The sequence below is a fragment of the Pseudocitrobacter sp. RIT415 genome, assembly GCF_003057695.2.
Lineage (GTDB): Bacteria > Pseudomonadota > Gammaproteobacteria > Enterobacterales > Enterobacteriaceae > Pseudocitrobacter > Pseudocitrobacter faecalis.
On the sequence record NZ_QBJC02000005.1, the window covers coordinates 1 to 57,671 of the forward strand.

The following is a 57,671-nucleotide window of genomic DNA, read 5'->3' on the forward strand; positions in this document are numbered from 1 at the left end:
ACTGATTTCACATGCCTTTACCCGCATAACCACTCACTAGCAACTACAATAACCGTATTTTTCAGTTTTAAGTTACGGTTATAGTTATGTTTAAGCAACTGTTCGTAGATATGCGATTAGAGCTTTCGCCGAGGCTTTACTGTCCAATAGTTCCTGTACTGCGTTATGCTGTTCATCAGTCAATGGCTTACCAGGTGATGCTTTCTTTAATCCACATAGTATTCCCCCCTCTTCTACAAACTTATCCAGTGCTGTAGCAACTGCGGTACAGGCTAATTTGTATTTCTCGATAGAAGATTCACTTGCTGCTAATGTCTTCATCTGTTCTGAACGGGTTAAGATAAGATAATACTTAACCTGTACTTTTGAAAGCTCTGTAGCGTGTTTGACGATGTAGAAGACATCTTTAACAGGTAACTTGTACTTTCCCAATGATTTACACTCTTGAATCGTCTGGTTAATTATTAGAGTTGCTTCTGATGTTAGGCCACTGTAAGTAACACGTTTTAATGCTTCTTCTAACTTTTTATTGTCATAAATCCTTTCTTTTTTTGCCATGATAAATACCCCTATGGAAGATGTTAATTAATATTGGCCTGATGTATTCCTAATACTCAGGCTTTCTATTTCAGAAGAAAATGGGCGGGGTTTATACTCCACGTACCTTCTTGAACCATTCACTATACTCTGGCACTTTATTTTTGCGTAGATTGCTAATGAAATCTTTATCGCAATTCACTTTAAGTAAATTACAAATCCTGGCACTTGTCATATCACCTAGTAGGATATTCTCGTACTGAGAGAATGTTAGTTGAATGAAATTAACCTTTTCTTTTTTTCGTACTGATTTGTTCAATGACTTCCTATTAGTCCTGATCTTATTTTTGGTTTGTATTTTACCGTTTTTCTTTGACATTTTGTCACTCCTCTAAATTAAAACTCATCTCATGTTTAACCTCCTACGGCTGCTGTTTATGTTCGATTGGCTATATGTTAACGGGCAAAATTGCCCCAATCAAGGAATAGTTGCAACTTTTTCTTGACAATATCATTACTATTCAAGTCAAAAAATCATATATCATTTAGGCACTATCTTTGTACTTTTTAACTGGTACATTATTAGATGATTTAGCGAGTATCTTTGTACTTTCTTACTGATACATTCGTAAATTGTTTTAGAAGTATTCATGTATTTTCTAAGTGGTGCATAAATTTATGCGACCTTGCGGTCAGGCAGGATATAAAAAAGAAAAATCAATAAACATAATAACAAATCTATTGAAACACGTTACCTTGCAAGATTTTGTGCTGGACGGTACTATCGAGAGTGGTACAGTACTGTTTTAGTACTACCACTATAATCAATTGATTAACCAGCACAATTTAGTACTAACGGCACCTGGCAGGGCCCCCACCCAATTCTGGGTAAGTACTTGATAGCTATACGCTATAGTACTGAAATCTCTCCTCCATAGCCTTAGTGGTACAAAAACTGTGTATCACCAGTAGGCTACACGATGTCCCTTATGCTCTCCCGTCACTAAGCAGGCTCTCAGCGAAGAGTCTGCTTAGTACGAATCAAATATGTTCTAATAAATCATATAGTTGAGACACTGCAACTGACTTACCATATCTTCGGTATGTGATTGAATTATCTGCATGTCCTAAGAATGCAGCAGCATAATGCTCCACTACACCAGCATTTTTTAACTTAGTGGCAATGTAATGTCGCAGTGAATGAAACTCTGGAACCCCTAATTTTTTGCGATAACCACTAAACCAGCGGGTGAAGTAGTGGCTGTATGACCCTTTATAGAAAGTTAACTGCGGGAACAGTCTACCCTTTTGGTTCTGTACATAGTCCAAAAATCCCATATCTATCAATTTGTTATGAATTGGTATTGTACGTTTACTGTTCTCCGTTTTGACCACCTGTCCATCATGACGATCATCAATCCTGATGCACCATCTTCCCTCATTTTTAAATATATCACCATGATATAGCTGACAAATTTCATTAGCTCTCATCCCCGTAAATCGACCAAGCAAAATAATCCATCTCTTCCAGTCAGGTAAAGCACTGATCCCATTCTCCAGACATCTGATCTGAGCAGAGGTATATGCCTCTCGCTTTTGGGAAACTGGCTCGCGATCCTTTTGGAGCAACCCCTCAAAGGGATTTTGAAAATCATAGTCAGTGCGATGTTTCAGCCATCGGAAAAAACCACTGATTTTCTTAACATATTTGTTCTTTGTAGGAATCGCGACATCGAGCCCGCTAATGAATTCAGCAGCCCTGCTACGCTTAAGCACCTGATCAGTGAAGCTAAAGTACTTTTCAATACAGCGTTTGATAGAAGAAAATTCCCTTTCACAAACTTCACGGCTTTTAAACTCAACGTACTGCTCAGCATGTAGTTTTAGCTCGCTGAGCGACAAGTCTGAATGAGGGGATTGAATCAAATCGATTGTAGTCGTGGCGGTTTCAGTACCCAGCCAAGGACGATCTGCAAAGCGTAAAGATCGCTTTGTCGCTTCAGTCTTTGAACGCGTACCTAACGAACGACGAAACTCGCGGCGTTTACCACAAGGTAAGACGTTAACTTTCCGGTAGTACCAGATCCCATGACGGGAGAGCATAAGGGACATCGTGTAGCCTACTGGTGATACACACTTTTTGTACCACTAAGGCTATGGAGGAGAGATTTCAGTACTATAGCGTATAGCTATCAAGTACTTACCCAGAATTGGGTGGGGGCCCTGCCAGCTACATCCCGGCACACGCGTCATCTGCCCTGGCTGCTTCCTTCCGGACCTGACCTGGTGAACAGAGTAGCGTTGCGGGAGAACCAACAGAGCCCCCATTGAGAGCGTTAGTTACCTAACGCGCTGGCGCATTATCCCTGCAGTGCCATGCAATTGCAAGCCATCTGCGGTTACCTGCTGGATTCTTGCGCAATCGCCCCTTCACAGCACGCAGGTTGCTGATTATGCTGAACGCTGGTTTATCAGGAACAGACTATGGACGCACTCGATTCCTTTCCCCAGCGAGTCTGGCAAATTGTCGCCTCGATCCCGGAAGGCTTCGTCACCACCTACGGTGATGTGGCGCGTCTGGCGGGTTCGCCACGTGCAGCGCGGCAGGTTGGTGGCGTATTAAAGCGCCTGCCGGAAGGCTCTACATTGCCCTGGCATCGGGTAGTGAATCGCCACGGCACCATTTCCCTTACCGGCCCGGATTTACAGCGCCAGCGACAGGCGCTGCTCGCCGAGGGCGTGCAGGTATCAGGCGGTGGGAAGATTGATTTGCAGAAGTACCGCTGGATCTACTAAAAAAAATGCCCTCGCGAGGAGGGCATTACAGGTTACTGACAACGTACGCGTTGTTCTTGCCGGATGCGGCTTCGCTTTATCCGGCCTACAAAATAGTGCAGAAACCTTGTAGGCCTGATAAGCGCCGCACATCAGGCAATGTTGATTACGGGATTTGCGTCGGCGCCGGATCCGAAGAAGACGGATTAACCTGGGTTGGCGACGTTGAGGGTACGGTCGTTGCCGCACCACCGGTTTGTTGCATTGGCATGGCCGTCTGCTGTACCGGAACCAGCGTCAGGTCAGCTTTGGTACCGCCCTGATTGATAATGGGCTGCACGGTGTCAGTAATAAAGATCAGCTTATCATTCAGCGTAATAGCTGCGCTCAACAGAATTCGGGCATTAGGCTGGATGTCCTTCGGGTTGAACGGCAGCACAAAGCTAAAGGGTGCCTGTTTCCCTTCGGTACGCGTCACTTTCTGAGCGATAACTTTGGACGGTGCATCCGCGAGCGAGGCATCAGAAACCGTAACGGTCAACACCGCATCCGGTGGCAGAGCCACTTTCTGACGGATCCAAACGGTACCCGTTACACTCGGCTGCTGAATAGCGCCTTGTGTAGCGCCCACCGCGCTCGGATTTGGCGCAGGGGTCTGGATATCTGCACTCTTATCTGCACAGGCAGACAGGGCGACGGCGATGGCTATTCCACTTAACATTGGCACGATTTTCATTGCGTTCTCCTTTTCGCTCATGCATCTGCAGGATTTTTTCCTGCCAGAGCGACCATTCATAAACAGTCATAACGCGTTAAGTGTGGCACAGATCTCCTTTTTTTTCCTGCAAAGTACCTTTTATTCAGACTTTTGCACCCATCGGACCAGCTGCAAAACTGCGTTATACTGTGCTCATCCCTCGCCGCGGCGATGAAAAATATTATTGAGGACATTTATGAGTCAGGCGCTTTCAAACTTACTGGCATTGTTGAATCTGGAAAAAATCGAAGAAGGATTATTCCGCGGGCAGAGCGAAGATTTGGGGCTGCGTCAGGTATTTGGCGGCCAGGTTGTGGGTCAGGCTCTTTATGCCGCAAAAGAAACGGTGCCCGTTGAACGCCTGATTCACTCGTTTCACAGCTATTTCCTGCGCCCGGGCGACAGCCTGAAGCCGATTGTCTATGACGTTGAAGTGCTGCGCGACGGTAACAGCTTCAGCGCTCGCCGGGTGTCGGCGATTCAGAACGGTAAACCGATATTCTATATGACCGCGTCATTCCAGGCACCAGAGCCGGGTTACGAGCATCAGAAAACCATGCCCGATGCGCCCGCGCCGGAGAGCCTGCCGTCAGAAACCGATATCGCCCGTTCGCTGGAGCATCTGTTACCGCAGGTGTTAAAAGATAAATTCCTCTGCGAGCGTCCGCTGGAAATTCGCCCAGTGGAGTTCCATAACCCACTGAAAGGCCACGTCGCCGAGCCGAAACGTCAGGTCTGGCTGCGCGCTAACGGGGCGGTGCCGGATGACTTACGCGTACACCAGAATTTGCTGGGTTATGCCTCCGATCTCAACTTCCTGCCGGTCGCGCTTCAGCCGCACGGTGTCGGTTTCCTGGAAAAAGGGATGCAGGTTGCGACGATTGACCATTCCATGTGGTTCCATCGTCCGTTTAACCTGAATGAGTGGCTGCTGTACAGCGTGGAAAGTACCTCAGCCTCCAGCGCACGTGGCTTTGTACGCGGCGAGTTCTATTCGCAGGATGGCGTGCTGGTGGCATCGACGGTACAGGAAGGCGTGATGCGTAATCGCGGATAGGTTGACGTCTGAAAGCAAAAGCCTCCGCAAGCGGAGGCTTCAGATTGCTGATAAAGTGCGCTTTGTTCTTGCCGGATGCGGCGAAAACACCTTATCCGGCCTACAAAATCTTGCTAATTCAATATATTGCAGAATCCTTGTAGGCCTGATAAGTGTAGCGCATCAGGCAATTTCGCGTTAGTCATCAGTCTCAAAGCCTCCGCTTGCGGAGGCTTTTTGTGAGCACTGATTAGGCGTTATACGCGTTCTCGCCGTGACTGTTAACATCCAGCCCTTCACGCTCCTGCTCTTCCGGCACGCGCAGCCCCACGGTCAGGTCTGCGACTTTGTAACCAACGAAGGCCACAATGCCCGACCAGACGATGGTGATGCCGATGCTCTCAAGCTGTACCAGCACCTGATGACCCATGGTGACGCCTTCCGCGTAACCGACACCGCCAAAGGAGGTAGAGGCGAAGATACCGGTCAGGATACAGCCTACGATGCCGCACACGCCGTGAACGCCGAAGACATCGCAAGGATCATCCACACGCAACCAGCGTTTCAGGATGGTAACGCCCCACAGCCCGGCCAGCCCCGCAACAATACCGAGGATCAACGCGCCGCCGACACCGATAAAGCCACACGCTGGAGTAATCCCCACCAGGCCCGCAATCGCCCCGGAACACGCGCCCAGCAGAGACGGTTTACCGCGCAGCGCCCATTCACCGAAGACCCAGCCCAGAATCGCTGCCGCCGTTGCCACAACGGTGTTCACGAAAGCCAGACCGGCAATTTCGTTCGCCGCACTCGCTGAACCCGCGTTGAAGCCAAACCAGCCGAAGTAAAGGATGGCGGTACCGATAAACACCATCGGCAGGTTATGTGGTTTGAACGCTTCTTTTCCAAAACCCACGCGTTTGCCAATCAGATACGCCCCGACGAGACCCGCAACCGCAGCGTTGATGTGTACAACCGTACCACCCGCGAAGTCCAGCGCGCCATGAGAGCCCAGCAGACCGCCGCCCCACACCATGTGCGCAATCGGAATGTAGGAGAGCGTCAGCCAGATAACCACGAAAATCAGTACCGCAGAGAAGCGAATACGCTCCGCCAGCGCGCCAACAATCAGGCCAACGGTAATACAGGCGAACGACCCCTGGAAGGCAACGTGGATATACTGATAAAAGGTACCCATCGGTGCGGTCAGGGCAATGCCTTTCAGCATCACCCAGTCAAAGTTACCGAAGAAGCTGCCGCCGGTGCCGAAGGCCAGCGTATAGCCGTAGACCACCCACAGCACGCAGACCAGCGCGAAGGTGACCGCGACCTGCGTCAGCATAGAGAGAACGTTTTTCCCACGAATCAGACCACCGTAAAACAGGGCAATTCCCGGGATGGTCATAAACAGTACCAGCGCGGTACAAATCATCATAAAGGCGTTATCGGCTTTATCGATCGTCGCCGGAGCCGCCATCGCCAGGCCCGGCAACAGCGCCAGAGCCGCCAAACCGGTTTTCAATTTTGCTATTTTCATTTTCTCGATCCCTATCACTGTGCGCCAGGAATTACAGTGCCGCTTCGTCGGCTTCGCCGGTACGAATACGAATCACACGTTGCAGCTCGGCGACGAAAATCTTACCGTCGCCAATTTTTCCGGTGTACGCCGCCTTGCTCACCACATCCACGACTTCATCAAGCTGGTCGTCGGCAATCGCGACATCAATCTTCACTTTCGGCAGGAAGTTCACGCTGTACTCCGCGCCACGATACAGCTCGGCATGCCCCTTCTGACGACCGAAGCCCTTCACTTCCGTCACGGTCAGTCCCTGAATACCAATTGAAGACAACGCTTCGCGGACGTCTTCGAGTTTGAATGGTTTGATTACCACGGTAACCAGCTTCATAGATCCCCTCCAGTCAGAATTCGGTAATGGCTGCTGCTACACGAGATAGATAAAGCAAGGGGCGTGCCAGAATTGAAAATTGAGAGAGAATTGGCGGTTAATGGCGTCAGGCACGTGGCGGTGCACAGGCATTAGCTGGAAATGAAACAAAAACGCACCATGCGAGTGCATGATGCGTGGTTGAATTGCACGCGCTGGTGCGTCTGTTAGCAAATTGCTTAAAAAAAGTGCATCAGTCCGTTAATGATGGTCAGCTAAGCGCAAAGTTCCGTTCACTTTATGTTTTGCGCAATATGTAACATCTGAGTCAGTGAACGGGCAAAGGGGGGCAACCGCGCCCCCCTTCGCCAATCCAGCGGGGACTCGTCGGTTTCAGATACATTGGTTTTTGCTGTTAAATTAAAGACTAAAGACCGCACCGCCGTTGATGGCGTCAAAATCGCCGAAGCGTTCCCTGGAGGCCGGGGCAGCCCACATGGATGTGGGCTAAGGGCGCGGCTTTACAGGGATGTTACCTCGCGCCCGACCCGAAAGCCGTAAGGGATAAGCTGAGGGAACCGCGAAGCGGCGATTTTTCCGCCGGAGCCTGGGGGTGCAGGGGGCGGCGGCGATTGGCCGCCCCCTGCGTGCTCCCTGCGCCTGCACGATTTATATGGCATGGAGCCAGACAGGAGCGCAACGGGGAGATGCTCTGAAAAGTGAATCGGCCCTTAACTGACCAGCATCACATCAGGCGGTCAGCGTTTCATCCTGCGCACTGGCGGCAAGTTCTTCTCCGGCCAGTTGAAGCTGATACATCTGCCAGTAACGGCCTTTGGCTTCCAGCAGTTGCTGGTGCGAACCCTGCTCCACCGCCTGTCCACGATGCAGCACCATAATGGTATCAGCATCGACGATGGTGGAAAGCCGGTGCGCAATCACCACAAGCGTGGTGTGTTCACGCACGGCAGCCAGCGCCTGTTGAATCGCCTGCTCGGTACCGGAGTCGATATTGGCGGTGGCTTCGTCCAGAATCAGTACCTGCGGCGTATCGACCAGCACGCGCGCCAACGCCAGCAGCTGTTTTTGCCCAACGGAGAGATTGTTCCCCTGCTCGCCCAGCGGCGTATAAATGCCATCACTCAGCCCACGCGCCAGCTCCGCCAGCTGCACCGTTTCCAGCGCCTGCCATACCTGCGCTTCGCTGATATCACGGCCAAGCGTAACGTTAGCGAAGAAAGAGTCGGCCAGCACTACCGGATCCTGCTGTACCATGGCGACGCCCTGTCGTAGCACCTGATGACTCAAACTGCCAAGCGGGCGACCACCCAGGCGGATTTCGCCGGCGTTCGGCGAGTAGTATCCCATCAGCAAACTGGCAAGAGTGCTTTTGCCGCTGCCCGTATGCCCCACCAGCGCCACAAAACTGCGCGAGGGAATCGACAGCGAGATATCCTGCAACACCATTCGGTCATCGCGGTAAGCAAAGGAGACGTTATCAATTTCAATGTCGCCGTTGTCCAGTGGACGCGTATCGTCACCGTAGGTCTGGCGCGGCCTGTCCATCAGCTCGAATACGCGCTCACCGGCCACCACCGCCTGTTGCAGCATTGACTGCTGGGTGGTGAGTTCAATCAGCGGTTCATTGAGACGTCCCAGATAGCTGATAAACGCATACAGCACCCCCACTTCAATGGTGCCCACCGAGGTGAAGCCAAACAGCATCAACAGCCCGCACAATATTAACGAGGAAAAAAGGCTTAGCAGTGGTCTCAGCAGGAAGCCATCAAGACGCAGGGTTTGCATACGCGCCAGATAGTGCTGACGGCTATGCTCACCTATGCGTTCGCCAAAGCGTGCCTGCTGACGGAACTGCTGGATAACGCTCATACCGTTGATCACTTCGTTAAAGCCATCGTTGATATCCGCCAGATACGTGCGCACGCGACGTACGATAGGCGTGCTGTAGCGTTGGTAAATCACCATCACCGTCAGTACCGCCGGGAAGATACAAACCGCCACCAGCGCCATGCGCCAGTCGAGGCTAAACATCGCCACCAGCATCGCGCCAATCAGCGCGGCGCTGCGCAGCACCGTTGCCACAACCGTGACGTAGAGATCGCGGATTACTTCCGTATCGTTAGTCACGCGGGAAATCAGTTGCCCTACGGGTTGCGTATCAAATTCGCTGAGCGGCTGGCGCAGCGCGGCGTCCATCACGTCACTTCGTAGCTGTTGCACCACCCCAACCGCCGCACGGTTGAACAGCAGCGACTGGCTATAGTGCAGTGTCGCCGCCAGCAGTTGCAGGCCGATATACGCCGCCGCCAGCCCCGCAACGGTGCCTAACGGAAGAGTGTGTTTCGCCACCATGTTATCGATGAAGTAGCTTATCAGCACCGGCCCCGAGACTTCCGCCGCTGCCGCCACCCATAACATCACCACCGCAATAGAGAGCGGTTTTCGCCACGGTGAACCGTAGGCCAGCAATCTTTTTAATGTCGGCCACAGTTGACCAAAATTACGCATCGGTCACCTCCGACGGTTCTTCATCGGGCACATCATCCAGCGCCGCTTCCAGTTGCTGGTAGCGATACATATCCCGATACCAACCCGGCTGCGTCACCAGCTGTTCATGCTGCCCGCGCTGGCAGAGATGCCCGTGCTGCATCACAATAATTTCACTGGCTTCCGTCAGCGCCGACAAACGATGTGCGCTAATAATCACCGTGCGGCCTTCGCCCCACAGGCGAAGGTTGTGCAAAATCTGATGCTCGGTACGTCCGTCTACCGCTGAGAGCGCATCGTCGAGGATCAGGATTTCGGCATTGAGCAAGAGCGCGCGCGCAATCGAAATGCGTTGTTTCTGCCCGCCGGAGAGCATCACCCCACGCTCGCCCACTTCCGTATCGTAGCCCTGCGGCAGTCGCAGAATATCCTCATGGACGCTGGCAAGACGCGCCACGTGTTCAATCTCTTCTTGAGTCGCGCCAGGACGGCCAAGGGCAATATTATTTCCTACGGTGTCGGAAAAAAGGAACGGTGTCTGACTGACAACCGCCAGGCGGCTGCGCCAGGCATCCAGTTTGAGTTTTGGCAGGGCGATACCGTGAAAATCGATTTCGCCTTTTTCCACATCAAAGTGACGCTGAATCAGTGACAGAATGGTAGATTTCCCGGAGCCCGTCGGGCCGCAAATGCCCAGCATCTGCCCCGGTTGCAGCGTGAAGTGGACTTTCGTCAGCGTGGCTTTTTCCGTTTGCGGATAATGGAACTGCTCAATGGCAACCTTCAGCACGCCGCGCCCGTCAGGCACCGATTCGCTGCCGTCATTGACCACCGGCGCTTCCATCAGCATGGCGCGAATACGGCTGTAAGCGGCGCTGCCGCGCTCGACAATATTAAACATCCACGCCAGCGCCAGCATCGGCCAGATCATTAAACCAAGATACATTACAAAGCTGGTCAATTGGCCGAGCGTCAGCGTGCCCTGAAGTACCATCCAGCTTCCGCCGCCGATAGCCAGCAGATTTGCCATACCGATGGCGATATAAATCGTCGGGTCAAAACGGGCATCAATACGCGCCACGCGCATATTTTTCGCCCCGGTATCCGCTGCATCGGCGGCGAACAGCGCCGACTGGCGATCTTCCAGGCCAAAGGCTTTAATCATGCGAATACTGGTCAGGCTCTCTTGTGTACGGTCGTTCAGACTTGAGAATGCCGCCTGCGCCAGCTTAAAGCGATTATGCAGCATGTCGCCGTAGCGCTTAATCGCCAGCGCCATAATCGGCATCGGTAACAGCGCCAGTAAGGTAAGCTGCCAGCTGATTTGCGTGGACATCACAATTAACACCGCACAGCCCATCACCAGCGAATCGACCAGCGTCAGCACACCTTCCCCGGCGGCAAAGACAACACGGTCAACATCGTTGGTGGCGCGCGCCATTAAATCACCGGTGCGGTGACGCAGATAAAATTCCGGGTGCTGGCGACTCAACTGGCGATAAAAGTCTTCCCGCAGTTCGACCGCGAGTTGATAGGACGCACCAAACAGCAGCACGCGCCAGACATAACGCAGCAGATAAACCACGATGGCAATCGCCACCATCAGGCCAATCCACATCCAGATGGTCGTCGCGGTGTAGTGTTGTTGGGTGACGCCGTCAACAACGTAACCCACCACCTTCGGCGGGATCAGTTGAAGAATGGCGATAACCACCAGCAGCGCGACAGCGCCAAGATAGCGACGCCACTCCCGGCGGAAGTACCAGCTTAATTGAGCAAATAATCGCACGCAGTAAAATTCCAGAGATAGTGTTATTCGATGGGAAGCGCTGTGGTGTATTTAATCTGTTCCATCGCAAAACTTGAGGTGACGTCCGAGAGTCCGGGGACGCGATTCACCAGGCTTTTATAAAAATCATCGTAGCGTTTCATGTCGGCGACCTGCACCCGCATCAGGTAGTCATATTCGCCGGCCATACGCCAGAAGCCAAGCACCTCAGGCATCTGGCTGACTTCATTCACGAAACGACTATACCATTCACTGCTGTGATGTTGCGTTTTTATCAGCACAAACGCGGTGAGGCCGAGCCCCAGTTTCTCCGCATCCAGCAACGCCACGCGCCCAAGTAAAATGCCGTCATCTTCCAGCCGCTTGAGCCGCTTCCAGCAGGGTGTGGTGGTCAGATTAACGGCATCGGCCAGTGCCTGCAAAGAGAGGGTGCAGTCCGTTTGCAGCAGCGAAAGCAGCTTGCGGTCAATTTTATCTAACATCGCCCACCTCAGGAGAAAATTTTTCTCCTGTAAGTCTATTTTAAAGTGTAGATAGCAACAATTTTTTCCGCATCTTTCGCTAAGCTAGGCACAAAATGACAAATGGAAAATCGCCATGAACAGCACCTGGGTCAAGAACGCCATTAGCGAAATTAACGCCGATTATCAACGTAGCGCCGACACGCACCTGATTCGTCTGTCGCTGCCGGCGTTTCCCGGTATTCAGCTCTACTTAAAAGATGAAAGCACCCACCCCACCGGCAGCCTGAAACATCGTCTGGCGCGGTCGCTGTTCCTGTATGGCCTGTGCAATGGCTGGATCAAAGAAGGCACGCCCATTATTGAAGCGTCTTCCGGTTCCACCGCCGTGTCGGAAGCCTATTTTGCTCGCCTGCTGGGGCTGCCGTTTATCGCCGTCATGCCCTCGTGCACGGCAAAACGCAAAATCGAACAGATTGAGTTCTACGGCGGACGCTGCCATTTCGTGCAGAGCGCTTGTGAAATTTATGCCGCCTCCGAAACGCTGGCGCGTGAATTGAACGGTCACTATATGGACCAGTTTACTTTCGCCGAACGCGCAACCGACTGGCGCGGAAACAACAACATTGCCGACAGTATCTTCCGCCAGATGAGCCATGAACCTAACCCAATCCCTGACTGGATTGTAATGAGCGCGGGTACCGGCGGCACATCGGCGACCATTGGCCGCTACATTCGTTGCCAGGGGCATAACACACAGTTAATGGTGGTCGATCCGCAAAACTCGGTGTTTATGGACTACTGGCAACGCCGCGACGGCAGCCTGCGCAGCAGCGTTGGCAGTAAAATTGAAGGGATTGGCCGCCCACGCGTCGAGCCTTCCTTTATTCCTGATGTGGTCGATGACATGCTACGGGTACCGGATGCAGCAAGCGTGGCAACCGCACAATGGCTGGAGGGCCAGTTAGGCCGTAAGGTTGGCGCCTCCACCGGCACCAACATGTGGGGCGCATTGCAACTCGCCGCGCGGATGCATAAAGAGGGGCGCAGCGGATCAATCGTGACGCTGCTGTGCGACAGCGGCGAGCGATATCTGGATACCTATTACAATGCAGAATGGGTGAAAGAGAATATCGGCGATCTCGCACCGTGGCAGGCAGAAATTGAGTGCCTGCTGGCGCGATAAGCGAAAAAAAGCCGGGCTTATCATCCCGGCTTGCTGGAAAGGTCTCATTATTCGGGGGAATAAGGAAGGTTGGGTTTGTCCAGCCAATGTGTCAAATAGTGAGAGACCGCCTGATTCTGGCAGTGTCCGATAACCGGTAGATGCGGCAATGCCGCTTTCAGTTGTCCCATCGCGTTGCCCATCACCAGGCCACGCCCGACCAGGCTCAACATTTCGCGATCGTTCATCGCATCGCCAAATGCCATACATTCTTGCATCGTCAGGCCAAGATGCGCACTAAGCACCGTCAGCGCCGCGCCCTTGTTGCAGCCAACAGGCAACACTTCCAGACAATCAACCGCCGAAAAACAGAGATGCGCACGATCGCCCAATGCCTCTTGAAGCTGAATGCTCAGACGCGCAAGATCATCGTGATCGCCGCAAAAACAGATCTTGGTCACCTCATGGGCCGGGATCTGCCGCAAATCGCGCAGTTGATAGTGAAAGCCGCTGTACCTATGCGCCTGCAACATTTCCGGAATCGCTTTGCCGGTGAACCAGCCGTTATCGTTGAAAACGTGCATGCTGGCGTGGGTCTCCCAGCGGGCATGCAACACTTCATCGGCCACGTCCGGGGCAAGGTCGCTGCGATGCATGACATCGCCGTGCAGAGAGTGAACACGGGTTCCGTTGCCCGTAATCAGGAAAGCGTCGAGCGCCAGTTGATCAATTAGCGGGCGCATTTCAAGCACGTGCCGACCCGTGGCGAAGGTCAGCGTAATGTCGCGTTCGCGCAGACGCTTAAGCGTAGCGATCGTCTCATTACCCAGCCGATGATCGGGCATCAGCAGAGTGCCATCCATATCAAATGCCGCCAGTTTTGCCATTTTATCTCCGCCTGTGATCCCGCTCTCTTGCGTACCAGTATTGCCTGAGATATACGGAAGTAATACTGAATTGTTCACATTTATTGTTCCGGGTTTTTATGCGACTGCTAAACCGACTAAACCAGTTTCAGCGCCTGTGGCTGCCCTCTTCCGGTGCGCCGCAGCAGGTCACCATTGCCGATCTCGCGACGCGCTGTTTTTGCAGCGAACGACATGTGCGTACCCTGTTGCGTCAGGCGAGCGAGGCGGGCTGGCTCAGTTGGCAGGCGCAGTCCGGGCGCGGGAAGCGCGGTACGCTGACCTTCCACACGACGCCGGACGCACTGCGTAATGAGATGATGGAGCTGGCGTTAAACAGCGGTCAGCAACACAATGCGCTGGAACTGGCGCAACTGGCACCGGTGGAACTGCGCGCGCTGCTGCACCCTTTTCTGGGCGGCCAGTGGCAGAACAATACGCCGACGCTGCGCATCCCCTACTATCGTCCGCTGGAACCGTTGCATCCCGGCTTTTTGGTGGGTCGCGCCGAACAGCATTTAGCGGGGCAAATTCATTCCGGACTGACTCGCTTTGGCCGTGATACCGCCCGCCCGGAAGGCGATCTTGCGCACCACTGGGAAGTATCAGCAGACGGGCTACGCTGGCAGTTCTATATTCGCTCCAGCCTGCACTGGCACAATGGCGACCCCATCGAAACGGCCCAGCTTAAGCAACGACTGGAAATGCTGCTGACGCTGCCCGGTTTGCGCAAACTGTTCGCCAGCGTGGAACAGGTAGCACAGCCCCACGCCCAGTGCCTGAGCTTTACGCTTTCGCACCCGGATTACTGGTTGCCGCATCGGCTGGCAAGCTATTGCAGCGTGCTGGCGCATCCCGACGATCCCACGCTCGGCTGTGGCCCATTCCAGCTGAAGATCTTTGAGCCCGATCTGGTGCGTCTGGAAAGTCACCATCGCTATCATCTGGGGCATCCGCTGTTACAGGCGATCGAGTTCTGGATCACCCCACAGCTTTTCGAACAGGATCTGGGCACCAGTTGCCGTCATCCGGTGCAAATCGCGGTCGGCGAAGCGGAAGAACTCAGTCAGCTACGGCTGGTGAGCAACAGCATCAGCCTCGGCTTTTGCTACCTGACGTTTCGTCAGAGTTCAAGGCTGTCGAAAGCCCAGGCGCAACGGGTGATTTCGCTGATTCATCACAGCGGCCTGCTGGAATCATTGCCGGTAGATGAAAATCTGATAACACCCAGCGAGGCGCTGCTTCCCGGCTGGGCGATTCCGCCAGCACCGGAAGACAACACGCCCCTGCCGCCGCGTCTAACGCTGCATTATCACCTGCCTGTTGAGTTGCACACCATGGCCGGGGAGCTTAAACAGGCGCTGGCGCAGCAGGGCTGTGAACTGACGCTCTGCTTCCACGACGCGAAAAGCTGGGACGATTATCCGGATCTGGATCAGGCCGATCTGCTAATGGGCGATCGGTTGATTGGCGAAATGCCGGAATACACCCTTGAGCAGTGGCTGCGCTGCGATCCGTTATGGCCCGCCATACTAAGCGAGTCACGTTACTCAGCGCTGGTTACCGCGCTGGATGCCGCACAGGCGCTGGAGGACGAGGCACAGCGCATCGCGGCGCTGAAAACTATTTTCACCCTGTTAATGGAAGAAGGCATGCTCACGCCGCTGTTTAACTATCAATACCAAATCAGCGCGCCGCCGGGCGTAAACGGCATTCACCTTAACGCGCGCGGCTGGTTTGATTTCACCCAGGCCTGGCTGCCGCCGTCAACACGGTGAAGAAGCTGGTCGCCACGCTGCCCGCGCGTTACCATAGCGTCTTTATCGTCATCAACAGGAAATGCTATGAAACGCGCGGTTGTCGTCTTTAGCGGCGGACAAGATTCCACTACCTGCCTGGTGCAGGCGCTCCATCAATATGATGAGGTTCACTGCGTCACTTTTGATTATGGTCAGCGTCATCGCGCAGAGATCGACGTCGCCCGTGAACTGGCATTAAAACTGGGCGCGCGTGCTCATAAAGTTCTCGATGTCACCCTGCTTAATGAACTGGCGGTCAGCAGCCTGACGCGCGACAGTATTCCGGTGCCGGACTATGAACCAGACGCTGACGGTATTCCGAATACCTTCGTGCCGGGACGCAATATTCTGTTCCTGACTCTGACGGCGATTTACGCCTATCAGGTACAGGCAGAAGCGATCATCACGGGCGTTTGTGAAACCGATTTTTCCGGCTACCCGGACTGCCGCGACGAGTTTGTTAAGGCGCTGAATCACGCGGTGAACCTCGGCATGGCAAAAGATATTCGTTTCGAAACGCCGCTGATGTGGCTCGATAAAGCCGAAACCTGGGCGCTGGCGGACTACTGGGGCAAACTCGACCTGGTGCGTAATGAAACGCTGACCTGCTATAACGGCATTAAAGGCGATGGCTGCGGGCATTGCGCGTCCTGCCATCTGCGGGCTAACGGGCTGAACCACTATCTGGCGGATAAAGTCGGCGTGGCGGCAGCGATGAAGCAGAAAACCGGGTTGTAGGCCTGAAAAGCAAAGCGCATCAGGCGATGTGCGGCGTAACCGCCGGATGCGGCTTACGCCTTATCCGGCCTACATGGCTTGCCCGGCCTGGCGGCCATTTGTAGGCCCGGTACGCGAAGCACCACCGGGCAATGTGCACTTACGCGACCATCTGCTCCAGGTGTTCGCGTAATTCCCCTTCCAGAGGCAACGCCTTCTGCGTTTTCAGGTCAATGCAGACAAACGTAATCAATGCATCCGCCACGACCTGCCCTTCCGGGTCGAGTGTGACTACCTGGCTTAATACGCCGCTTTTCCCGTTTAGCTGCTCCACTTTACTGGTTACCGTCAGCACATCGCTCAGCACCGCCGGGCGGCGGTAGTTAATATTAATATTCACCACCACGAAGGCGATATGGTGCGCGGTCATCCACTGGAAACTGGCGCTGTTTTCCAGCCCATCCCAGCGAGCCTCTTCGAGAAACTCCAGATATCGGGCGTTATTGACGTGCTGATACACGTCCAGGTGATACCCGCGAACTTTAATTTTTGTCTGCATAGCGCCATAGCCTTACATGTTATTAGAAGAGTCAGAGGTCACACCACTGGTATGACCTCTTTAGTCTGGCAAACTTTGACGCCAGCGCAAGCCGTGAGAAGCAATTAAAGCGTGAGATGGCTCAAATTACGTTCCACCAGCGCGTTGCCCATTCCCGGCACCTGCTTCAGGTCATCCACCGTTTTGAACGGGCCGTACTCTTCGCGATAGCTGACAATCGCCTGCGCTTTCTTAAGCCCCACCCCGTTCATTGCCTGCGCCAGTTCTTCCGCCGAGGCCGAGTTGATGCTGACTTTACTGCCACCCTCATCGTTGGTTTTCGCGGCAGGCTCCGCTTTCATCTGCTCGGAACTCGCCTTCGCGCTTTGCGTCGCTGTCGGTTTTGCCCCGGCAGTGGAAGCTGCCTGTGCGCTTAAACTCATCCCCATGCAAGACATGACTGCGGCAATCGCCAGCATTTTGATTCCACGTTTCATACTGATTTCTCCTTGTTGATTGATAGCGAAGCCAACATAGCGAGGTGCGAAAAACAATTCAAAAGGCAGATTTCAAATGTGGAAAAGGCCGCGAAAGCGGCCTTTGAGGTGTGCATCGCATTACAAATTAATGCGAGGAAGGTTCCGATTATTGTTGCTGGTCGACGATGTCGCCCATCTTAATCTTCGCTGCTTTACGCAGGTTGCTCATCAATGCTTCGAACGCAATTTGCGCGTTGTTCTGGGTGATACCCTGAACCATCGCTTTCTTCTGCGCTTCCGGCATTTCGCCCGCTTTTACTTCGTCCAGCGCCAGCAGAACCACGTTGCCCTGCATGTCGTTGCCCATACCAAAGCTTGGTTTACCCGGCTTAGGTAACGGCAGTGCGAAGGTTGCCTGGCTCAGCGGATCCTGACCGGTACGGCTCAGGGTTTTGGCTTCGCCAAAGTGCAGACCAGCGGCTTTCATCGCATCGTCCCCTTTACCGTCTTTCAGCGCAGCCAGCAGTTTTTCAGCATCGAGTTTCGCCTGCTGTTCCGCTTTGTTGTGCTTAACGATATCGGTCACCTGCGCTTTCACTTCATCCAGCGGTTTCACGGTTTCCGCTTTGTGCTCAGCGACACGCAGCACGAAAGCACGATCGCCATCGACGGTGATGATATCGGAGTTGTTACCCGGCGCGCCGTTTTCGCCCACCAAACCACCGTTGAAGATAGCATCAGTAACCGGTTTGAAGTTCAATTCAGCCGGGACGTTATCGTGACCAAACCAGCCGGTCACCGCCGCTTTGACGCCCGCAACCTGCTCTGCGCTCGCCAGAGAGTCGTTGTCGCTGCTGGCAGCATCACTCACTTTCTGTTGCAGCGCATAATAAGCATCCAGCGCTTTTTCCTGTTTCACTTTGTCAGCGATTTGCGCGTGAACATCTGCCAGCGGCTTCACCTGTTCCGGCTGAACATCGTCCAGACGGGCAATCAGGAAGCCCACGGAAGATTTGATTACGCCAGACAACTGACCTTTCTCTTTCAGGCCCGCGTCTTTCAGTTCCGGTACGGTGGCGGAATCGTCCATCCAGCCCATATCGCCGCCGTTACGTTTAGAGATAACGTCGGTGGATTTCTCTTTCGCAATCGCTGCAAAGTCGCCGCCGTTGTTCAGCTCATCAAGGATAGCTTTGGCATCGGCTTCGGTTTTGGTCTGGATGATGCTGTAACGTTTACGCTCAGGCTGAGTGAACTCATCCTTGTGCTGGTCATAGTAAGCCTGTACATCCTCTTCAGACGCGGAAGACGGCATACTCGCCGCATCCAGCTTGATGTAGGTTACGCGGAACTGCTCCGGCGCAACAAACTGACCTTTATTCTGTTCGTAGTAGCTGGCAACGTCCTGATCGCTAACCTGCTGCTTTGCCGCCAGCGCGTTAACGTCAATGGTGGCTTCACGCACCACACGCTGCTGGGAAACCAGCGCAGCCAGTTGGTCGGTTTCACCTGGCAGCATAAAATCAGTTCCGGCAACGGCGCTAATCAGCTGGTTAGTGGTCAGCTGGTTACGCAGCGCCTGCGCGTATTGATCGGCGGTCATACCCATTTGATTCACCAGCGCGTTGTAGCGGGCGTTATCGAATTTACCTTCGTTCTGGAAGGCCGGGGTCGCGAAGATCGCTTTACGCACCTGTTCATCGCTAATGCCGAGGCCCAGCTCTTTGGCGTATTGGTCGAGCAGCGCTTCATCCACCAGGCGGCTCAGCACCTGCTGACGCATCGTTTTGATGTAATTTTCGTTCGCCGCCAGTTCGGAGAATTGATCGCCCATCTGCTGCTGCATACGGTTACGTTCGCTGGCAACAGCGTTTTCAAACTGACCGCGGCTGATTTCCTGGCCATTCACCTTCGCGGCATAGTTGTTGCCGCCGCCGATCAGATAGCCACTTACGCCGGTCAAAATGAACGACACAATAATGATACCGAAAATTACCTTGAGCACGACGCTATTGGCTGCCGTGCGTAAATTGTCCATCATGGTGTAACAACACTCCGCTGTAGGTGACTTTTATACCCGTCCTGCCGCAGGTTGCTGACAACCCGGCAAATTCAGAGCAAATACCTCGTGCAGCATAGCACGTCTCGACCGCTGCGCGTGAGGCCGTATTTTGACAAGAAAACGGGGCCGTTGTCAGCCCGAAACGCGTAGAAACTCGCAGAAAGTGACATTTTGGACATAAAAAAAGGCACATCGTTCGATGCGCCCTTGTACTGTTTCACATTCCCAAACGGGAAAACGATCAGTTTACCGCGTCTTTCAGTGCTTTACCTGCACGGAACGCTGGTACTTTCGCTGCAGCGATGGTGATCTCTTTACCAGTTTGCGGGTTGCGGCCAGTACGGGCAGCACGCTCTTTAACGGCAAAAGTACCAAAACCTACCAGCGCAACATCATCCCCGGATTGCAGAGATTCAGTAACAGAAGCAATTAAAGCGTCTAACGCACGTCCAGCCGCAGCTTTGGAGATATCCGCACCCGCAGCAATTTTGTCAATCAGTTGAGATTTATTCACTGTTCTCTTCCTCTCTTTATTATTTATATCGCACCTGAATCCTTCACGGTGCAACGCGCAGCAGTTATATCAGGACTGTCATGCCCTTACAACAATAGTTGTCGATAACAGCCCTGTCAGGGTCTTAAAGTAGCGAGACAAAAAAAGGCTGGCAAGTGTGTTTTCACCTGCCAGCCCTGTTTTTATTGACGCTCTTTGCGCGAGGTCACTATTTTGCGGTTACAACCTGCATGCCAGTGGGCTCATTTTGCAGCGCAAGGGCCAGAACTTCCTCGATACGTTTCACCGGATGAATATCAAGATCGGCCAGAACGTTGTCCGGAATCTCTTCCAGATCGCGCTTATTCTCATCAGGAATCAGAACAGTCTTAATACCACCGCGGTGTGCTGCCAGCAGTTTTTCCTTCAGACCACCAATCGGCAGCACCAGGCCACGCAGCGTGATTTCCCCTGTCATTGCCACATCGGCACGAACCGGGTTGCCCGTCAGACAAGAAACCAGTGCAGTACACATGGCGATACCAGCGCTCGGGCCATCTTTCGGCGTTGCCCCTTCCGGCACGTGAACGTGGATATCGCGTTTTTCGTAGAAATCCGGGTTGATACCCAGTTTTTCTGCTCGCGCGCGAACCACGGTCAGCGCAGCCTGAATAGATTCCTGCATGACTTCGCCCAGGGAACCGGTATAGGTCAATTTACCTTTACCCGGCACACACGCGGTTTCGATGGTCAGCAGATCGCCACCCACTTCCGTCCATGCCAGGCCAGTCACCTGACCGACGCGGTTTTCGTCATCCGCACGACCGTAATCGAAGCGTTGAACGCCGAGGTAATCGTGCAGGTTGTCGCCGTTAATGTCGATGTGCTTCAGGGATTTATCCAGCAGCAGCTGTTTCACCGCTTTACGGCAAAGTTTCGAGATTTCACGCTCAAGGCTACGCACGCCCGCTTCACGGGTGTAGTAACGAATGATGCCGACAATCGCGCTGTCATCAACCGTCAGTTCGCCTTTTTTCAGGGCGTTACGTTCGATTTGCTTCGGCAGCAGGTGCTGTTTGGCAATGTTCAGTTTCTCGTCTTCGGTATAACCGGAGAGACGAATCACTTCCATACGGTCCAGCAGCGGCGCCGGAATGTTCATGGAGTTTGAGGTCGCAACGAACATCACGTCGCTGAGATCGTAATCCACTTCCAGATAGTGATCGCTGAACGCCACGTTCTGCTCTGGATCCAGCACTTCTAACAAAGCAGAAGCCGGATCGCCGCGCATGTCGGACGACATTTTGTCAATTTCATCGAGCAGGAACAGCGGGTTTTTAACGCCCACTTTCGCCATTTTCTGAATCAATTTACCCGGCATGGAGCCGATGTAGGTACGACGGTGACCGCGAATTTCCGCTTCGTCACGCACGCCGCCCAGCGCCATACGAATGTACTTACGTCCAGTCGCTTTGGCGATAGATTGACCCAGCGAGGTTTTACCCACCCCCGGCGGCCCAACCAGGCACAGAATCGGGCCTTTGATTTTGTTCACACGGCTTTGAACCGCAAGATACTCAAGGATACGGTCTTTCACACGTTCAAGGCCGTAGTGGTCGGTATCCAGGATTTCCTGCGCCTGACGAAGGTCTTTTTTAACCTTGCTACGCGCATTCCACGGCACCTGCACCATCCAGTCGATATACCCACGAACCACGGTCGCTTCGGCTGACATCGGTGACATCATTTTCAGCTTCTGCAGTTCGGCTTCGGTTTTCTCTTTCGCCTCTTTCGGCATTTTCGCCGCGTCGATCTTACGCTTCAGCGCTTCGTTTTCGTCTGGCGCGTCGTCCATCTCACCGAGTTCTTTCTGAATAGCTTTCATTTGCTCGTTCAGATAGTACTCACGCTGAGATTTTTCCATCTGCTTTTTGACGCGGTTGCGAATGCGTTTCTCAACCTGCAGCAGATCGATTTCCGACTCCATCATCGCCATCAGATATTCAAGGCGTTCATTGATGTCGGACATTTCGAGCACAGACTGCTTGTCCGCCAGTTTCAGCGGCATGTGCGCAGCGATGGTGTCAGCCAGACGTGCAGGGTCGTCGATGCTGTTCAGCGACGTCAGCACTTCTGGTGGGATTTTTTTGTTTAGCTTGATGTAGCCTTCAAACTGGCTAATCGCGGTACGAACCAGCACTTCCTGCTCGCGTTCGTCGATATCCGGTGATTCCAGATATTCCGCTTTTGCCGAAAAGTGTTCCCCGTTATCCGACAACGTGGTGATACGCGCACGCTGCAAGCCTTCAACCAGCACTTTGACAGTGCCATCCGGCAGCTTCAGCATTTGCAAAATAGAGGCCACGGTCCCGACGGTGAAAAGATCGTTTACACCCGGCTCATCCGTTGATGCTTCTTTCTGCGCAACCAACATGATTTTTTTATCATGATCCATGGCGGCTTCAAGGCAACGGATAGATTTTTCCCGCCCTACAAACAAGGGTATGACCATGTGCGGATAAACCACCACATCGCGCAACGGCAATACGGGGATTTCAATGCGTTCAGAACGCTCAGGATTCATAGAGCTCTCTCTTAGTTTAATGTCCGCCAGGTAATCAGATGACACAAGTGTGCGTCATGCCATCATTAACATGTATGTCAGTATATGGGGATGTATTCCACACATTCAACGCCATGATTACGGAAAAATAAAAGGGGAGATAAAATCCCCCCTTTTTGATTAACTGATTGTATGAATTGGCGAATTATTCACCAGAGGCTTGCTGCGCTTCCGGCTTACCGTAAATCAGCAGTGGCTTGCTCTGACCGCCAATGACCGCCTCATCGATAACCACTTTTTCGACGTCTTCCATGGAAGGCAGATCGTACATGGTATCGAGCAGCGCAGCTTCGACGATAGAGCGCAGACCACGCGCACCGGTTTTACGGATCATCGCTTTCTTGGCAATGGCGTCGAGCGCTTCATCGCGGAATTCGAGATCCACACCTTCCAGATTGAACAACGCCTGATACTGTTTGGTCAGGGCATTTTTCGGCTCTTTCAGGATCTGAATCAGCGCTTCTTCGCTCAGCTCATTCAGTGTTGCAACCACCGGCAGACGACCAATAAATTCCGGGATCAGACCAAATTTGATCAAATCTTCCGGCTCAACCTGCGTCAGCAGTTCGCCTTCGCTGGCTTTATCGGTTTTCGATTTCACGGTCGCGCCGAAGCCGATTCCGGAACCTGTTTCTACACGGTTAGCGATAACTTTATCGAGGCCCGCAAATGCGCCACCGCAGATAAACAGGATTTTGGAGGTATCAACCTGCAAGAACTCCTGCTGCGGATGTTTACGCCCACCCTGCGGTGGAACGGCAGCCACGGTGCCTTCAATCAGTTTCAGCAACGCCTGCTGTACGCCTTCGCCCGATACGTCACGGGTGATAGACGGGTTGTCAGATTTACGAGAAATCTTATCGATTTCATCGATGTAGACAATGCCGCGCTGGGCTTTCTGTACATCGTAATCGCATTTCTGCAGCAGCTTCTGAATGATGTTTTCGACGTCCTCACCCACATAACCGGCTTCGGTCAGGGTGGTGGCGTCTGCCATGGTGAACGGTACGTCCAGCAGGCGCGCCAGCGTTTCAGCCAGCAGCGTTTTACCGGAACCGGTCGGGCCAATCAGCAGAATGTTACTTTTGCCCAGTTCAACGCCATTGCTGGTATCACCGTTGCGCAGACGTTTGTAGTGGTTATACACCGCTACAGCCAGGACCTTTTTCGCCTGTTCCTGACCGATGACGTAGTCATCCAGGTGATGGCGAATTTCATGTGGCGTCGGCAATGCACTACGTTCACGATGCGGCGCCACTTCTTTAATCTCTTCGCGAATGATGTCGTTACACAAATCAACACATTCGTCGCAGATATACACTGACGGCCCGGCGATCAGCTTACGCACTTCGTGCTGGCTTTTGCCGCAAAAAGAGCAATACAACAGTTTGCCCGAACCATCTTTGCGTTTATCTGTCATGAGTCAAAACCTCTTTTTAAGTTCTTTGTGCCGCATATGACGACGCAAATGCCATTCTCAAGCGCAAGCCGCTTCGCAAGCGTTGTGCCGCCCATACATAGTATAGCGGCACACTCACGCTCTGGGCATCAATTACGATGGGTCAGGATGGAGTCGACCAGGCCGTACTCTACCGCCTCTGAAGCAGACAAGAAGCGATCGCGTTCGGTGTCGCGTTCGATCTGCTCAAGAGATTGACCCGTGTGGTGAGCCATAAGTTCATTCATGCGCCCTTTCACTTTCAGGATTTCGCGAGCATGGATTTCAATATCCGTCGCTTGCCCCTGATAGCCACCCAGCGGCTGGTGAATCATAACGCGTGAGTTAGGCAGACAGAAACGCTTACCCTTCGCCCCTGCGGTTAGCAGGAATGCGCCCATGGACGCCGCCTGGCCCATACAAATGGTGCTCACGTCAGGCTTGATGAACTGCATGGTGTCATAAATCGACATCCCGGCGGTGATGACGCCGCCTGGGGAGTTAATGTACAGGTAAATATCTTTTTCCGGGTTTTCCGCTTCCAGAAACAGCATCTGCGCCACGATCAGGTTCGCCATGTGGTCTTCCACCTGGCCGGTCAGAAAGATAACGCGCTCCTTAAGAAGACGGGAGTAGATATCAAAAGAACGTTCACCGCGGGAGGTCTGTTCGATGACCATCGGCACCAGGGCCATATGGGGTGCAAAGTTATCTCGTTCGCCACTGTATGACATTTCCGTCTCCTGGATAAAAAAATGAAACCTGCTGCACTGATTGTACCTTGTGGACGGTTTACCAGCCATCGCAGCTAATACTTCCCCTTTTATGGGGATGAATCCACCCTATTTCAAGCATAACAATATTTTGCCGTTACGCTAACACCGAAACTGTGTTTTATCACGCTTACGCTGTCTATCAGTGCGATAAAAAAAACCCGCTGCCGGAAGGCAACGGGTTTTTGCTCAAACTTTAAACGCAGGAAGCGAAATTACGCCTGCTGGTTCATCAGTTCGTTGAAGGAAGTTGCTTTTTCAGACACTTTCGCTTTTTCCAGAACCGCTTCAACAGCCTGTTCTTCCAGAGCGACGCTGCGCATATTTTCCATCAGTTCTTTGTTTTTGCTGTAGAACTCGATCACTTCTTTCGGATCTTCGTAGGCAGACGCCATTTCTTCGATCAGCGTTGCAACACGAGCTTCGTCAGCTTTCAGTTCGTTGGTGCGAATCACTTCGCCCAGCAGCAGACCCACGACGACGCGACGTTTAGCCTGTTCTTCGAACAGTTCACGCGGCAGTTCCATCGCTTGTTGCTGGTTGCCACCGAAACGCTGAGCAGCCTGGCGACGCAGAACGTCGATTTCGCTGTCAATCAGAGCAGCCGGAACGTCGATTTCGTTCGCTTTTACCAGACCTTCGATCGCCTGAGTTTTAACACGGTTACGTACAGCGCCTTTCAGCTCACGTTCCATGTTTTTACGCACTTCTGCGCGCAGACCTTCAACAGAACCATCTTCAACGCCGAAACGTTTGATGAATTCTTCAGTCAGTTCAGGCAGCTCACGTTCTTCAACTTTTTTCAGGTTGATAACGAATTTCGCCGCTTTACCTTTCAGGTTTTCAGCGTGGTATTCTTCCGGGAAGGTGACATCGATGGTGAACTCTTCACCCGCTTTGTGACCTTTGATACCGTCTTCGAAGCCTGGGATCATACGACCCTGACCCATTGCCAGTACGAAATCAGTCGCTTTGCCGCCTTCGAACTCTTCGCCATCTACAGAACCGGTGAAGTCAACGGTAACACGGTCTTCAGCGTCAACTGCGCCGTCTTTATCTTTCCAGTTCGCCTGCTGTTTACGCAGGGTATCCAGCATGCCGTCAACGTCGGCTTCGGTCACTTCAACAACCGGTTTTTCAACTTCGATGGCGTCCAGGCCTTTCAGCTCAACTTCCGGATACACTTCGAATTCAACCGCGTAGGTGAAGTCTTCGCCCAGTTTGTATTCGCCCGGAACGTAGTTCGGTGCGCCAGCCGGGTTGATTTTCTCTTTGATGATCGCATCAACGAAGTTGCGGCTCATCAGGTCGCCCAGCACGTCCTGGCGAACAGATGCGCCATAACGCTGAGCAACAACATTCATTGGTACTTTGCCCTTACGGAAGCCGTCAATGCGTACTTTTTTCGCTACGTTGACCAGCTCGCTTTTTACAGCAGTTTCGATGCTGTCAGCAGGGATAGTAATCGTTACGCGGCGGCCAAGGCCCTGAGTGGTTTCAACTGAAACTTGCATCTTGTTACCTCAAAAAATTCACAGTGCTCGGTCAACTCTGAGTTTTGCCTCGCAATACCGGGATGTCCTCTTTAAATCAGATTCACATTCCGTGTCGCCAGAATCATCCCGAAGACATTCCGAAAAATAAGACGCGCATTATAGCGACATCACTGATATGAGTCGAGAACGGTTGTTATGCCTGGATGCGGCTTTTTTCACAATTCCCGGCGAATTTTTGTCTTAAAAAGGTCAAAGTTGTCCATTTTTCAGACAAAACAAAACGGCCCGCAGGCCGTTTTCTCATAAATCTGTACGCAACATACTGGAAAAGTTCCGTTCGTTGCAAATGCCTTTTCTAGGCGAGACTTCCCGCGCCACGACAAGGCGGTGATGCGACGACAGTATCCTGTAACCCCTCCCACTCTTTATGCGTGTAGGTGTGCAACGCCAGGGCGTGCACCGTGGAAGCCAGCTCCTCCGCCAGGGTGCCATAAATCATGCGATGGCGATTGAGAAAACGTTCACCGGTGAAACGATCGCTGACCAGCACCACTTTGAAGTGGCTTTCCGAACCCGCCGGTACGTTGTGACGATAGCTCTCATCCGTCACTTCGAGGAACACAGGTTCAAACGCGGCCCGTAATTTTTCTTCTATATGTTCACGTATCATCATGAAGTTACTCCTCCGACAACGTTGAGATGCCGTCTATCCCTTTAAATGTTAGCCGCTTTTACCGTTTCCATTACACAAAAACAACAAAAAATTAGCGTTTGTCTGATGTAAAGGTACAAACCAATGAAGTTAACTGCCTTCTCATGCCTTATACGCCCCGCCGCCGCCAACATTGTTGCGGCATAAGGCTATAAAACGCACAACACGATGAATTTACATGCATTGCCTACTTCCCCTTGCCGTTGGCGATGATATGATGGCGGGAATTTTCAGTAAACAATGCGTTTGAGAGCCTGAACATGTTAAAAAAAATCCTCTTTCCCTTAGTAGCACTGTTTATGCTGGCAGGTTGCGCCACGCCGCCGACCACCATTGACGTGTCACCTAAGATGACTCTGCCACAGCAGGATCCTAGCCTGATGGGCGTTACCGTCAGCATCAACGGCGCCGACCAGCGTCAGGATCAGGCGCTGGCCAAAGTCACCCGCGATAACCAGCAGGTCACCCTGACGGCCTCTCGCGACCTGCGCTTCCTGTTACAGGAAGTGCTGGAAAAACAGATGACCGCGCGCGGTTATATGATTGGGCCTAACGGCGCGGTCGACCTGCAGATCATCGTCAGCAACCTGTACGCGGATGTTTCACAGGGCAACGTGCGTTACAACATCTCCACCAAAGCGGACATTGCCATCATCGCAACCGCGAAGAACGGCAATAAGATGACTAAAAACTATCGCGCCAGCTACTCCGTAGAAGGGGCTTTCCAGGCATCGAACAAAAATATCGCTAATGCAGTAAACAGCGTATTGACCGATACCATCGCAGATATGTCTCAGGACACCAGCGTCCACGACTTTATCAAGCAAAACGCGCGTTAATCCCACTTAAGCTGACCCGACTTCACGTCGGGTCAGTGCTATAAGAACATGTCCAGCCATTATTTACGTATTTTCCAACAACCGAAATCGGCCATTCTGCTGATTCTTGGTTTCGCCTCCGGTTTACCTCTTGCACTTACCTCCGGGACGTTGCAGGCGTGGATGACCGTTGAAAACATCGATCTGAAAACGATCGGCTTCTTCTCTCTCGTTGGTCAGGCTTACGTCTTTAAGTTTCTCTGGTCGCCGGTGATGGATCGCTATACGCCGCCGTTCCTGGGCCGCCGTCGCGGCTGGCTCCTGACCACGCAATGTTTACTGTTGATCGCCATTGCCGCGATGGGCTTCCTGGAGGCCGCCTCGCAGCTGCGCTGGATGGCGGCGCTGGCGGTCGTGATCGCCTTCTGCTCCGCTTCGCAGGATATTGTCTTCGACGCCTGGAAAACCGATGTCCTGCCTGCGGAAGAGCGCGGCGCAGGTGCAGCGATCAGCGTGCTGGGTTATCGCCTGGGGATGCTGGTTTCCGGCGGCCTCGCCCTGTGGCTGGCTGACAAGTATCTTGGCTGGCAGGGTATGTACTGGCTGATGGCGGCGCTGCTGGTGCCGTGTATTATCGCTACCCTTCTCGCACCGGAGCCCAGCGATGTTATTCCTGTGCCACGCAGCCTTGAACAGGCAGTCGTCGCACCGTTAAAAGATTTCTTTGGCCGCAACAATGCGTGGCTGATTTTGTTGTTGATCGTGATGTACAAGCTGGGCGATGCCTTCGCCATGAGTCTGACCACCACCTTTTTGATTCGCGGCGTCGGTTTTGATGCCGGAGAAGTCGGGATGGTGAACAAAACGCTTGGTCTGTTCGCCACGATTCTCGGCGCGTTGTACGGCGGGGTGTTAATGCAGCGTTTAACGTTGTTCCGCGCGCTGCTGATTTTCGGCATCCTGCAGGGCGCATCCAACGCTGGTTACTGGTTACTGTCGGTGACCGATAAACATCTCATCTCGATGGGCGCGGCAGTCTTCTTCGAAAACCTCTGCGGCGGAATGGGCACCGCGGCGTTTGTTGCACTGCTGATGACTCTCTGTAACAAGTCATTCTCAGCCACCCAGTTCGCTCTGTTATCGGCACTTTCTGCGGTGGGACGCGTCTACGTTGGCCCCATCGCCGGTTGGTTCGTTGAAGCGCACGGCTGGCCGACATTCTATCTGTTCTCGGTTGTCGCCGCCGCTCCGGGGATTTTACTGCTGCTCGTCTGCCGCCGGACGCTGGAATATACCCAGCAAACCGAGCAGTTTATGCCGCGCAGCACCTACAGCGGAGGTTATCGCTTTGCCCTGCGTCTGTTGCTTATTGGCGCACTGATATTAGGCGCATGGCTGATCATGCTGATAGTTGATGCACTGGAGCTGGCATCATTTTCCTTCTTAGCCGCCGTTCTGGAAGCCGGGGCATTGATTGCCATCGCGGGAATTCTGGTCGGTTGCGTGCTCGATTATCTTGCACTACGTAAAACACATCAGATGTAGCACAGCGCAAATCCCGTGAGCCCAGAGTAGTCACCGTAGGTTATTATTTTGGGCTCGCCATGAACCAACTGGATAATTTGTTGTTTCGTGCTTTTTAGAATTCTGGAAATTACTGGAACCAATAAAAAGTAGTTTATTTCGTTAACCGATTCAGCATCTGTTCTATTATTTTTCCTTTACTGATTTGTCGCTGTTTTGATGATTAATTGTTAATTATTTGTATATTATTGACAATGGTTATACCAATTGACATTTCATATCATCCTTTTATCCCCCTTTCGTTATAACGCCCGCCAAACGGGCGATCTGCCTGAAAAATAGACACAATTGGCAACATATGTGACATCAACGGCAGAACCCAGTAACAGATAACTGACAGAGAGCCATTCGCATTTACAGTAATGTAACTTTCCCGTAAAATACCCACACGCTTTAAGCGCCACCAAACCCCGTGGAATTGAGGTCGTTACATGAGACTCAGGAAATACAATAAAAGTTTGGGATGGTTGTCATTAATCGCAGGCACGGTTTTACTCAGTGGTTGTGATTCTGCACTTCTTGACCCCAAAGGACAGATAGGACTGGAGCAACGTTCGCTCATACTGACGGCTTTCGGCCTGATGTTGATTGTCGTTATTCCCGCCATCTTGATGGCAGTTGGTTTCGCCTGGAAGTACCGTGCGAATAATAAAGATGCGAAGTATAGCCCGAACTGGTCACACTCCAATAAAGTGGAAGCTGTGGTCTGGACGGTTCCTATCCTGATCATTCTTTTCCTCGCCGTACTGACGTGGAAAACCACGCACGCACTTGAACCAAGCAAACCGTTAGCCCATGACGAGAAGCCTATCACTATTGAAGTGGTTTCTCTGGACTGGAAATGGTTCTTCATCTATCCGGAACAGGGCATTGCTACCGTTAACGAAATCGCTTTCCCGGCGAACGTTCCGGTGCAGTTCAAAGTGACCTCGAACTCCGTGATGAACTCCTTCTTCATCCCGCGTCTGGGTAGCCAGATCTACGCGATGGCCGGTATGCAGACTAACCTGCACCTGATCGCGAACGAGCCGGGTATCTATGACGGTATTTCCGCCAGCTACAGTGGCCCGGGCTTCTCTGGTATGAAGTTCAAAGCCATTGCGACGCCGGATCGTGCCGCGTTCGACCAGTGGGTCGCGAAAGCGAAACAGTCTGCGAACACCATGGATGACATGGCGGCATTCGAGAAAGTGGCTGCACCGAGTGAATACAACAAGGTGGAGTACTTCTCCAGCGTGAAACCGGATTTGTTTAAGGCTATTACGGGCAAATTTATGTCTCACGACACAAACATGAACATGTCCCAACCGGCAGGCGAGCACGCAGCGCATGAAGGGATGGAAGGCATGGACATGAGCCACGCGGAAGCCGCTCACTAAGGGGCCGAGGAAGAAAACGATGTTCGGAAAATTGACACTGGATGCAGTGCCGTTCCATGAACCAATTGTCATGGTAACGATAGCTGCAATTATCGTCGGGGGACTGGCGATACTGGCAGCGATCACTTATTTCGGTAAGTGGAGCTACCTTTGGAAAGAGTGGCTGACCTCAGTCGACCACAAACGCCTTGGCATTATGTATGTCATCGTCGCTATCGTCATGCTGCTGCGTGGCTTTGCCGACGCCATCATGATGCGTAGCCAGCAGGCGCTGGCCTCTGCGGGCGAGGCGGGCTTCCTGCCGCCGCACCACTACGATCAGATCTTCACCGCTCACGGTGTAATCATGATCTTCTTCGTGGCGATGCCATTCGTAATCGGTCTGATGAACCTCGTGGTTCCGCTGCAGATTGGTGCGCGTGACGTTGCGTATCCGTTCCTGAACAACCTGAGCTTCTGGTTCACGGTTGTCGGTGTGATTCTGGTTAACCTTTCTCTGGGCGTCGGTGAGTTCGCGCAGACCGGTTGGCTGGCCTATCCGCCATTGTCGGGAATTGAATACAGCCCGGGCGTCGGGGTCGATTACTGGATATGGGCGTTGCAGCTCTCCGGTGTCGGTACAACGCTTACAGGTATCAACTTCTTCGTCACCATTATCAAGATGCGTGCACCGGGCATGACCATGTTCAAGATGCCGGTATTTACCTGGGCATCACTGTGCGCCAACATCCTGATTATTGCGTCCTTCCCAATTCTGACGGTTACCGTCGCGTTGCTGACCCTGGATCGCTATCTGGGCACCCATTTCTTCACCAATGATATGGGCGGCAACATGATGATGTACATCAACCTGATTTGGGCCTGGGGCCACCCGGAAGTGTACATCCTGGTTCTGCCAGTGTTCGGTGTCTTCTCCGAAATCGCGGCAACCTTCTCGCGTAAACGCCTGTTTGGCTACACCTCACTGGTGTGGGCGACCGTGTGTATTACCATCCTGTCGTTCATCGTTTGGCTGCACCACTTCTTTACGATGGGTGCGGGCGCGAACGTTAACGCCTTCTTCGGTATTACCACGATGATTATCGCCATCCCGACCGGGGTGAAGATCTTCAACTGGCTGTTCACCATGTACCAGGGCCGTATCGTATTCCACTCAGCGATGATGTGGACTATCGGCTTTATCGTGACCTTCTCTGTAGGGGGTATGACCGGCGTACTGCTGGCGGTACCGGGCGCAGACTTCGTGCTGCACAACAGCCTGTTCCTGATTGCGCACTTCCATAACGTGATCATCGGTGGTGTGGTCTTCGGTTGCTTCGCTGGCCTGACCTACTGGTGGCCGAAAGCCTTTGGTTTCACCCTGAACGAAACCTGGGGTAAACGTGCATTCTGGTTGTGGATCATCGGCTTCTTCGTGGCGTTCATGCCGCTGTATGTGCTGGGCTTTATGGGGATGACCCGTCGCCTCAGCCAGCAGATTGACCCGCAGTTCCACACCATGCTGGTTGTTGCAGCCTGTGGTGCGGCGCTGATTGCTTTGGGTATCCTGTGCCAGCTGATTCAGTTCTACGTGTCTATTCGCGACCGCGATCAGAACCGTGACCTGACCGGTGACCCATGGGGTGGCCGTACGCTGGAGTGGGCAACCTCTTCCCCGCCTCCGTTCTATAACTTTGCCATTGTGCCGCAGATCCATGAACGCGATGCATTCTGGGAAATGAAAGAGAAAGGCGAAGCGTACAAACAGCCAGCGAAATATGAAGAAATTCATATGCCGAAAAACAGCGGTGCAGGCATCGTGATTGCCGCCTTCGCCACTCTCTTCGGTTTCGCCATGATCTGGCATATCTGGTGGATGGCAATCGTCGGCTTCGCGGGCATTGTTATCAGCTGGATTGTGAAAAGCTTCGACGAGGACGTGGACTACTACGTGCCGGTCGCTGAAGTCGAAAAACTGGAAAACCAGCATTTCGATGAGATTTCTAAGGCAGGGCTGAAAAATGGCAACTGATACTCTGGCGCATAACGCCCACGCGCACGAACATGGGCACCACGATGCAGGCCCGAATAAGGTATTCGGTTTCTGGATCTACCTGATGAGCGACTGTATTTTGTTCGCCTGTCTGTTCGCTACTTACGCGGTGCTGGTAAACGGCACTGCGGGCGGCCCGACCGGTAAGGACATCTTCGAACTGCCGTTCGTTCTGGTGGAAACCTTCCTGCTGCTGTTCAGCTCCATCACCTATGGCATGGCGGCTATCGCCATGTACAAAAACAACAAGAGCCAGGTCGTTTCCTGGCTCGCCCTGACCTTCCTCTTTGGTGCAGGGTTCATCGGGATGGAAATCTATGAATTCCATCATCTGATTGCTGAAGGTATGGGCCCGGATCGCAGTGGCTTCCTTTCCGCGTTCTTCGCGCTGGTCGGTACCCACGGTCTGCACGTCACCTCTGGTCTTATCTGGATGGCGGTGCTGATGATTCAGGTTTCCCGTCGCGGGCTGACCAGTACTAACCGCACCCGTATCATGTGCCTGAGTCTGTTCTGGCACTTCCTGGACGTGGTTTGGATCTGTGTGTTCTCTGTAGTTTATCTGATGGGGGCGATGTAATGAGTCATTCTACCGATCACAACGGCGCATCCCACGGCAGCGTGAAGTCCTATATGACGGGCTTCATCCTGTCCATCATCCTGACGGTTATTCCGTTCTGGATGGTGATGACGGGTTCCGCGTCGCCGGCGGTGATTCTGGGAACCATTCTGGTAACGGCGGTGGTGCAGATTCTGGTACACCTGGTGTACTTCCTGCACATGAACTCGAAGTCTGACGAAGGCTGGAACCTGACTGCGTTTATCTTCACCGTGATCATCATTGCCATCGTGGTTGTGGGCTCCATCTGGATTATGTGGAACCTGAACTACAACATGATGGTTCACTAAGAGCGGCAAGTATGATGTTTAAGCAATACCTGCAAGTAACGAAACCAGGCATCATTTTTGGCAACCTGATCTCCGTGATCGGCGGTTTCCTGCTGGCCTCCAAGGGCAGCATTGATTATCCGCTGTTTGTCGCGACGCTGATTGGCGTGTCTCTGGTGGTCGCCTCGGGTTGTGTATTCAACAACTACATCGATCGTGACATCGACCGTAAGATGGAACGTACGAAAAACCGAGTGCTGGTCAAAGGACTGATGGCGCCTAAAACGTCGCTGGTCTATGCCACCTTGCTGGGTATTGCTGGCTTCATGCTGCTGTGGTTCGGCGCTAACCCGCTGGCCTGCTGGCTGGGCGTGATGGGGTTTGTGGTTTATGTCGGCGTTTACAGCCTGTACATGAAACGCCACTCCGTCTACGGCACGCTGATTGGCTCTCTCTCCGGCGCTGCGCCGCCGGTGATTGGCTACTGCGCGGTGTCCGGTACGTTTGACAGCGGCGCGGCTATCCTGCTGGCAATTTTCAGCCTCTGGCAGATGCCTCACTCCTACGCCATCGCGATTTTCCGCTTCAAGGATTATCAGGCGGCGAACATTCCGGTTCTGCCGGTGGTGAAAGGCATTTCGGTGGCGAAAAACCACATCACGCTGTACATCGTGGCGTTTGCAATCGCCACGTTGATGCTGACGCTTGGCGGCTACGCAGGGTATAAATACCTGATTGTTGCCGCGGCGGTCAGCGTGTGGTGGCTCGGCATGGCGCTGCGCGGTTATAACGTGGAAGATGATAAGGTCTGGGCGCGTAAGCTCTTCGGCTTCTCCATCATCGCCATTACTGCACTCTCAGTCATGATGTCCATCGACTTTATGGTTCCGAACTCCCAAAGCCTGCTGACGTACGTCTGGTAAGGTTTTAAGGATGTGAAAAAACCCGCTGCGGCGGGTTTTTTATTGTCTGTGAGTATGAAGTTGAGGGTCTAACTCACCAGCATCTCCCGCGCGCTATACAGCAAATCCAAATGATCGCGGCACAGCGCCTCCAGCGAGGTACGCGACTGATGGCTGGTTAAACTCAACGCGCCCCAGTACAGCCCTTCCCTGTCGGCCAGCGGCACGGCGACCACCAGCATGCCAATTTCAAATTCCTGCTCGATGGTGGCGTAGCCCTGCTGACGCACCAGCGCAATACGCGCCATCAGCTCATCAATCTCGACGGCGGTGTAAGGCGTGCGACGTTCGCGTTTGACTTGCTTCAGCACCGCTTCACACTCCGCTTCCGGCAGTGACGCCAGCCACAAACGCCCACCCGCGGTGCAGTACACCGGCACACGCTCGCCAAGGCGCACAGAGGTTGAGTTAAACGGCGTATGTTTACTGCGCGCGATATACACCAGCTCGTTTTCATCAATCACCCCTACCGACGCATGCTCCTCCGTTCGGCTGGCGATGTACTCAACGATGGGGCGCACCATGCGTGGAAACTGGGCGGAATCGACGTACGCCTGCCCCAGCCGCAGCGCTTTGGGCGTCAGCCAGTAGTAGCGACCATCGGTGCAAAGATAACGATCGTGAACCAGCGTCAGAAAGAATCGACGCGCCGCACTCTGCGTCAGGCCGCTCAGTTTTGCCGCCTGCGGTACCGTCAGACGGGGATGTTCTTTGGAGAAAAGCTGAATAATCGCCAGCCCTTTTTGCAGGCCGACAATCAAATCGCGGGAATGAATCTGATTTTGCATAGTTGTTCACACTTTCGCAACAAACAAGCCCATTTACTGCGATTATCGCACTGTTAGTGCGATTAACAACCCACCTGTCCGAATTCTGCGTTGTTGGTCACCGGATCCACTGAAATACTCATTAAACATTTAATTAACAAGTGAGGTGAGAAATGGTCAGTGGATTTACGCAAATTGTTGCTGTGCTCGGGCATCCCATCACCCAGGTGAAATCACCGGAAAACTTCAACCGTTACTTTACTGAGGCGCAGATGGACAAGGTGATGATCCCGGTCGATATTGCCCCGGAAGCGGTTGCCGATTATCTGAATGCTCTGCGCGGCTGGCAGAACATGAGCGGCGTGCTGGTGACCGTACCCCATAAACAGCGCGTCGCAGGACTATTGGACAGCCTGACGCCGCGCGCGCGTCACCTTAATGCAGTAAATGTGGTGCGTAAGCTGGCTGATGGTCGCCTGGAAGGTGACATGCTCGACGGTGTGGGATTCCGGCTTGCCGCCGAAGCGCACGATTTTACCGCCGCCGGTAAACGCGCGTTGTTGTCTGGCTGCGGCGGCGTGGGTAGCGCGATTGCCTGGGGATTGTGTGAAGCGGGTATCAGCCATCTGGCGCTGCATGACAGGGATAATGCCATGCGTCAGCGCCTGGAAAACCGTCTGGCGACGCATTTTCCGCAAGTCCATCTCGGTGAACTGCCCGCTACCCTTGAAGGCCTCGACCTGCTGGTGAACGGCTCTCCGGCAGGAATGCAGGGTTTTGATCCGCTACCGTTGCCGCAACCGCTGCTCGATACGTTGCAAAACAGCACCCACGTAGCCGATGTAGTAACAGCGCCGGTGATCACCCCGCTGCTGGCCTTTGCGCAAACGCGCGGCTGCAGCGTGCAAACGGGCCCGGAAATGGCGCTAGCGCAGATGAAACTGATGGGCCAGTTTATTGGCGCAATGCCTGGCGAGCACGAGGTAGCCGCATGAAAAGCTGGGATGTGATCGTGATCGGCAGCGGCGCGGCGGGCTTTGCTACCGCGGTCACGGCCTGCTGCAAAGGCTTGTCGGTGCTGATGCTGGAGAAAGCCCCCCACTTTGGCGGCACATCGGCGATTTCCGGCGGCGCGGTGTGGATCAACGATACCGATCAGGCTCGCGAAGCGGGCAAAAGCGGTTCACCAGACGCCATCAAAACCTACCTGCGCACCATTATTGGTGACACAAACTATCGCCCGGCACTGGTTGATGCATTTGTCGAATCGGGACGTGAGGCGCTGGCCTTTCTTGAACAAGAAGGTGCGGTGAAATACAGCCTGCGCCCGCTTTCGCCCGATTATTATCCTGATGAAGCCGGGGCGGTAGATGTCGGGCGCGCGCTGGAAGTCGTTGAGTTTGATGGCCGCGAATTGGGCGAGCACTTCAACACGCTGCGCTCTCCACCGCCAGGCATGCTGTTGTTTGGCGGCATGATGGTCAATCGCGTCGACATTCAACACTTCCTGGATATGCGCCGTTCATGGACGTCCTTTCGCCACTGTTCGCGCCTGCTGCTGCGCTACGGCCGAGATCGCCTGCGTCACCCTCGCGGGACACGTCTGGCGATGGGCAACGCGCTAATTGCACGAATGGCGACGCTGGCCCTGCGCAAAGGGCTGGATCTGGCGCTGAATGTCAACGTCACCGCGTTAATTGAAGAACAGGGGCGCGTCACTGGCGTCACCCTCAAACGCGAAGGCAAAGAAGAACAACTGCACGCACGCTGCGGCGTCGTGCTGGCGGCAGGCGGTTTTGCCGCCGGGCAGATTGCCGCGCGGTTCCGTCCGGCGACACAGCAACATTTCACCATGTCGCCCACCACCAACGATGGCGCAGCATTTCAACTGGCGAGCCGCGTCGGCGCGCAAGAAGGCCCCGATCTTCCTTCTAACTTTTTCTGGGCCCCGGTTTCGGTTTTACGTCACCCGGACGGCACGGAAGAGCGCTTCCCACATCTGGTTACCGATCGCGCAAAACCGGGCGTTATTGCCGTCAATCAACGCGGCGTTCGCTTTGTGAACGAGTCGAACTCCTACCATCACTTCGCCAGCGCGATGCAGCAGCAGCCGGAAAACGCGCCCTGCTATCTGATTGGCGATGCACTGGCGATGAAAAATTACGGCCTCGGCCTCGCGCGTCCGGCACCGGTCAATAACGATGCGCTGGTAAAAGCGGGATATTTACACAAAGCCGATACCCTCGCCGCACTCGCGCTGCAGCTCAATCTCGATCCTCGCACGCTGGAAGAGACCGTAGCACGTTATAACCGCGATGCGGCTAACGGTACCGACAGCGAGTTTCGAAAAGGCGGGAACAGTTACAACCGGGCGATGGGCGACCCGGCGCATCAGCCAAACGCCTGTAACGCGCCGCTCAGTCAGGGCCCGTTCTACGCAATCACCCTCTACACCGGCGATTTAGGCACCTCGCGCGGGTTGATGACCTCCGCCGACGCACAGGTGCTGAATCAACAAAACGAAGCCATTCCGGGCCTGTATGCGGTCGGTAATGACATGGATTCGATAATGGCCGGTACCTATCCCGGCCCCGGCATAACGCTCGGCCCGGCGCTCACTTTCGGCTATCTCGCCGCAAAACATATGGTTCAACAACAATCCCTTTAACCTGGAGCACGACATGATCTACGAAAAACGCACTTACACCATCAATCCCCTGAAAATGGCTGACTGGCTGGCGCTGTATAAAAGTGATGCCTATGCGGTGCAAACCGAGCATCTCGGCAAACTGATTGGCTTCTTCTTTACGGAAATTGGCGTGGTGAATCAGGTGGTGCATATCTGGGCGTATGAAAGCCTGGATGACCGCCTGGTTCGCCGTGGCCGCATGGCCCAGGACGAACGCTGGCTGACCTTCTCGCGTAAAAACCGTGAGCTGGCGGCGGTTGAGCGTCTGGAATCGGTGCTGATGCGCCCCACCGATTTCTCGCCTCTGCAATAAGGAGCACATCATGAGCAGGCAGGTAAAGGTAGATGTTCTGGTGGTCGGGTCAGGCGCTGCGGGGTTATCCGCCGCCGTGACCGCCGCGCTGCACGGCGCGAGCGTGCTGGTCGCGGAAAAAGAGCCGGTGATTGGCGGAACCAGCGCCTGGTCCGGCGGTTGGTTATGGATCCCGCGTAATCCACTGGCGCGAGAAGAAGGCATCAATGAGGATGAAGACGCTCCCCTCACCTACCTGAACGCGGAAATGGATGGCCGCCCTGCTGATGCGCGCTTGCAGACATTTCTGCGCTACGGCCCGGAGATGGTCGAGTTCTTCCGCAGCAATACCGCAGTGCAGTTTCTTTCCGGCAGCAAAATGCCGGATTTCCACAACTCCCCCGGTTTTGCCACCGGCGGGCGTTCGGTCACCGCACAGCCTTACGATGGTCGAGGGCTGGGTAACTGGCTGCACCGTTTACGCGCCCCACTGGAGACCATCAGTCTGGCAGGAATGGGGATTGCGGGCGGCGCGGATATGGCGCATTTTTTCAACGCGACCCGTTCGCCGCGTTCTGCGTTCTACGCCACCCGACGCCTGCTGCGCCACAACTGGCAGCGTCTGCGTTACGGACGCGGGCAACATCTGGTGAACGGCAATGCGCTGGTCGCGCGCTTGCTGCGCTCGGCGCTGGATGCAGACGTTCAGTTCCTGTTGAACGCCCCGGTTGCGCGCTTGCTGAAGCACAACGATCAGGTTATTGGCGCGGTGCTCGATAGCGACGAAGGCGAGATAACCATCAGCGCTGGCGCGGTGGTACTGGCCTGCGGCGGCTTCCCACATGATAAAGCCCGGCTGGCGCAGGAGGTGGCGCACGCGCGTCATGGCTACGGTCACTTCTCTGCCGCGCCGCCGGGAAACCAGGGCGATGGCATTCGACTGGGCGAGGCGGCTGGAGGTCATTTTGAGCGCAATCTCAAACATCCCATGGCCTGGGCACCGGTTTCCCGCGTCACGCTGGCCAGCGGCTTACAGCTTGCGTTCCCGCATCTGGTTGAGCGTGCCAAACCGGGGTTTATCGCCGTATTACCGAATGGTAAACGCTTCACCAACGAAGCCGATTCCTATCACGATTTTATCGCCGCGTTAATTACCGCCACCCCGGAAGGGGAAAAACCACAGGCGTGGCTGCTGGCAGATCAGCGCACGCTGAGCCGTTACGGGTTAGGTCATGCTCGCCCCACGCCGTTTAACGTTAAGGCCTGGCTGCGTAACGGCTATCTGCAGTCCGGCGAAACGCTGGAAGCGCTGGCAAAAAAATGCGGGATTAATGAAGCCGCACTGATTGAAACCGTCGCACGCTTCAACGGTTATGCCGAACGCGGCGTGGATGATGAGTTTCAACGCGGCGCATCCGCCTATAACTGTGCGCAGGGCGATGCCACCCATCACCCCAGCCCAACGCTGGGTGCGATAAAACAGGGGCCGTTTTACGCCGTGCGTATTCTGCCAGGCTCGCTGGGATCGTTCAGCGGCCTGCTGACCGATGAACGAGCGCAGGTGCTCAACGACCAACACCAGCCCATCCCCGGCCTGTACGCCGTGGGGAACGATATGTCGAGCGTGATGCAGGGGTTCTACCCCAGCGGCGGCATTACGCTTGGCCCGGCCATGACCTTCGGGTACCTGGTGGGAAAAAACCTTGCCGCAAACATAACAAAAACAGCGTAACTCATCGCTTTGCCAGGGACGGTAAAAATAGAAAAACATCTTACCTGCAACTGTACTGGAGTCCCTATGAACACGCGTTCTTTGTCTCTCGCTGCCCTGACGATGCTCGATGTTCCGCCACCGGAACAGGTGCGTATCGCCGCCAAAACGGGTTTTACGCATGTTGGCCTGCGCCTGCTTCCTGCTACCCCGACAGACCCTGACTACGATATGTTGGGCGACACTGCTACCGTACGCGAAACCCTCGCCGCTCTGCGTGAGACGGGCGTTCGCGTGTCGGACGTGGAGATTGTTCGCCTGACGCCAGACTTCAATCTGGAAGCGCTTCACACGTTTCTGGAAACATCCGCACGTCTTGAAGCGCAACAGGTACTGGTCGCCGGCAATGACGAAAACGTCACACGCTGCGCGGAGAATCTGGCGCGTCTGGCACAGGCCGGGAAACAGTACGGCCTGACCATGAACCTCGAACCGATGCCGTGGACGGCGGTGAAAACCGTACACGACGCGCAGACGGTGATCACCGCCAGCGGCCAGAACAACGTCGGCATTCTGGTCGATGCTATCCATTTTTGGCGCGCGGGAGAATCACTGACAACGTTAGCGGATATTCCCGCCGCGCAATTGAACTATATGCAGTTGTGTGATGCTCCCGCGCAAATGCCTGACACCACCGATGAGCTGATTTACCAGGCGCGCAGCGCACGAAAAGTGCCGGGCGAAGGCGGCCTCGATTTACGCGGTTTGCTGGCAGCGTTGCCTGCCACAATCCCCGTGTCTCTCGAAGTCCCGCTGGCAGGCGCACAAGGTGCCCTTCCCGCTCACCAACGCGCACAGCTGCTGTTTAACGCCGCGCAGTCCTTCCTGTGAATCACTCACCCGAGGAATCGTTATGGCACAGACTCAACGCCTGGACGTCAGAGAGTTAATCAATACCCAGCCACTTAGCCGCTATCAGAAGCTGGTGATTTTTTTAGGGTTTGCCGTGATTGCGCTGGACGGTTTTGATATCGCCATCATGGGATTTATTGCCCCAGTGCTGAAACAGGAATGGGGCGTCAGCAACCATGAACTGGGCTTTGTGATCAGCACCGCGCTGATTGGCCTGGCGCTGGGGGCCATGTTCTCCGGCCCACTTGCCGACTGGCTGGGGCGCAAGAAGATCATCATCAACAGCGTGTTCTTCTTCGGGTTCTGGACGGTTGCCACCGCTTTTTCGCAAAACATCGAACAGATGATTTTCTTCCGCTTTATGACCGGGTTGGGTCTCGGTGCCGCGATGCCTAATATCAGTACGCTGGTCTCGGAATATGCGCCTGAACGGAAGCGCTCGTTCATCATCACCGTGATTTTCTGCGGTTTCACCTTCGGGGCGGCGATTGGCGGTTTTACCGCGTCATGGCTGATCCCCCTGTATGGCTGGCATTCACTGATGGCGCTGGGCGGTATTTTGCCACTGTTGTTTGTGCCGATTTTGTTGTGGAAGCTGCCGGAATCCGTGCGTTTTCTGGTGATTAAGCAAGCTCCCGCCAGGCAGATATGCGCGATCCTCCAGCGGCTCTATCCGGGCAAAATAAGCGATAACGTCAGCTTCGTATTGCCAACACAGCCTGTCAGCGGGAATGCGATGCGTATTGTACTGTCGCCTCAGTACCGTTTCGGCACCCTGATGCTGTGGCTGGTCTACTTTATGGGACTATTTCTGGTTTACATCCTCGGCAGTTGGCTGCCGACGCTGGTAAAAGAGATTGGTCTCACCGTGAGCCAGGCAGCCATTATGACTGCGATTTATCAGGCCGGTGGCACGGTAGGCTCGTTGTTCGCCGGGTGGTTAATGGATCGCATTAATCCACATCGGGCTCTGGGAGCCATTTTTGCGGTTGGCGGGCTGGTGACGATGGCGATTGGTTTTGCGGCCGCCAGCTTCACCCTACTGTGCCTGCTGGCGCTGATTAGCGGTGCCTGCCTGAACGGTGCGAATACCGGCATGAACGCGCTCTCTGCACGCTTTTATCCCACCCAGGCGCGCGCCACCGGTTCAAGCTGGATGCACGGTGTCGGGCGTATCGGGGCGATCCTCAGCGCCTTTGCTGGCGCTGAAATGCTGGCGATGGATCTCAAATTTGAAACCGTCTTCCTGCTGCTTGGCATTCCGGCGTTGCTCACTGTGCTTGGCGTCGCGGCAAAAGGCTGGTTTGCCTCAGGCCAACCCGACAATGTTCCTCCCGTTACCACCTCGCTCAGGAGCCCATCATGAATTCGACACGACTCGCCGTTATCGGCGCGGGCGCTATCGGGCGCAAACATATTGACGTGATTCAGCAGGCGTCAGAGGCCACGCTGGTGGCGCTTGCCGATCCTTCCGACCAGGCGCGGGAACTGGCCGCCGATCTCGATGTGCCGTGGTTTGCCGACGTTGAAGCAATGCTGGATGAAATCAGGCCAGACGGAGTGATTAACGCTACACCGAACATGCTGCATGTGCCCTGTGCGCTGGCCTGTGTAAAACGCGGTATTCCGGTGCTGGTGGAAAAACCGGTGGCAGAATCCCCTGAACGCGCGCGTGAACTGGTGGACGCCGCGCTTGCGCACAACGTGCCGGTTTTAGTCGGCCATCATCGCCGCCACAATGCGCTAACGGCGGCGGCGAAAACACTCATCGACAGCGGTAAACTCGGCAATATCGTCGCCGTTTCCGCCCACTGGATACTGCAAAAGCCGGAGGACTATTTTGAGGTAAGCTGGCGACGCGAGCCCGGCGCAGGGCCGCTGCTGGTTAACCTGGTGCACGATATCGACCTGATGCGCTATTTACTGGGCGAAATTGAAGAGGTGCAGGCAATGGCCTCCAGCGAAACGCGCGGATTTGCTAACGAGGACAGCGCGGTGGTGAATCTGCGTTTCGCACGCGGCACGCTGGGCAGCGCGGTATTAAGCGATTGCAGCGTTAGCCCGTGGAGTTGGGAAATGAACTCGGCGGAGAACCCGATTTACGCGCATACACCGGAAAACTGCTACCTGATTTCCGGCACGCTGGGCGCGCTGGCGATACCGCAGATGCGCTGGTGGCACTACGGTGAGAAAAGCGGCTGGCACGAGCCGCTTATCAGTGAGACGTTGCATATCAACGCCATCGATCCGTTCATCCTGCAACTGAATCACTTTATTGCCGTCATTCGGGGTGAGGCGACGCCAATTATTGACGCCGCCGATGCACTGCGTTCGCTCGAGGTGATCGACGAGATCCGTCAGGCTATCTGACCTTCAAACCGGGGCCCCACACAGGTAATACCGGTCAGTTAAGCGCAAAGTTCCGTTCACTTTATGTTTTGCGCTACATGTGGCATCTGCGTCAGTGAACGGGTAAAGGGGGGTCAAGCGCGCCCCCCCTTCGCCAATCCAGCGGGGACTCGTCGGTTTCAGATACATTGGTTTTTGCTGTTAAATTAAAGACCGCACCGCCGTTGATGGCGTCAAAATCGCCGAAGCGTTCCCTGGAGGCCGGGGCAGCCCACATGGATGTGGGCTGAGGGCACGGCTTTACAGGGATGTTACCTCGCGCCCGACCCGAAAGCCGTAAGGGATAAGCTGAGGGAACCGCGAAGCGGCGATTTTTCCGCCGGAGCCCGGGGGGGCAGGGGGCGGCGGCGATTGGCCGCCCCCTGCGTGCTCCCTGCGCCAGCACAATTTATATGGCTCGGAGCAAAACAGGAGCGCAACGGGAAGATGCTCTGAAAAATGAATCGGTCCTTAACTGACCCTCAATACCGCACAGGGGCCTTTTTCTATACCGCACAAATAATTCACGAATGTAATATTTGCTCATTAACACTCTGTTTACCCTGCCTGCGCTCCGCACTACACTATGGGGCGATTAATAATGAGGTGGGAATGAACGATTACAAAATGACGCCGGGTGAATTGCGCGCCACCTGGGGTTTAGGGACCGTATTTTCATTGCGTATGCTCGGCATGTTTATGGTCCTGCCGGTTCTGACCACGTACGGTATGGCCCTGCAAGGCGCTAGCGAAGCGCTGATTGGCCTGGCGATTGGTATTTACGGGCTGGCGCAGGCCGTCTTCCAGATCCCCTTTGGTTTACTCTCTGACCGCATTGGCCGCAAACCGCTGATTATTGGCGGGCTGATGATTTTTGTCGCCGGTAGCGTGATTGCCGCGCTGTCAGACTCCATCTGGGGCATTATTCTTGGCCGCGCCTTGCAAGGCTCCGGGGCGATCGCCGCCGCCGTCATGGCGCTGCTTTCCGACCTCACTCGTGAGCAAAACCGCACGAAAGCGATGGCCTTTATTGGCGTGAGCTTCGGTGTTACCTTCGCGATTGCGATGGTATTAGGGCCGATTATTACCCATAAACTGGGCCTGCACGCGCTGTTCTGGATGATCGCCATCCTCGCGTCGCTGGCTATCCTGCTAACACTTTGGGTGGTGCCAAACAGTCATAATCATACGCTCAACCGTGAATCCGGCATGGTGAAAGGCTGCTTTAGCAAAGTGCTGATGGAGCCCAAACTGCTGCGCCTGAACTTCGGCATTATGTGTTTGCACATTCTGTTGATGTCGACCTTTGTCGCCCTGCCAGGACAACTGGAAGCGGCAGGTTTCCCGGCCCCCGAGCACTGGAAAATCTATCTGGTCACCATGCTGGTTTCGTTTATCGCCGTGGTGCCGTTTATTATTTATGCCGAAGTGAAGCGCAAAATGAAGCGCGTCTTCCTGCTGTGTATCGCACTGCTGCTGATTGCTGAGATAGTGCTGTGGGGCTCCGGTAATTATTTCTGGGAACTGGTGGCAGGCGTACAGATTTTCTTCCTCGCCTTCAACCTGATGGAAGCGCTTCTGCCGTCACTTATCAGTAAAGAGTCTCCGGCGGGCTACAAAGGCACGGCGATGGGTATTTACTCCACCAGCCAGTTCCTTGGCGTGGCGATTGGCGGCTCGCTGGGCGGCTGGATTGACGGCTTTTTCGATTCGCAAACGGTGTTTCTGGCAGGCGCATTGCTGGCGACGGTGTGGATGCTGGTGGCCATCACCATGAGTGAACCGGCTTATGTCAGCAGTTTACGCATTGAAATTCCCGACGACGTCGAGGTTGATGAGGCTCTGAAGGCGCGGCTGTTGGCGAAAGAAGGCATTAAAGAGGTGCTGCTGGTAGGCGAAGAGCGCTCGGCTTACGTTAAAATCGACAGCAAAGTGACGAACCGGTTTGAGGTGGAGCAGGCTATCATCGCCTGAGCCTGAAAGGCCCGATAGCGCTTCGCTTATCGGGCCTACAACAGAGCGACACTCCCATAGGCCGGATAACGCGAAGCCGCCATCCGGCATTACAGCTTAATCGCGGAAGTTTTTGAACTGGAACGGCTGGCCTAAATCACCGCCGCGCACCAGCGCCATCACCGCCTGCAAATCATCGCGGGATTTCCCGGTCACGCGAATCTCTTCGCCCTGAATTTGCGTCTGCACTTTCAGCTTGCTGTCTTTAATAAGCTTAACGATTTTCTTCTGAATCGCGCTCTCAATCCCCTGCTTCAGCTTCGCTTCCACAAACCAGGTTTTCCCGCTGTGCACAAACTCTTCCGGCACATCGAGAGACGCCCCTTCAATGCCGCGCTTGAGCAGCTTGGCACGCAGAATATCCAGCAGCTGATTAACCTGGAAATCAGACTCACTCAGCACTTTGATGGTTTTATTCGCATCATTCAGCTCGATTTTCGCTTCTACGCCACGAAAATCGAAACGTGATTCAACTTCACGGGCCGCGTTATCCACGCCGTTGCGAGCTTCCTGAAGATCAACTTCAGAGACAATATCGAAAGATGGCATCTTTTCCTCTCCCTCAGTGACTTTTGCGTTGCATAATACCTGCAACGCGGCATAACTCAACTTGTTATCCCCGAAAGCTTAGCGCCCGAAGCTATAATTTGGGTGTCAACGCCGTTCAGGAGGCAGTGTGAAAATTACAGTACTAGGATGTGGCGCGCTGGGCCAGCTATGGCTCACGGCGTTATATAAAAAAGGATTTGATGTTCAGGGCTGGCTTCGCGTCCCCCAGCCTTACTGTAGCGTAAATCTGCTTGAGCTGGATGGCACGGTATTTAATCAGTCCGTTACCGCCAACGACCCCGACTTTCTGGCGCACAGCGATCTTTTGCTGGTAACACTTAAAGCCTGGCAGGTCTCCGACGCGGTAAAAGCGCTGGCGAAGAAGCTGCCGGCAACATCCCCTATTTTGCTTATCCATAATGGCATGGGCACCGTCGAAGAATTGAACGACGTTACGCAGCCGCTGCTGCTGGGCGCAACCACGCAGGCCGCCCGCCGTGACGGCAACATCATCATCCATGTCGCCAACGGCACCACCCATATTGGCCCGGCCAAACACTACGATCGCGATTACAGCCATCTGGCGGTTACCCTGCAGGACGTTCTGCCCGATGTCGCCTGGCACGATAACATCCACTCGGCGATGTGGCGCAAGCTGGCGGTCAACTGTGTGATCAACCCATTGACCGCGCTGATGAACTGCCCGAACGGAGAACTGAGCCAACATTTACCGCAGGTTGAGCTTATTTGCGCGGAAGTCGCGCACACCATGGCGCGGGAAGGCATTCATACTTCGACGGAAAATCTGCTATTTTACGTCACCCAGGTGATTGAACGCACAGGAGAAAATATCTCCTCCATGCTTCAGGATGTACGGGCGCTGCGACACACGGAAATCGACTATATCACCGGTTACCTGCTCCGACGCGCCCGCGCCCACGGTCTTAGCCTGCCGGAAAACACCCGCCTGTATGAACAGATTAAACGTAAGGAGAGTGAATATGAGCGCGTCGGCACTGATTTGCCTCGCACCTGGTAGTGAAGAGACGGAAGCCGTCACCACGATCGACCTGCTGGTTCGCGGCGGCATTAACGTCACCACGGCAAGCGTCGCCAGCGATGGCAACCTGACCATCGTCTGCTCGCGCGGCGTGAAGCTGCTGGCCGATGCCCCGCTGGTGGAAGTCGCCGATGGCGATTACGACATCATCATCCTGCCGGGCGGCATCAAAGGCGCAGAATGCTTCCGCGATAGCCCACTGTTGGTTGAAACCGTGCGTCAGTTCCATCTCTCCGGGCGGATTGTCGCCGCGATTTGCGCCGCTCCTGCCACGGTACTGGTCCCGCACAATCTCTTCCCCATCGGCAACATGACCGGCTTCCCGACGCTGAAAGACCAGATCCCGGAAGATCAGTGGATGGACCGACGCGTCGCGTGGGATCCGCGCGTAAACCTGCTCACCAGCCAGGGGCCAGGCACGTCGATTGATTTTGGCCTGAAGATTATCGACCTGCTGGTTGGGCGTGAGAAAGCCCACGAAGTCGCGTCACAACTGGTGATGGCCGCGGGAATCTATAACTACTACGAGTAACGCGTTTGAAATGCCCGATGGCCTGGGTATCTTGTCGGTCGTATAAGACGCAGCCGTCATCCGACAACCGCAGTCGTAAAAAAACCTCGCATCGCGAGGTTTCAGATTGCTGATAAAGTGCACTTTGTTCTTGCCGGATGCGGCGTAAACGCCTTATCCGGCCTACAAAATAGCGCAAATTCAATATATTGCAGAAACCTTGTAGGCCTGATAAGCGTAGCGCATCAGGCAATGCTGCGTTTGTCATCAGTCTCAAACCTCGCATCGCGAGGTTTTTTCTTCAGCAACAACCATGCACTTACGGGCGATAAACCTTCACATTGGCAAAGCCCTGCTCGCGCAGGTACAGCGCCTGCAGGCGGCTCATCACACCGCGCTCGCACCACAGCAGATAAGTTTTGCTCTGGTCGAGGTTGCCGAACTGGGTGCTCAGCTTGTAGAACGGCAGTGAAGCGATTTCCACGCCTTCCATTTTCAGCGGTTTGTCATCCTGCTCATCAACGGAACGAATATCCAGGATCACATCGTTGTCGCCAAAGCCGCTAACGGTTTCAACTTCCACCACGTCCTGCGCGGTTTGCTGCGCAATTTCGCGGATGTCGAGATTGTTGGCATTCGCCACCACGTCATCGAGAATGCTGAAATCAAAGTGCTCTTCTTCCGCTTCGATTTTCGCCTTCACCGCCTTGATGGTCGGGCTTTTCGAGATCACGCCGCAATATTCCGGCATGGTGCGCGCGAAGTCTTCAGTGCCAATTTCACGCGCCAGATTGATGATGTGCTCTTTATCGTGGGAGATCAGCGGGCGCAGAATCAACGTGTCGGAGACGTTATCAATCAAACGCAGGTTGGTCAGCGTCTGGCTGGAAACCTGGCCCAGCGCTTCACCGGTGACCAGCGCCTGTACGCCGTAGCGTTCAGCCACTTTCGATGCCGCACGCACCATCATGCGTTTCAGCACCACGCCCATCTGGCCATCGTCGATTTTCTCAAGGATTTCGCCAACCACGGGTTCAAAGTTGATTGCGACGAAACGCACGCGGTGAGAGCTGCCGAAGCGGTTCCACAGATAATGCGCCACCTGACGAACGCCGATTTCGTGCGCCGCGCCACCGAGGTTAAAGAAGCAGTAATGGACGCGACAGCCGCGACGCATCAGCATGTAGCTGGAAACACCGGAGTCAAAACCGCCGGAAATCAGCGATAGCACATCTTCCTGAGTGCCGATTGGGAAACCGCCGATACCTTCATAACGGCCTTTGACCAGCAGCAGGCGATCGTTTTCGATTTCCAGGTTAACGGTGACGTCCGGGTTAGTCAGCTTCACTTTCGCGGATTCAACGTGCTGATTCAGGCCGCCGCCGACATAGCGTTCGATCTCAATCGAGGTGAATTCGTGTTTACCACGACGTTTCACGCGTACGCAGAAGGTTTTGCCTTCAATTTGATCGCGATACTGCACCAGCGCTTTTTCGAAGATATCGTGCAGCGAGGTGAACGGTACATCTTCAACCTCAAGAATATGGTGGATGCCCGGGATGCGGGTCAGGGCGTCACGGATATCCAGACGCTGATTTTCATCTTTCGCGCGGACTTCGATGTGATCCCAGTGACGAACAACGGCGAGCGTCTCGTCATAATGCTTTAGAACGTTACGAATGTTCCCGGTTAAAATTTTAATAAAGCGCAACCGCACAGATTGGCTTTTGATGGTGATTTCCGGGAACAATTTAATGATAAACTTCATGGCGGCAATGGTTCGTTGGCAAGCCCGATGCGGGCTGTAGGTAAAATTTGTACTGCAGCGCACCGGGGTACCTGCATCCAGGTCGCGGAGTATACCATCTTCGTGGTTAAGCTGCGCGCTTTCCCATATACCATTGTGTGTTATTTGATTCAGGGCGCGACTGGGCTACCATAGTCGCCATCGCGATATAAAAAGAGCTGATCATTCACTATGCCAAAGAAAAATGAAGCCCCGGCCAGTTTCGAAACTGCACTCACTGAACTGGAGCAGATCGTTAATCGTCTCGAAAGCGGCGATCTTCCGCTGGAAGAGGCACTGAACGAGTTCGAGCGCGGCGTGCAACTGGCGCGTCAGGGGCAGGCCAAACTGCAACAGGCGGAACAACGCGTGCAGATCCTGCTGGCCGATAACGACAATGCCTCTCTGACCCCTTTCACGCCGGACAATGAATAAATGGATTTTTCGCAGCAGCTAAATGCCTGCGTCGAACACGCCAACAGCGCGTTGCGGCGTTTTATTGAGCCTCAGCCCTTTCAGAACACTCCGCTGGTTGAAGCGATGCAGTATGGCGCACTATTAGGGGGTAAACGCCTGCGCCCGTTCCTGGTGTACGCGACCGGGAAAATGTTTGGCGTCGATCAGATCACGCTGGACGCCCCCGCTGCCGCCGTCGAGTGCATTCACGCTTATTCGCTGATGCATGACGATCTTCCGGCAATGGACGATGACGATCTGCGTCGCGGCCAGCCAACCTGCCACATTAAATTTGGCGAAGCGAACGCAATTCTGGCCGGTGACGCCCTGCAAACGCTGGCGTTTTCTATACTGAGTGATGCGCCGATGACCCATGTGTCGGATCGCGATCGTCTGGCGATGGTTTCCGAACTGGCTCAGGCCAGCGGCGTCGCCGGAATGTGCGGCGGTCAGGCGCTGGATCTCGATGCTGAAGGTAAGCATGTTGATCTCGCAGCGCTTGAGCGTATTCATCGTCATAAAACCGGTGCGTTGATTCGCGCCGCTGTGCGTTTAGGTGCATTGAGCGCGGGCGAGAAAGGCCGCAGCGCCCTGCCACTGCTGGATAAGTACGCTGAATGTATTGGCCTGGCATTCCAGGTTCAGGATGACATTCTGGATGTGGTGGGCGATACTGCGACCCTCGGCAAGCGCCAGGGTGCCGATCAGCAATTAGGCAAAAGCACCTATCCCGCACTGCTGGGCCTTGAGCAAGCCCGCACTAAAGCCCGTGACCTTATTGAAGAGGCCCGTCAGTCGTTAACTGAACTGGCCGCACAGTCACTGGATACTACTGCACTGGAAGCGCTGGCGAACTACATCATCCTGCGCGACAAATAAACAATAAATGAGTCTCTGATGAGTTTTGATATTGCCAAATACCCGACCCTGGCGTTGGTCGATTCCACTCAGGAGTTGCGCCTGCTGCCAAAAGAGAGCCTGCCGAAGCTGTGCGATGAACTGCGTCGTTATCTGCTCGACAGCGTGAGCCGTTCCAGCGGACACTTCGCCTCCGGGCTTGGCACGGTGGAGCTCACCGTGGCGCTGCACTATGTCTACAACACGCCGTTCGATCAGCTGATTTGGGACGTGGGTCATCAGGCCTATCCGCATAAAATTCTGACCGGACGCCGCGACAAGATTGGCACCATTCGTCAGAAAGGCGGCCTGCACCCGTTCCCGTGGCGCGGTGAGAGTGAATATGACGTATTAAGCGTCGGCCACTCCTCGACCTCCATTTCTGCCGGGATCGGCATCGCTGTCGCCGCCGCGCGTGAAGAGAAACAGCGCCGTACCGTCTGCGTGATTGGCGATGGCGCAATCACCGCAGGCATGGCCTTTGAAGCGATGAACCACGCGGGCGATATCAAACCAGACATGCTGGTCGTGCTAAACGACAACGAGATGTCGATTTCCGAGAATGTGGGCGCGCTGAATAACCATCTGGCGCAACTGCTTTCCGGCAAGCTCTACTCTTCTCTGCGCGAAGGTGGAAAAAAAGTGTTCTCCGGCGTGCCGCCGATTAAAGAACTGCTCAAGCGTACAGAAGAACATATCAAAGGCATGGTCGTGCCAGGCACGCTGTTTGAAGAGCTGGGCTTTAACTACATCGGCCCGGTCGACGGCCACGATGTGCTCGGTCTGGTCAATACGCTGAAAAACATGCGCGACCTGAAAGGCCCGCAGTTCCTGCACATCATGACCAAAAAAGGGCGCGGCTATGAGCCCGCCGAAAAAGATCCTATTACCTTCCATGCGGTGCCGAAATTTGACCATACCAGCGGGAAATTACCGAAGAGCAGCGGCGGCCTGCCCTCTTATTCCAAAATTTTCGGCGACTGGCTGTGTGAAACAGCGGCTAAAGATCGCAAGTTAATGGCGGTCACGCCTGCCATGCGCGAAGGCTCCGGCATGGTCGAATTTTCGAAAAAATTCCCTGACCAGTATTTTGACGTGGCGATTGCCGAACAGCACGCGGTGACCTTTGCCGCAGGCCTGGCGATTGGTGGCAACAAGCCGATTGTGGCAATTTACTCCACCTTCCTGCAACGCGCTTACGACCAGGTAATCCACGATGTGGCTATCCAGAAGCTGCCGGTGATGTTCGCCATTGACCGCGCGGGGATTGTCGGTGCTGACGGGCAGACGCATCAGGGCGCATTCGATCTCTCGTTCCTGCGCTGCATCCCTGAAATGGTCATCATGACGCCGAGCGATGAAAATGAATGCCGCCAGATGCTGTATACCGGCTATCACTACAACGATGGCCCGAGCGCGGTGCGCTACCCGCGCGGATGCGGTACCGGCGCAGAACTTCAGCCGCTGGAGCAACTGCCGCTCGGCAAAGGCGTGGTGAAACGTCAGGGCGAGAAAATCGCCATTCTGAACTTCGGTACGCTGTTACCTGAAGCCGCAACGGTCGCCGAAAAACTCAACGCCACGCTGGTAGATATGCGCTTTGTGAAACCGCTCGATGAAAGCCTGATTCTTGAGATGGCAGCGCAGCACGACGTGCTGGTTACGCTTGAAGAGAACGCCATCATGGGCGGTGCAGGCAGCGGCGTGAACGAGGTGCTGATGGCGCATCGTCAGGCCGTACCGGTGCTTAACCTTGGCCTGCCTGATTTCTTCATCCCGCAAGGCACTCAGGAAGAGATCCGCGCCGACCTTGGTCTGGACGCGGCAGGCATTGAAGCGAAAATCGCGAGCTGGCTGGCATAACCCTCCTCTCCGCTCCTGCTATGCTTAAAGGCAAACCTTAAAAGCAGGAGCGGAACCATGCAATACAACCTCTTAGGACACACCGACCTTCGGGTTTCCCGTCTTTGCCTGGGCTGCATGACCTTTGGCGAACCGGACCGGGGCAAACACGCCTGGACCCTACCCGAAGAGAGCAGCCGCCCTATTATTCAACGCGCCCTTGAAGGCGGCATTAATTTCTTCGATACCGCAAACAGCTATTCCGACGGCAGCAGCGAAGAGATTGTGGGGCGCGCCCTGCGTGATTTCGCTCGCCGTGAAGACGTTGTGGTCGCGACCAAGGTGTATCATCAGGTCGGCGACCTGGCGGAAGGGCTTTCCCGCGCACAAATTCTGCGCTCCATCGATGACAGCCTGAAACGCCTGGGAATGGAGTACGTCGACCTGCTGCAAATTCACCGCTGGGATTACAACACGCCGATTGAGGAAACGCTGGAGGCGCTGAACGATGTGGTCAAAGCCGGGAAAGCGCGTTATATCGGCGCATCGTCGATGCACGCACGCCAGTTTGCTCATGCGCTGGCGCTACAAAAACAGCACGGCTGGGCACCGTTTGTCACCATGCAGGATCACTACAATCTGATTTATCGTGAAGAAGAGAATGAGATGCTGCCGCTGTGCAACCGTGAAGGTGTGGCGGTGATCCCCTGGAGCCCACTGGCGCGGGGGCGCTTAACCCGCCCGTGGGGCGAAACGACAGCGCGTTTGGTGTCCGATGAATTTGGCAACACGCTCTACAGCACCACCGAAGAGAATGATGCGCAAATTGCCGACCGACTGGCGCACGTGGCGGACGATCTTGGCGCCACCCGTGCGCAGACTGCGCTGGCGTGGTTGTTAAGCAAACCGGGCGTGGCGGCACCGATTATCGGGACATCGCGGGAAGAGCAGTTAGATGAGTTGTTGAACGCGGTAGATTTAACGCTGAAGCCAGAGCACATTGCGGAGCTGGAAACGCCGTATAAGCCGCATCCGGTGGTGGGGTTTAAGTAAGGCCCCCCTCACCCCGGCCCTCTCCCACAGGGAGAGGGTGAAAACCAGAGCAGGTCTTGAATATATCCGCGGTCGGTTCCCTCTCCCTGTGGGAGAGGGTTAGGGTGAGGGGCCCCCCCACGCAATCCTAAATTATCCCAATCGGCCAATGATGCCCGATAAAATACAATATCCCCGCCGAAATCACCCCGGCGACGATGTCATCGACCATAATCCCCATGCCGCCGTGCACGTTGCGGTCGAACCAGCGAATCGGCCAGGGTTTCCACATATCGAGAATACGGAAAATCACAAACCCGGCGGCGACCCACTGCCAGTCCATCGTCGGCAGTGCCATCAAGGTAATCCACATACCGACGAACTCATCCCACACGATGCTGCCGTGGTCGTGAACGCCCATGTCTTTTGCCGTCTGGTGGCACAGGTAGACACCGATACAGATGCTCAGCATTACCACCAGCGAATAGAGCTGCCAGGGCAGGAAGGTCATCAGATACCAGAACGGAATCGCTGCCAGCGAGCCCATCGTGCCGGGGACAATCGGGCTTAAGCCGCTACCGAAACCAACCGCCAGCAGGTGCCAGGGGTTGCGTAAATTGAGGCGGCTTTTCGCCACGTCTTTGCTAGCCAAAGTGATCAAATCCTTTATGGTCGAACGTCACGACGTCGCCGCCGCGCTGAAAATGCATGCCGTCTACGTCAGCGCTCATCTGGCCGATGCAGGTAAACGGCACGCCAAGATGGCCCAGTGCCACATCCAGCGCACCACGGTTGAGTTCCGGTACGGTGAAGCACAGTTCGTAATCTTCTCCGCCGGAAAGCGCCCAGCGCATTGCCTGTTCGCCGTCAACGTGACGCTGCATCGCTTCAGAATACGGGAGTGCATCCAGGTCAATGCGCGCGCCGCATTCGCTGGCTTTAAGAATATGACCGAGGTCAGAAACCAGGCCGTCGGAAAGATCGATCGCCGAACTGGCGAGGTCGCGCAATGCCTGCCCTTGTAGAATACGCGGCGTCGGACGCAGGTGGCGTTGAACCAGATACGCGCTGTCCGTTTCGTCGCTCACCGTCAGGCGGTTCTGTAGAATCGCCAGCCCGGCAGCGCTGTCGCCCGGCGTACCGGTGACGTAAATCCAGTCGCCCGGTTTTGCGCCCGAGCGCTTCAGCGCCCGGCCGACAGGCACGTAGCCGTGAATACCCAGGGTCATGGAGAGCGGGCCTTTGGTGGTGTCGCCGCCAATCAACTGCATATCGTAGTAATCGAGTTGTTCGAACAGACTATCGCTGAAGGCTTGTAGCCAGGCTTCATCTACCGACGGCAAGGTCAGGGCCAGCGTCAGCCATGCCGGGTCTGCGCCCATCGCCGCGAGATCGCTGACGTTCACGGCCAGCGCTTTATACGCCAGATCGGCAGGATCGATATCAGGAAGAAAATGAATGCCGGACACTAAAGTGTCGGTGCTGATTGCCAGGGTTTGTTTTTCGGGAAGATTGAGCAACGCGCAGTCGTCGCCGATTCCGGTTTCAACATCAAAGCGGGCGCTTTTTACGCGGTCAAAATAACGGGCAATCAGGGAAAATTCGCCGCATGCCATACGTTATGCCTCTGCAGAAGAATAAAACAAGGCCGGGGAACACGGTATCAACCGCATTCGCACCGGCCTGCAGATTACTTTTTCTTGGGGCGGATTGCCGGAGCTGCTTTATCCAGCACGCCATTGACAAACTTGTGGCTGTCTTCAGCGCCAAAGGTTTTTGCCAGTTCGATAGCTTCGTTGATGGCCACTTTATACGGCACATCATCACGTTTAGACAGTTCGAACAGCGCGATACGCAGCACCGCTTTTTCTACCTGACCCAGCTCATCGAGCAGACGGGACAGGTAAGGTTTCATCAATCCATCGAGGTACGCGCTGTTAGTCGCCACCCCGGACAGCAGTTCACGGAAGTACATTACGTCTACATCTTTGACGTCCTGTTCCGCCAGGAACTGGTATTCAACATCGGCGATGTCGTTCTGGGACAACTGCCAGGAGTAAAGCGCCTGAACGGCACACTCACGGGCACGGCGACGAGCAGCAGGTTTCACGGAATTCCCCTTACAAAAAAATCAGGCCTTAATGGCTTTCAATACATTAATCATCTCAAGCGCGGTCAGTGCAGCTTCTGCACCTTTGTTACCGGCTTTGGTGCCAGCGCGTTCGATGGCTTGTTCAATACTTTCAGTGGTGAGAACACCAAAGGCTACCGGGATTTCGCTGTCCTGAGCGACGTGCGCCAGGCCATTGCTCGCCCCGCCAGCGACATATTCGAAGTGTGCAGTACCGCCACGGATAACCGTACCCAGTGCAATCACCGCGTCATATTTACCGGTTTTTGCCAGTGCGCCAGCCGCCAGTGGCAGTTCATAAGCGCCAGGCACCCAAACAACGGTAATGTTTTCATCTTTGACCTGACCAATGCGTTTCAGGGCGTCGATCGCACCTTCCAGCAGGCTGTCGTTGATAAAGTTGTTGAAACGCGCAATGGTGATGGCGACGCGAGCGTCCGGGGTAGCAACGTTAGCTTCAATAATGTTCATACTCTTCCTTTGGGTTCATTTGCCCCGCAGGGGGGCGGATTTTATCATAATATTCTGTGCGCTGCTTCCCTTTTCAGGAGGCATTACGCGTTCGTCAAATGCAGGCAAATGTCCGGGCCTACATGGCGTATCTCGTTGAATTTGAAATGGGGGGCGTCGGCCAGTTTCTCAAGCCCCGGCAGAACACATAATCCGCGCGCATCGCTGCCTAATAGTTTAGGCGCTACGTAAACAATAAGCTCGTCGACCAAACCCGCCTGAATCAGCGCGCCAGCAAGCGTCGGCCCGGCTTCTACCCAGATGCTGTTTATCTGCTGTTTGCCAAGCTGCATCATCAGCAAAACCAGATCCACATGGCCGTTGTGTTCCGGCGTGATGATCGATTTTACATGCTCTGACCAGCTGCGTTCGTCGTTTTGCGTACGGGCAAACCAGGTTTCGCCAGGCTGCTGAACGATGCGGTGCTCCGGCGTGACGCGGTTGTGGCTATCGACAACAATACGTACCGGCTGGCGCAGGTTTTCCTCTGTATATAGCGCCTGCGTCTCCGCGCCCAGCTCATGCCAACGCACGGTTAACGCCGGGTCATCGGCCAGGACGGTGGCACTACTGGTGAGAATTGCGTGGCTTTCTGCGCGCAAACGCTGCACATCGCGACGGGCCTGCGGCGAGGTAATCCACTGACTTTCGCCACTCGCCATCGCGGTACGCCCGTCCAGCGACGCGCCAAGTTTAAGCTGAACATACGGAAAGCCTGTACGCATGCGCTTCAGGAAGCCCTTATTCAACGCTTCCGCTTCACTCATCATCAGACCGTGGCTGACGTCAATACCCGCCTGTTGCAGGCGATAAAGCCCGCGTCCGGCCACCTGCGGATTCGGATCCTGCATAGCGGCTACCACGCGGGAAACACCTGCGGCAATCAACGCATCGCAGCATGGCGGCGTGCGACCGTGATGGCTGCAAGGTTCGAGCGTCACATAGGCCGTCGCCCCTTTGGCTTTTTCGCCCGCCATCCGCAACGCGTGAACTTCCGCGTGCGGCTCTCCGGCGCGGTAGTGAAAACCTTCACCAACGATTTCGCCCTGATTGACAATGACGCAACCGACGCGGGGGTTAGGATGAGTGGTGAAGCGACCACGCGCGGCAAGTTTCAGCGCGCGCGCCATGTACATTTCGTCGTGCATAGCTTAGTCCTGTAGACGAGCGATCTCTTCGCCGAATTCTTTGATGTCTTCAAAGCTGCGATAAACAGAGGCGAAACGGATGTAAGCGACTTTATCGAGCTTTTTCAGCTGTTCCATCACCAGATTGCCGAGCAATTTGCTCGGCACTTCACGCTCCCCTGTAGCACGCAGGTGCGATTTAATGTGATTAATCGCCATCTCAACGTCATCGGCACTGACGGGACGCTTTTCCAGCGCTTTTAGCATGCCACTACGCAGCTTGTCTTCGTTGAACGGTTCGCGCACATCATTACTTTTAACGACGCGCGGCATCACCAGTTCAGCCACTTCAAACGTGGTGAAACGTTCGTTGCAAACCAGGCATT

At 54.5% G+C, this 57,671-nt stretch carries 52 protein-coding genes, 1 other RNA gene and 1 pseudogene (1 of these 54 running past the window's edge); 26 read left to right on the top strand and 28 right to left on the bottom strand.

The features are described 5' to 3' along the window. Positions 1 to 90 precede the first annotated feature (90 nt). From DBY68_RS06895 to ffs, 3 genes are all read right to left on the bottom strand, one after another. Complete coding sequence (locus DBY68_RS06895) at positions 91 to 558, bottom strand: hypothetical protein (RefSeq protein ID WP_108474859.1); 468 nt, start codon at positions 556 to 558, stop codon at positions 91 to 93. A gap of 1,020 nt (positions 559 to 1,578) precedes the next feature. Then, positions 1,579 to 2,640, bottom strand: a complete 1,062-nt coding sequence (locus DBY68_RS06905) for a site-specific integrase (protein ID WP_233503879.1) — start codon at positions 2,638 to 2,640, stop codon at positions 1,579 to 1,581. A gap of 118 nt (positions 2,641 to 2,758) precedes the next feature. Then, positions 2,759 to 2,855, bottom strand: an RNA gene (gene ffs / locus DBY68_RS06910) — signal recognition particle sRNA small type. Positions 2,856 to 2,947: 92 nt separating this feature from the next. On the opposite strand from ffs, the pseudogene DBY68_RS06915 reads away from it, so the two are divergent. Then, a pseudogene (locus DBY68_RS06915) lies at positions 2,948 to 3,333 on the top strand (MGMT family protein). A gap of 145 nt (positions 3,334 to 3,478) precedes the next feature. Here DBY68_RS06915 and DBY68_RS06920 read toward each other — a convergent pair. After that, positions 3,479 to 4,048 carry a YbaY family lipoprotein gene (locus tag DBY68_RS06920; protein ID WP_108474856.1) on the bottom strand — a complete coding sequence of 190 codons (570 nt, stop codon included), beginning with the start codon at positions 4,046 to 4,048 and terminating at the stop codon, positions 3,479 to 3,481. A 217-nt stretch (positions 4,049 to 4,265) separates the two neighbouring features. On the opposite strand from DBY68_RS06920, the gene tesB reads away from it, so the two are divergent. Next, a complete protein-coding gene (tesB, locus tag DBY68_RS06925) occupies positions 4,266 to 5,126 on the top strand; it encodes an acyl-CoA thioesterase II (protein WP_108474855.1) in 861 nt (286 codons plus the stop codon). A gap of 229 nt (positions 5,127 to 5,355) precedes the next feature. On the opposite strand, the gene amtB is transcribed toward tesB, so the two are convergent. From amtB to DBY68_RS06955, 5 genes are all read right to left on the bottom strand, one after another. Next, a complete protein-coding gene (gene amtB, locus DBY68_RS06930) occupies positions 5,356 to 6,642 on the bottom strand; it encodes an ammonium transporter AmtB (RefSeq protein WP_108474854.1) in 1,287 nt (428 codons plus the stop codon). Between the two features lie 31 nt (positions 6,643 to 6,673). After that, positions 6,674 to 7,012: a P-II family nitrogen regulator gene (gene glnK, locus DBY68_RS06935; RefSeq protein WP_015965555.1), complete on the bottom strand. Its 339-nt coding sequence runs from the start codon at positions 7,010 to 7,012 to the stop codon at positions 6,674 to 6,676. Positions 7,013 to 7,741: 729 nt separating this feature from the next. Further along, entirely contained in the window at positions 7,742 to 9,520 is a 1,779-nt protein-coding gene (locus DBY68_RS06945; RefSeq protein WP_108474853.1) for a SmdB family multidrug efflux ABC transporter permease/ATP-binding protein, read from the bottom strand. Continuing rightward, positions 9,513 to 11,288: a SmdA family multidrug ABC transporter permease/ATP-binding protein gene (locus DBY68_RS06950; protein WP_108474852.1), complete on the bottom strand. Its 1,776-nt coding sequence runs from the start codon at positions 11,286 to 11,288 to the stop codon at positions 9,513 to 9,515. Before DBY68_RS06950 ends, DBY68_RS06945 begins: the two co-directional genes overlap by 8 nt. Positions 11,289 to 11,311: 23 nt before the next feature. Next, complete coding sequence (locus tag DBY68_RS06955) at positions 11,312 to 11,770, bottom strand: Lrp/AsnC family transcriptional regulator (RefSeq protein ID WP_015965558.1); 459 nt, start codon at positions 11,768 to 11,770, stop codon at positions 11,312 to 11,314. 115 nt (positions 11,771 to 11,885) lie between these two features. Here DBY68_RS06955 and DBY68_RS06960 point away from each other — a divergent pair, with 115 nt between their 5' ends. After that, positions 11,886 to 12,935, top strand: coding sequence for a PLP-dependent cysteine synthase family protein (locus tag DBY68_RS06960; RefSeq protein ID WP_108474851.1), 1,050 nt, complete (start codon positions 11,886 to 11,888; stop codon positions 12,933 to 12,935). Between the two features lie 47 nt (positions 12,936 to 12,982). Here DBY68_RS06960 and cof read toward each other — a convergent pair whose 3' ends face one another. Then, positions 12,983 to 13,801, bottom strand: a complete 819-nt coding sequence (cof, locus tag DBY68_RS06965) for an HMP-PP phosphatase (protein WP_108474850.1) — start codon at positions 13,799 to 13,801, stop codon at positions 12,983 to 12,985. Between the two features lie 98 nt (positions 13,802 to 13,899). Between cof and DBY68_RS06970 the strand changes: the two genes are divergently transcribed. Beyond that, a complete protein-coding gene (locus tag DBY68_RS06970; RefSeq protein ID WP_108474849.1) occupies positions 13,900 to 15,597 on the top strand; it encodes an SgrR family transcriptional regulator in 1,698 nt (565 codons plus the stop codon). 66 nt (positions 15,598 to 15,663) lie between these two features. Then, on the top strand, positions 15,664 to 16,356 hold the full coding sequence (queC, locus tag DBY68_RS06975) for a 7-cyano-7-deazaguanine synthase QueC (RefSeq protein ID WP_108474848.1): 693 nt from the start codon (positions 15,664 to 15,666) through the stop codon (positions 16,354 to 16,356). A gap of 139 nt (positions 16,357 to 16,495) precedes the next feature. Here the strand turns inward: queC and DBY68_RS06980 are convergent, their stop codons facing one another. From DBY68_RS06980 to bolA, 9 genes are all read right to left on the bottom strand, one after another. Then, positions 16,496 to 16,894, bottom strand: coding sequence for a YbgC/FadM family acyl-CoA thioesterase (locus tag DBY68_RS06980; RefSeq protein ID WP_015965563.1), 399 nt, complete (start codon positions 16,892 to 16,894; stop codon positions 16,496 to 16,498). A gap of 104 nt (positions 16,895 to 16,998) precedes the next feature. After that, positions 16,999 to 17,370 carry a helix-hairpin-helix domain-containing protein gene (locus tag DBY68_RS06985; protein WP_108474847.1) on the bottom strand — a complete coding sequence of 124 codons (372 nt, stop codon included), beginning with the start codon at positions 17,368 to 17,370 and terminating at the stop codon, positions 16,999 to 17,001. A 148-nt stretch (positions 17,371 to 17,518) separates the two neighbouring features. Then, the gene (ppiD, locus tag DBY68_RS06990) at positions 17,519 to 19,393 is read right to left on the bottom strand and encodes a peptidylprolyl isomerase (RefSeq protein WP_108474846.1); all 1,875 of its coding nucleotides are present in this window, start codon (positions 19,391 to 19,393) and stop codon (positions 17,519 to 17,521) included. A gap of 262 nt (positions 19,394 to 19,655) precedes the next feature. Continuing rightward, positions 19,656 to 19,928 carry a nucleoid-associated protein HU-beta gene (hupB, locus tag DBY68_RS06995; RefSeq protein WP_015965566.1) on the bottom strand — a complete coding sequence of 91 codons (273 nt, stop codon included), beginning with the start codon at positions 19,926 to 19,928 and terminating at the stop codon, positions 19,656 to 19,658. A 208-nt stretch (positions 19,929 to 20,136) separates the two neighbouring features. Further along, the gene (gene lon / locus DBY68_RS07000) at positions 20,137 to 22,491 is read right to left on the bottom strand and encodes an endopeptidase La (protein WP_108474845.1); all 2,355 of its coding nucleotides are present in this window, start codon (positions 22,489 to 22,491) and stop codon (positions 20,137 to 20,139) included. A 184-nt stretch (positions 22,492 to 22,675) separates the two neighbouring features. Further along, positions 22,676 to 23,950, bottom strand: a complete 1,275-nt coding sequence (gene clpX, locus DBY68_RS07005) for an ATP-dependent protease ATP-binding subunit ClpX (RefSeq protein ID WP_108474844.1) — start codon at positions 23,948 to 23,950, stop codon at positions 22,676 to 22,678. A gap of 128 nt (positions 23,951 to 24,078) precedes the next feature. Continuing rightward, a complete protein-coding gene (gene clpP / locus DBY68_RS07010) occupies positions 24,079 to 24,702 on the bottom strand; it encodes an ATP-dependent Clp endopeptidase proteolytic subunit ClpP (protein ID WP_003021624.1) in 624 nt (207 codons plus the stop codon). Between the two features lie 254 nt (positions 24,703 to 24,956). Next, a complete protein-coding gene (tig, locus tag DBY68_RS07015) occupies positions 24,957 to 26,255 on the bottom strand; it encodes a trigger factor (protein WP_108474843.1) in 1,299 nt (432 codons plus the stop codon). Between the two features lie 337 nt (positions 26,256 to 26,592). Continuing rightward, positions 26,593 to 26,910 (bottom strand): transcriptional regulator BolA, encoded by a 318-nt coding sequence (gene bolA, locus DBY68_RS07025; RefSeq protein WP_108474842.1) that lies wholly within the window; start codon positions 26,908 to 26,910, stop codon positions 26,593 to 26,595. Positions 26,911 to 27,209: 299 nt separating this feature from the next. On the opposite strand from bolA, the gene DBY68_RS07030 reads away from it, so the two are divergent. From DBY68_RS07030 to cyoE, 7 genes are all read left to right on the top strand, one after another. Next, positions 27,210 to 27,788, top strand: a complete 579-nt coding sequence (locus DBY68_RS07030) for a lipoprotein (RefSeq protein WP_108474841.1) — start codon at positions 27,210 to 27,212, stop codon at positions 27,786 to 27,788. Between the two features lie 48 nt (positions 27,789 to 27,836). After that, positions 27,837 to 29,312 carry a muropeptide MFS transporter AmpG gene (gene ampG, locus DBY68_RS07035; RefSeq protein ID WP_108474840.1) on the top strand — a complete coding sequence of 492 codons (1,476 nt, stop codon included), beginning with the start codon at positions 27,837 to 27,839 and terminating at the stop codon, positions 29,310 to 29,312. Positions 29,313 to 29,782: 470 nt separating this feature from the next. Then, entirely contained in the window at positions 29,783 to 30,730 is a 948-nt protein-coding gene (cyoA, locus tag DBY68_RS07040; RefSeq protein WP_108474839.1) for a cytochrome o ubiquinol oxidase subunit II, read from the top strand. Positions 30,731 to 30,749: 19 nt separating this feature from the next. Next, positions 30,750 to 32,741 carry a cytochrome o ubiquinol oxidase subunit I gene (gene cyoB / locus DBY68_RS07045; RefSeq protein WP_108474838.1) on the top strand — a complete coding sequence of 664 codons (1,992 nt, stop codon included), beginning with the start codon at positions 30,750 to 30,752 and terminating at the stop codon, positions 32,739 to 32,741. Next, positions 32,731 to 33,342, top strand: a complete 612-nt coding sequence (locus DBY68_RS07050) for a cytochrome o ubiquinol oxidase subunit III (RefSeq protein WP_108474837.1) — start codon at positions 32,731 to 32,733, stop codon at positions 33,340 to 33,342. The genes cyoB and DBY68_RS07050 overlap by 11 nt, the downstream gene beginning before the upstream one ends. Beyond that, a complete protein-coding gene (locus DBY68_RS07055; RefSeq protein WP_108474836.1) occupies positions 33,342 to 33,671 on the top strand; it encodes a cytochrome o ubiquinol oxidase subunit IV in 330 nt (109 codons plus the stop codon). The genes DBY68_RS07050 and DBY68_RS07055 overlap by 1 nt, the downstream gene beginning before the upstream one ends. An 11-nt stretch (positions 33,672 to 33,682) precedes the next feature. Continuing rightward, positions 33,683 to 34,573, top strand: coding sequence for a heme o synthase (gene cyoE, locus DBY68_RS07060; protein WP_108474835.1), 891 nt, complete (start codon positions 33,683 to 33,685; stop codon positions 34,571 to 34,573). A 68-nt stretch (positions 34,574 to 34,641) separates the two neighbouring features. Here cyoE and DBY68_RS07065 read toward each other — a convergent pair whose 3' ends face one another. Beyond that, positions 34,642 to 35,400, bottom strand: a complete 759-nt coding sequence (locus DBY68_RS07065) for an IclR family transcriptional regulator C-terminal domain-containing protein (protein ID WP_108474834.1) — start codon at positions 35,398 to 35,400, stop codon at positions 34,642 to 34,644. A 152-nt stretch (positions 35,401 to 35,552) separates the two neighbouring features. Here DBY68_RS07065 and DBY68_RS07070 point away from each other — a divergent pair, with 152 nt between their 5' ends. The 8 genes from DBY68_RS07070 to DBY68_RS07110 all read left to right on the top strand — a co-directional run bounded on the left by DBY68_RS07070 (position 35,553) and on the right by DBY68_RS07110 (position 45,345). Next, entirely contained in the window at positions 35,553 to 36,374 is an 822-nt protein-coding gene (locus DBY68_RS07070) for a shikimate dehydrogenase (protein WP_108474833.1), read from the top strand. Further along, on the top strand, positions 36,371 to 38,047 hold the full coding sequence (locus DBY68_RS07075; RefSeq protein WP_108474832.1) for an FAD-dependent oxidoreductase: 1,677 nt from the start codon (positions 36,371 to 36,373) through the stop codon (positions 38,045 to 38,047). Before DBY68_RS07070 ends, DBY68_RS07075 begins: the two co-directional genes overlap by 4 nt. A gap of 13 nt (positions 38,048 to 38,060) precedes the next feature. Then, positions 38,061 to 38,381 carry an NIPSNAP family protein gene (locus DBY68_RS07080; RefSeq protein WP_015965584.1) on the top strand — a complete coding sequence of 107 codons (321 nt, stop codon included), beginning with the start codon at positions 38,061 to 38,063 and terminating at the stop codon, positions 38,379 to 38,381. Between the two features lie 10 nt (positions 38,382 to 38,391). Continuing rightward, positions 38,392 to 40,092 carry an FAD-dependent oxidoreductase gene (locus DBY68_RS07085; RefSeq protein WP_108474831.1) on the top strand — a complete coding sequence of 567 codons (1,701 nt, stop codon included), beginning with the start codon at positions 38,392 to 38,394 and terminating at the stop codon, positions 40,090 to 40,092. Between the two features lie 66 nt (positions 40,093 to 40,158). Further along, the gene (locus DBY68_RS07090; protein ID WP_108474830.1) at positions 40,159 to 40,962 is read left to right on the top strand and encodes a TIM barrel protein; all 804 of its coding nucleotides are present in this window, start codon (positions 40,159 to 40,161) and stop codon (positions 40,960 to 40,962) included. A gap of 22 nt (positions 40,963 to 40,984) precedes the next feature. Beyond that, complete coding sequence (locus tag DBY68_RS07095) at positions 40,985 to 42,349, top strand: aromatic acid/H+ symport family MFS transporter (protein ID WP_108474829.1); 1,365 nt, start codon at positions 40,985 to 40,987, stop codon at positions 42,347 to 42,349. Further along, positions 42,346 to 43,353: a Gfo/Idh/MocA family oxidoreductase gene (locus DBY68_RS07100; RefSeq protein WP_108474828.1), complete on the top strand. Its 1,008-nt coding sequence runs from the start codon at positions 42,346 to 42,348 to the stop codon at positions 43,351 to 43,353. The genes DBY68_RS07095 and DBY68_RS07100 overlap by 4 nt, the downstream gene beginning before the upstream one ends. 630 nt (positions 43,354 to 43,983) lie before the next feature. Then, positions 43,984 to 45,345: an MFS transporter gene (locus tag DBY68_RS07110; protein WP_108474827.1), complete on the top strand. Its 1,362-nt coding sequence runs from the start codon at positions 43,984 to 43,986 to the stop codon at positions 45,343 to 45,345. Between the two features lie 96 nt (positions 45,346 to 45,441). On the opposite strand, the gene DBY68_RS07115 is transcribed toward DBY68_RS07110, so the two are convergent. After that, entirely contained in the window at positions 45,442 to 45,933 is a 492-nt protein-coding gene (locus DBY68_RS07115) for a YajQ family cyclic di-GMP-binding protein (RefSeq protein WP_108474826.1), read from the bottom strand. 127 nt (positions 45,934 to 46,060) lie between these two features. Here DBY68_RS07115 and panE point away from each other — a divergent pair, with 127 nt between their 5' ends. Both panE and yajL read left to right on the top strand, forming a co-directional pair. Further along, positions 46,061 to 46,972, top strand: coding sequence for a 2-dehydropantoate 2-reductase (panE, locus tag DBY68_RS07120; RefSeq protein ID WP_108474825.1), 912 nt, complete (start codon positions 46,061 to 46,063; stop codon positions 46,970 to 46,972). Further along, positions 46,935 to 47,525, top strand: a complete 591-nt coding sequence (gene yajL / locus DBY68_RS07125; RefSeq protein ID WP_108474824.1) for a protein deglycase YajL — start codon at positions 46,935 to 46,937, stop codon at positions 47,523 to 47,525. The genes panE and yajL overlap by 38 nt, the downstream gene beginning before the upstream one ends. Before the next feature lie 298 nt (positions 47,526 to 47,823). Here yajL and thiI read toward each other — a convergent pair whose 3' ends face one another. Continuing rightward, entirely contained in the window at positions 47,824 to 49,272 is a 1,449-nt protein-coding gene (gene thiI / locus DBY68_RS07130) for a tRNA uracil 4-sulfurtransferase ThiI (protein ID WP_108474823.1), read from the bottom strand. Positions 49,273 to 49,482: 210 nt separating this feature from the next. On the opposite strand from thiI, the gene xseB reads away from it, so the two are divergent. From xseB to DBY68_RS07150, 4 genes are read left to right on the top strand one after another with little or no spacing between them, the layout of a single operon-like run. Next, positions 49,483 to 49,725 (top strand): exodeoxyribonuclease VII small subunit, encoded by a 243-nt coding sequence (xseB, locus tag DBY68_RS07135; protein WP_108474822.1) that lies wholly within the window; start codon positions 49,483 to 49,485, stop codon positions 49,723 to 49,725. Then, the gene (ispA, locus tag DBY68_RS07140) at positions 49,726 to 50,625 is read left to right on the top strand and encodes a (2E,6E)-farnesyl diphosphate synthase (protein ID WP_108474821.1); all 900 of its coding nucleotides are present in this window, start codon (positions 49,726 to 49,728) and stop codon (positions 50,623 to 50,625) included. It abuts the gene before it with no gap. 18 nt (positions 50,626 to 50,643) lie between these two features. Continuing rightward, positions 50,644 to 52,506 carry a 1-deoxy-D-xylulose-5-phosphate synthase gene (dxs, locus tag DBY68_RS07145; RefSeq protein ID WP_108474820.1) on the top strand — a complete coding sequence of 621 codons (1,863 nt, stop codon included), beginning with the start codon at positions 50,644 to 50,646 and terminating at the stop codon, positions 52,504 to 52,506. Between the two features lie 57 nt (positions 52,507 to 52,563). Beyond that, positions 52,564 to 53,538, top strand: coding sequence for an aldo/keto reductase (locus DBY68_RS07150; RefSeq protein WP_108474819.1), 975 nt, complete (start codon positions 52,564 to 52,566; stop codon positions 53,536 to 53,538). A 127-nt stretch (positions 53,539 to 53,665) separates the two neighbouring features. Here the strand turns inward: DBY68_RS07150 and pgpA are convergent, their stop codons facing one another. The 6 genes from pgpA to nrdR form a co-directional block, all read right to left on the bottom strand. After that, positions 53,666 to 54,169 (bottom strand): phosphatidylglycerophosphatase A, encoded by a 504-nt coding sequence (gene pgpA / locus DBY68_RS07155; RefSeq protein WP_233503880.1) that lies wholly within the window; start codon positions 54,167 to 54,169, stop codon positions 53,666 to 53,668. Further along, positions 54,162 to 55,133, bottom strand: a complete 972-nt coding sequence (gene thiL / locus DBY68_RS07160) for a thiamine-phosphate kinase (protein WP_108474817.1) — start codon at positions 55,131 to 55,133, stop codon at positions 54,162 to 54,164. The genes pgpA and thiL overlap by 8 nt, the downstream gene beginning before the upstream one ends. A 74-nt stretch (positions 55,134 to 55,207) precedes the next feature. Next, positions 55,208 to 55,627, bottom strand: coding sequence for a transcription antitermination factor NusB (gene nusB, locus DBY68_RS07165; RefSeq protein ID WP_108474816.1), 420 nt, complete (start codon positions 55,625 to 55,627; stop codon positions 55,208 to 55,210). Between the two features lie 21 nt (positions 55,628 to 55,648). Continuing rightward, a complete protein-coding gene (gene ribE / locus DBY68_RS07170) occupies positions 55,649 to 56,119 on the bottom strand; it encodes a 6,7-dimethyl-8-ribityllumazine synthase (RefSeq protein WP_001021161.1) in 471 nt (156 codons plus the stop codon). An 83-nt stretch (positions 56,120 to 56,202) separates the two neighbouring features. Continuing rightward, positions 56,203 to 57,306, bottom strand: a complete 1,104-nt coding sequence (gene ribD / locus DBY68_RS07175) for a bifunctional diaminohydroxyphosphoribosylaminopyrimidine deaminase/5-amino-6-(5-phosphoribosylamino)uracil reductase RibD (RefSeq protein WP_108474815.1) — start codon at positions 57,304 to 57,306, stop codon at positions 56,203 to 56,205. Between the two features lie 3 nt (positions 57,307 to 57,309). Then, a protein-coding gene (gene nrdR / locus DBY68_RS07180; RefSeq protein ID WP_108474814.1) for a transcriptional regulator NrdR crosses the window boundary here: on the bottom strand, positions 57,310 to 57,671 show its 3' portion. Its footprint extends 88 nt past the window's final position; only the last 362 of its 450 coding nucleotides appear in the window; its start codon lies beyond the right edge, outside the window; its stop codon occupies positions 57,310 to 57,312.

Bases quoted from the DNA above. Each gene is read 5' to 3' on its own strand.
- DBY68_RS06895 (WP_108474859.1), bottom strand. From the start codon at position 558: ATGGCAAAAAAAGAAAGGATTTATGACAATAAAAAGTTAGAAGAAGCA.
- DBY68_RS06905 (WP_233503879.1), bottom strand. From the start codon at position 2,640: ATGCTCTCCCGTCATGGGATCTGGTACTACCGGAAAGTTAACGTCTTA.
- DBY68_RS06920 (WP_108474856.1), bottom strand. From the start codon at position 4,048: ATGAAAATCGTGCCAATGTTAAGTGGAATAGCCATCGCCGTCGCCCTG.
- tesB (WP_108474855.1), top strand. From the start codon at position 4,266: ATGAGTCAGGCGCTTTCAAACTTACTGGCATTGTTGAATCTGGAAAAA.
- amtB (WP_108474854.1), bottom strand. From the start codon at position 6,642: ATGAAAATAGCAAAATTGAAAACCGGTTTGGCGGCTCTGGCGCTGTTG.
- glnK (WP_015965555.1), bottom strand. From the start codon at position 7,012: ATGAAGCTGGTTACCGTGGTAATCAAACCATTCAAACTCGAAGACGTC.
- DBY68_RS06945 (WP_108474853.1), bottom strand. From the start codon at position 9,520: ATGCGTAATTTTGGTCAACTGTGGCCGACATTAAAAAGATTGCTGGCC.
- DBY68_RS06955 (WP_015965558.1), bottom strand. From the start codon at position 11,770: ATGTTAGATAAAATTGACCGCAAGCTGCTTTCGCTGCTGCAAACGGAC.
- DBY68_RS06960 (WP_108474851.1), top strand. From the start codon at position 11,886: ATGAACAGCACCTGGGTCAAGAACGCCATTAGCGAAATTAACGCCGAT.
- cof (WP_108474850.1), bottom strand. From the start codon at position 13,801: ATGGCAAAACTGGCGGCATTTGATATGGATGGCACTCTGCTGATGCCC.
- DBY68_RS06970 (WP_108474849.1), top strand. From the start codon at position 13,900: ATGCGACTGCTAAACCGACTAAACCAGTTTCAGCGCCTGTGGCTGCCC.
- queC (WP_108474848.1), top strand. From the start codon at position 15,664: ATGAAACGCGCGGTTGTCGTCTTTAGCGGCGGACAAGATTCCACTACC.
- DBY68_RS06980 (WP_015965563.1), bottom strand. From the start codon at position 16,894: ATGCAGACAAAAATTAAAGTTCGCGGGTATCACCTGGACGTGTATCAG.
- DBY68_RS06985 (WP_108474847.1), bottom strand. From the start codon at position 17,370: ATGAAACGTGGAATCAAAATGCTGGCGATTGCCGCAGTCATGTCTTGC.
- ppiD (WP_108474846.1), bottom strand. From the start codon at position 19,393: ATGATGGACAATTTACGCACGGCAGCCAATAGCGTCGTGCTCAAGGTA.
- lon (WP_108474845.1), bottom strand. From the start codon at position 22,491: ATGAATCCTGAGCGTTCTGAACGCATTGAAATCCCCGTATTGCCGTTG.
- clpX (WP_108474844.1), bottom strand. From the start codon at position 23,950: ATGACAGATAAACGCAAAGATGGTTCGGGCAAACTGTTGTATTGCTCT.
- clpP (WP_003021624.1), bottom strand. From the start codon at position 24,702: ATGTCATACAGTGGCGAACGAGATAACTTTGCACCCCATATGGCCCTG.
- tig (WP_108474843.1), bottom strand. From the start codon at position 26,255: ATGCAAGTTTCAGTTGAAACCACTCAGGGCCTTGGCCGCCGCGTAACG.
- bolA (WP_108474842.1), bottom strand. From the start codon at position 26,910: ATGATGATACGTGAACATATAGAAGAAAAATTACGGGCCGCGTTTGAA.
- DBY68_RS07030 (WP_108474841.1), top strand. From the start codon at position 27,210: ATGTTAAAAAAAATCCTCTTTCCCTTAGTAGCACTGTTTATGCTGGCA.
- ampG (WP_108474840.1), top strand. From the start codon at position 27,837: ATGTCCAGCCATTATTTACGTATTTTCCAACAACCGAAATCGGCCATT.
- cyoA (WP_108474839.1), top strand. From the start codon at position 29,783: ATGAGACTCAGGAAATACAATAAAAGTTTGGGATGGTTGTCATTAATC.
- cyoB (WP_108474838.1), top strand. From the start codon at position 30,750: ATGTTCGGAAAATTGACACTGGATGCAGTGCCGTTCCATGAACCAATT.
- DBY68_RS07050 (WP_108474837.1), top strand. From the start codon at position 32,731: ATGGCAACTGATACTCTGGCGCATAACGCCCACGCGCACGAACATGGG.
- DBY68_RS07055 (WP_108474836.1), top strand. From the start codon at position 33,342: ATGAGTCATTCTACCGATCACAACGGCGCATCCCACGGCAGCGTGAAG.
- cyoE (WP_108474835.1), top strand. From the start codon at position 33,683: ATGATGTTTAAGCAATACCTGCAAGTAACGAAACCAGGCATCATTTTT.
- DBY68_RS07065 (WP_108474834.1), bottom strand. From the start codon at position 35,400: ATGCAAAATCAGATTCATTCCCGCGATTTGATTGTCGGCCTGCAAAAA.
- DBY68_RS07070 (WP_108474833.1), top strand. From the start codon at position 35,553: ATGGTCAGTGGATTTACGCAAATTGTTGCTGTGCTCGGGCATCCCATC.
- DBY68_RS07075 (WP_108474832.1), top strand. From the start codon at position 36,371: ATGAAAAGCTGGGATGTGATCGTGATCGGCAGCGGCGCGGCGGGCTTT.
- DBY68_RS07080 (WP_015965584.1), top strand. From the start codon at position 38,061: ATGATCTACGAAAAACGCACTTACACCATCAATCCCCTGAAAATGGCT.
- DBY68_RS07085 (WP_108474831.1), top strand. From the start codon at position 38,392: ATGAGCAGGCAGGTAAAGGTAGATGTTCTGGTGGTCGGGTCAGGCGCT.
- DBY68_RS07090 (WP_108474830.1), top strand. From the start codon at position 40,159: ATGAACACGCGTTCTTTGTCTCTCGCTGCCCTGACGATGCTCGATGTT.
- DBY68_RS07095 (WP_108474829.1), top strand. From the start codon at position 40,985: ATGGCACAGACTCAACGCCTGGACGTCAGAGAGTTAATCAATACCCAG.
- DBY68_RS07100 (WP_108474828.1), top strand. From the start codon at position 42,346: ATGAATTCGACACGACTCGCCGTTATCGGCGCGGGCGCTATCGGGCGC.
- DBY68_RS07110 (WP_108474827.1), top strand. From the start codon at position 43,984: ATGAACGATTACAAAATGACGCCGGGTGAATTGCGCGCCACCTGGGGT.
- DBY68_RS07115 (WP_108474826.1), bottom strand. From the start codon at position 45,933: ATGCCATCTTTCGATATTGTCTCTGAAGTTGATCTTCAGGAAGCTCGC.
- yajL (WP_108474824.1), top strand. From the start codon at position 46,935: ATGAGCGCGTCGGCACTGATTTGCCTCGCACCTGGTAGTGAAGAGACG.
- thiI (WP_108474823.1), bottom strand. From the start codon at position 49,272: ATGAAGTTTATCATTAAATTGTTCCCGGAAATCACCATCAAAAGCCAA.
- xseB (WP_108474822.1), top strand. From the start codon at position 49,483: ATGCCAAAGAAAAATGAAGCCCCGGCCAGTTTCGAAACTGCACTCACT.
- ispA (WP_108474821.1), top strand. From the start codon at position 49,726: ATGGATTTTTCGCAGCAGCTAAATGCCTGCGTCGAACACGCCAACAGC.
- dxs (WP_108474820.1), top strand. From the start codon at position 50,644: ATGAGTTTTGATATTGCCAAATACCCGACCCTGGCGTTGGTCGATTCC.
- DBY68_RS07150 (WP_108474819.1), top strand. From the start codon at position 52,564: ATGCAATACAACCTCTTAGGACACACCGACCTTCGGGTTTCCCGTCTT.
- thiL (WP_108474817.1), bottom strand. From the start codon at position 55,133: ATGGCATGCGGCGAATTTTCCCTGATTGCCCGTTATTTTGACCGCGTA.
- ribE (WP_001021161.1), bottom strand. From the start codon at position 56,119: ATGAACATTATTGAAGCTAACGTTGCTACCCCGGACGCTCGCGTCGCC.
- ribD (WP_108474815.1), bottom strand. From the start codon at position 57,306: ATGCACGACGAAATGTACATGGCGCGCGCGCTGAAACTTGCCGCGCGT.